At 62.2% G+C, this 57,671-nt stretch carries 48 protein-coding genes and 1 pseudogene (2 of these 49 running past the window's edge); 30 read left to right on the top strand and 19 right to left on the bottom strand.

The window, feature by feature from the left end; genetic code table 11:
• Positions 1 to 781 carry the 5' end (the start) of a penicillin acylase family protein gene (locus tag GH665_RS34340; RefSeq protein ID WP_153142443.1) on the bottom strand. The gene continues 1,607 nt to the left of window position 1, outside the view, so 781 of the gene's 2,388 nt are visible here — the first part of the coding sequence; its start codon is at positions 779 to 781; its stop codon lies beyond the left edge, outside the window.
• A gap of 241 nt (positions 782 to 1,022) precedes the next feature.
• Positions 1,023 to 2,039 (bottom strand): LacI family DNA-binding transcriptional regulator, encoded by a 1,017-nt coding sequence (locus GH665_RS34335; RefSeq protein ID WP_153141520.1) that lies wholly within the window; start codon positions 2,037 to 2,039, stop codon positions 1,023 to 1,025.
• 206 nt (positions 2,040 to 2,245) lie between these two features.
• Between GH665_RS34335 and GH665_RS34330 the strand changes: the two genes are divergently transcribed.
• From GH665_RS34330 to GH665_RS34300, 7 genes and pseudogenes are all read left to right on the top strand, one after another.
• Positions 2,246 to 3,385, top strand: coding sequence for an ABC transporter ATP-binding protein (locus tag GH665_RS34330; RefSeq protein WP_153141519.1), 1,140 nt, complete (start codon positions 2,246 to 2,248; stop codon positions 3,383 to 3,385).
• A gap of 85 nt (positions 3,386 to 3,470) precedes the next feature.
• Positions 3,471 to 4,724 (top strand): ABC transporter substrate-binding protein, encoded by a 1,254-nt coding sequence (locus GH665_RS34325; RefSeq protein WP_153141518.1) that lies wholly within the window; start codon positions 3,471 to 3,473, stop codon positions 4,722 to 4,724.
• Positions 4,725 to 4,788: 64 nt separating this feature from the next.
• Positions 4,789 to 5,694, top strand: coding sequence for a carbohydrate ABC transporter permease (locus GH665_RS34320; protein ID WP_153141517.1), 906 nt, complete (start codon positions 4,789 to 4,791; stop codon positions 5,692 to 5,694).
• A gap of 19 nt (positions 5,695 to 5,713) precedes the next feature.
• The gene (locus GH665_RS34315) at positions 5,714 to 6,565 is read left to right on the top strand and encodes a carbohydrate ABC transporter permease (protein ID WP_054039330.1); all 852 of its coding nucleotides are present in this window, start codon (positions 5,714 to 5,716) and stop codon (positions 6,563 to 6,565) included.
• A 42-nt stretch (positions 6,566 to 6,607) separates the two neighbouring features.
• Positions 6,608 to 8,572: a beta-galactosidase gene (locus tag GH665_RS34310; protein WP_153141516.1), complete on the top strand. Its 1,965-nt coding sequence runs from the start codon at positions 6,608 to 6,610 to the stop codon at positions 8,570 to 8,572.
• Between the two features lie 20 nt (positions 8,573 to 8,592).
• Positions 8,593 to 8,811, top strand: a pseudogene (locus tag GH665_RS34305) (glycosyl hydrolase 53 family protein); the annotation flags it as partial.
• A gap of 187 nt (positions 8,812 to 8,998) precedes the next feature.
• Entirely contained in the window at positions 8,999 to 9,727 is a 729-nt protein-coding gene (locus GH665_RS34300) for a hypothetical protein (protein ID WP_153141515.1), read from the top strand.
• A 75-nt stretch (positions 9,728 to 9,802) separates the two neighbouring features.
• On the opposite strand, the gene GH665_RS34295 is transcribed toward GH665_RS34300, so the two are convergent.
• The 6 genes from GH665_RS34295 to GH665_RS34270 form a co-directional block, all read right to left on the bottom strand.
• Positions 9,803 to 10,132: a hypothetical protein gene (locus GH665_RS34295; protein ID WP_153141514.1), complete on the bottom strand. Its 330-nt coding sequence runs from the start codon at positions 10,130 to 10,132 to the stop codon at positions 9,803 to 9,805.
• Positions 10,133 to 10,271: 139 nt separating this feature from the next.
• A complete protein-coding gene (locus tag GH665_RS34290) occupies positions 10,272 to 11,630 on the bottom strand; it encodes an MFS transporter (RefSeq protein WP_153141513.1) in 1,359 nt (452 codons plus the stop codon).
• Positions 11,631 to 11,708: 78 nt separating this feature from the next.
• The gene (locus GH665_RS34285) at positions 11,709 to 12,929 is read right to left on the bottom strand and encodes a porin (RefSeq protein ID WP_246216460.1); all 1,221 of its coding nucleotides are present in this window, start codon (positions 12,927 to 12,929) and stop codon (positions 11,709 to 11,711) included.
• A 316-nt stretch (positions 12,930 to 13,245) separates the two neighbouring features.
• Positions 13,246 to 13,590, bottom strand: coding sequence for a cupin domain-containing protein (locus GH665_RS34280; protein WP_153142441.1), 345 nt, complete (start codon positions 13,588 to 13,590; stop codon positions 13,246 to 13,248).
• Positions 13,591 to 13,649: 59 nt separating this feature from the next.
• On the bottom strand, positions 13,650 to 14,639 hold the full coding sequence (locus tag GH665_RS34275) for a M14 family metallopeptidase (protein ID WP_153141512.1): 990 nt from the start codon (positions 14,637 to 14,639) through the stop codon (positions 13,650 to 13,652).
• 37 nt (positions 14,640 to 14,676) lie between these two features.
• Complete coding sequence (locus GH665_RS34270) at positions 14,677 to 15,759, bottom strand: tartrate dehydrogenase (RefSeq protein ID WP_153141511.1); 1,083 nt, start codon at positions 15,757 to 15,759, stop codon at positions 14,677 to 14,679.
• Between the two features lie 123 nt (positions 15,760 to 15,882).
• On the opposite strand from GH665_RS34270, the gene GH665_RS34265 reads away from it, so the two are divergent.
• Positions 15,883 to 16,824 (top strand): LysR substrate-binding domain-containing protein, encoded by a 942-nt coding sequence (locus GH665_RS34265; RefSeq protein WP_153141510.1) that lies wholly within the window; start codon positions 15,883 to 15,885, stop codon positions 16,822 to 16,824.
• A 56-nt stretch (positions 16,825 to 16,880) separates the two neighbouring features.
• On the opposite strand, the gene GH665_RS34260 is transcribed toward GH665_RS34265, so the two are convergent.
• Both GH665_RS34260 and GH665_RS34255 read right to left on the bottom strand, forming a co-directional pair.
• Positions 16,881 to 17,585, bottom strand: coding sequence for a response regulator (locus GH665_RS34260; protein WP_153141509.1), 705 nt, complete (start codon positions 17,583 to 17,585; stop codon positions 16,881 to 16,883).
• Between the two features lie 4 nt (positions 17,586 to 17,589).
• Positions 17,590 to 19,344, bottom strand: a complete 1,755-nt coding sequence (locus tag GH665_RS34255) for an ATP-binding protein (protein ID WP_246216459.1) — start codon at positions 19,342 to 19,344, stop codon at positions 17,590 to 17,592.
• Between the two features lie 175 nt (positions 19,345 to 19,519).
• Here GH665_RS34255 and GH665_RS39725 point away from each other — a divergent pair, with 175 nt between their 5' ends.
• Both GH665_RS39725 and GH665_RS34245 read left to right on the top strand, forming a co-directional pair.
• Complete coding sequence (locus tag GH665_RS39725) at positions 19,520 to 19,882, top strand: DUF2866 domain-containing protein (RefSeq protein ID WP_425496063.1); 363 nt, start codon at positions 19,520 to 19,522, stop codon at positions 19,880 to 19,882.
• Positions 19,883 to 20,028: 146 nt separating this feature from the next.
• The gene (locus GH665_RS34245) at positions 20,029 to 20,382 is read left to right on the top strand and encodes a hypothetical protein (protein WP_153141508.1); all 354 of its coding nucleotides are present in this window, start codon (positions 20,029 to 20,031) and stop codon (positions 20,380 to 20,382) included.
• Here the strand turns inward: GH665_RS34245 and GH665_RS34240 are convergent.
• Positions 20,356 to 21,123 carry a winged helix-turn-helix domain-containing protein gene (locus GH665_RS34240; protein WP_153141507.1) on the bottom strand — a complete coding sequence of 256 codons (768 nt, stop codon included), beginning with the start codon at positions 21,121 to 21,123 and terminating at the stop codon, positions 20,356 to 20,358. The genes GH665_RS34245 and GH665_RS34240 overlap by 27 nt on opposite strands.
• A 324-nt stretch (positions 21,124 to 21,447) precedes the next feature.
• On the bottom strand, positions 21,448 to 23,757 hold the full coding sequence (bamA, locus tag GH665_RS34235) for an outer membrane protein assembly factor BamA (RefSeq protein WP_174771774.1): 2,310 nt from the start codon (positions 23,755 to 23,757) through the stop codon (positions 21,448 to 21,450).
• Between the two features lie 337 nt (positions 23,758 to 24,094).
• Between bamA and GH665_RS34230 the strand changes: the two genes are divergently transcribed.
• The 3 genes from GH665_RS34230 (at position 24,095) to GH665_RS34220 (ending at position 27,130) form a co-directional block, all read left to right on the top strand.
• Positions 24,095 to 24,292, top strand: coding sequence for a hypothetical protein (locus tag GH665_RS34230; protein ID WP_153141506.1), 198 nt, complete (start codon positions 24,095 to 24,097; stop codon positions 24,290 to 24,292).
• Entirely contained in the window at positions 24,285 to 24,701 is a 417-nt protein-coding gene (locus tag GH665_RS34225) for a hypothetical protein (protein WP_153141505.1), read from the top strand. The genes GH665_RS34230 and GH665_RS34225 overlap by 8 nt, the downstream gene beginning before the upstream one ends.
• A 146-nt stretch (positions 24,702 to 24,847) precedes the next feature.
• The gene (locus GH665_RS34220) at positions 24,848 to 27,130 is read left to right on the top strand and encodes an LPS-assembly protein LptD (RefSeq protein WP_153141504.1); all 2,283 of its coding nucleotides are present in this window, start codon (positions 24,848 to 24,850) and stop codon (positions 27,128 to 27,130) included.
• Between the two features lie 36 nt (positions 27,131 to 27,166).
• Here the strand turns inward: GH665_RS34220 and GH665_RS34215 are convergent, their stop codons facing one another.
• The 4 genes from GH665_RS34215 to GH665_RS34200 all read right to left on the bottom strand — a co-directional run bounded on the left by GH665_RS34215 (position 27,167) and on the right by GH665_RS34200 (position 31,123).
• Entirely contained in the window at positions 27,167 to 27,664 is a 498-nt protein-coding gene (locus GH665_RS34215) for an Lrp/AsnC family transcriptional regulator (RefSeq protein WP_120295970.1), read from the bottom strand.
• 53 nt (positions 27,665 to 27,717) lie between these two features.
• Positions 27,718 to 29,115, bottom strand: a complete 1,398-nt coding sequence (locus GH665_RS34210) for an aspartate aminotransferase family protein (protein WP_153141503.1) — start codon at positions 29,113 to 29,115, stop codon at positions 27,718 to 27,720.
• A gap of 190 nt (positions 29,116 to 29,305) precedes the next feature.
• The gene (locus GH665_RS34205; protein ID WP_153141502.1) at positions 29,306 to 30,232 is read right to left on the bottom strand and encodes a 2-hydroxyacid dehydrogenase; all 927 of its coding nucleotides are present in this window, start codon (positions 30,230 to 30,232) and stop codon (positions 29,306 to 29,308) included.
• Positions 30,233 to 30,238: 6 nt separating this feature from the next.
• Positions 30,239 to 31,123, bottom strand: coding sequence for a GNAT family N-acetyltransferase (locus tag GH665_RS34200; RefSeq protein ID WP_153141501.1), 885 nt, complete (start codon positions 31,121 to 31,123; stop codon positions 30,239 to 30,241).
• A gap of 290 nt (positions 31,124 to 31,413) precedes the next feature.
• Between GH665_RS34200 and GH665_RS34195 the strand changes: the two genes are divergently transcribed.
• From GH665_RS34195 to GH665_RS34145, 11 genes are all read left to right on the top strand, one after another.
• Complete coding sequence (locus GH665_RS34195) at positions 31,414 to 32,889, top strand: aldehyde dehydrogenase family protein (protein WP_153141500.1); 1,476 nt, start codon at positions 31,414 to 31,416, stop codon at positions 32,887 to 32,889.
• Positions 32,890 to 33,081: 192 nt separating this feature from the next.
• On the top strand, positions 33,082 to 33,750 hold the full coding sequence (locus GH665_RS34190; RefSeq protein ID WP_153141499.1) for a haloacid dehalogenase type II: 669 nt from the start codon (positions 33,082 to 33,084) through the stop codon (positions 33,748 to 33,750).
• A gap of 60 nt (positions 33,751 to 33,810) precedes the next feature.
• Positions 33,811 to 35,085, top strand: a complete 1,275-nt coding sequence (locus GH665_RS34185) for an NAD(P)/FAD-dependent oxidoreductase (protein ID WP_153141498.1) — start codon at positions 33,811 to 33,813, stop codon at positions 35,083 to 35,085.
• A 68-nt stretch (positions 35,086 to 35,153) separates the two neighbouring features.
• On the top strand, positions 35,154 to 36,770 hold the full coding sequence (locus GH665_RS34180) for an ABC transporter substrate-binding protein (protein WP_153141497.1): 1,617 nt from the start codon (positions 35,154 to 35,156) through the stop codon (positions 36,768 to 36,770).
• Between the two features lie 109 nt (positions 36,771 to 36,879).
• A complete protein-coding gene (locus GH665_RS34175) occupies positions 36,880 to 37,833 on the top strand; it encodes an ABC transporter permease (protein WP_028193994.1) in 954 nt (317 codons plus the stop codon).
• The gene (locus tag GH665_RS34170) at positions 37,830 to 38,786 is read left to right on the top strand and encodes an ABC transporter permease (protein ID WP_153141496.1); all 957 of its coding nucleotides are present in this window, start codon (positions 37,830 to 37,832) and stop codon (positions 38,784 to 38,786) included. Before GH665_RS34175 ends, GH665_RS34170 begins: the two co-directional genes overlap by 4 nt.
• 8 nt (positions 38,787 to 38,794) lie before the next feature.
• Complete coding sequence (locus GH665_RS34165) at positions 38,795 to 40,636, top strand: ABC transporter ATP-binding protein (RefSeq protein ID WP_153142437.1); 1,842 nt, start codon at positions 38,795 to 38,797, stop codon at positions 40,634 to 40,636.
• Positions 40,633 to 40,947, top strand: a complete 315-nt coding sequence (locus GH665_RS34160) for a (2Fe-2S)-binding protein (RefSeq protein WP_153141495.1) — start codon at positions 40,633 to 40,635, stop codon at positions 40,945 to 40,947. Before GH665_RS34165 ends, GH665_RS34160 begins: the two co-directional genes overlap by 4 nt.
• On the top strand, positions 40,932 to 42,302 hold the full coding sequence (locus GH665_RS34155; protein ID WP_153141494.1) for an FAD/NAD(P)-dependent oxidoreductase: 1,371 nt from the start codon (positions 40,932 to 40,934) through the stop codon (positions 42,300 to 42,302). Before GH665_RS34160 ends, GH665_RS34155 begins: the two co-directional genes overlap by 16 nt.
• Positions 42,299 to 43,468, top strand: coding sequence for an NAD(P)/FAD-dependent oxidoreductase (locus tag GH665_RS34150; RefSeq protein WP_153141493.1), 1,170 nt, complete (start codon positions 42,299 to 42,301; stop codon positions 43,466 to 43,468). Before GH665_RS34155 ends, GH665_RS34150 begins: the two co-directional genes overlap by 4 nt.
• The gene (locus tag GH665_RS34145) at positions 43,465 to 43,863 is read left to right on the top strand and encodes a helix-turn-helix domain-containing protein (RefSeq protein ID WP_153141492.1); all 399 of its coding nucleotides are present in this window, start codon (positions 43,465 to 43,467) and stop codon (positions 43,861 to 43,863) included. The genes GH665_RS34150 and GH665_RS34145 overlap by 4 nt, the downstream gene beginning before the upstream one ends.
• Here the strand turns inward: GH665_RS34145 and prpR are convergent.
• On the bottom strand, positions 43,820 to 45,826 hold the full coding sequence (gene prpR, locus GH665_RS34140) for a propionate catabolism operon regulatory protein PrpR (RefSeq protein ID WP_153141491.1): 2,007 nt from the start codon (positions 45,824 to 45,826) through the stop codon (positions 43,820 to 43,822). The two genes, GH665_RS34145 and prpR, sit on opposite strands and share 44 nt — an antisense overlap.
• Positions 45,827 to 46,114: 288 nt before the next feature.
• Between prpR and prpC the strand changes: the two genes are divergently transcribed.
• The 3 genes from prpC to prpF all read left to right on the top strand — a co-directional run bounded on the left by prpC (position 46,115) and on the right by prpF (position 51,406).
• Entirely contained in the window at positions 46,115 to 47,284 is a 1,170-nt protein-coding gene (gene prpC / locus GH665_RS34135) for a bifunctional 2-methylcitrate synthase/citrate synthase (RefSeq protein WP_153141490.1), read from the top strand.
• Between the two features lie 304 nt (positions 47,285 to 47,588).
• Positions 47,589 to 50,186: a Fe/S-dependent 2-methylisocitrate dehydratase AcnD gene (gene acnD / locus GH665_RS34130; protein ID WP_153141489.1), complete on the top strand. Its 2,598-nt coding sequence runs from the start codon at positions 47,589 to 47,591 to the stop codon at positions 50,184 to 50,186.
• 35 nt (positions 50,187 to 50,221) lie between these two features.
• On the top strand, positions 50,222 to 51,406 hold the full coding sequence (prpF, locus tag GH665_RS34125) for a 2-methylaconitate cis-trans isomerase PrpF (protein ID WP_153141488.1): 1,185 nt from the start codon (positions 50,222 to 50,224) through the stop codon (positions 51,404 to 51,406).
• Positions 51,407 to 51,488: 82 nt separating this feature from the next.
• Here the strand turns inward: prpF and GH665_RS34120 are convergent, their stop codons facing one another.
• Complete coding sequence (locus GH665_RS34120) at positions 51,489 to 52,223, bottom strand: SDR family oxidoreductase (RefSeq protein ID WP_153141487.1); 735 nt, start codon at positions 52,221 to 52,223, stop codon at positions 51,489 to 51,491.
• A gap of 109 nt (positions 52,224 to 52,332) precedes the next feature.
• Here GH665_RS34120 and GH665_RS34115 point away from each other — a divergent pair, with 109 nt between their 5' ends.
• Positions 52,333 to 53,307 carry a LysR family transcriptional regulator gene (locus GH665_RS34115; protein ID WP_217361926.1) on the top strand — a complete coding sequence of 325 codons (975 nt, stop codon included), beginning with the start codon at positions 52,333 to 52,335 and terminating at the stop codon, positions 53,305 to 53,307.
• Here the strand turns inward: GH665_RS34115 and GH665_RS34110 are convergent.
• Complete coding sequence (locus GH665_RS34110) at positions 53,261 to 55,555, bottom strand: NADP-dependent malic enzyme (RefSeq protein WP_153141486.1); 2,295 nt, start codon at positions 55,553 to 55,555, stop codon at positions 53,261 to 53,263. The genes GH665_RS34115 and GH665_RS34110 overlap by 47 nt on opposite strands.
• A gap of 137 nt (positions 55,556 to 55,692) precedes the next feature.
• On the opposite strand from GH665_RS34110, the gene GH665_RS34105 reads away from it, so the two are divergent.
• Together GH665_RS34105 and GH665_RS34100 are read left to right on the top strand one after the other, a co-directional pair.
• Positions 55,693 to 56,664: a LysR family transcriptional regulator gene (locus GH665_RS34105; protein ID WP_153141485.1), complete on the top strand. Its 972-nt coding sequence runs from the start codon at positions 55,693 to 55,695 to the stop codon at positions 56,662 to 56,664.
• Positions 56,665 to 56,821: 157 nt separating this feature from the next.
• On the top strand, positions 56,822 to 57,671 hold the 5' portion of the coding sequence (locus tag GH665_RS34100) for an FAD-dependent oxidoreductase (RefSeq protein ID WP_217361925.1). It continues 329 nt past the right edge of the window; the window shows 850 of its 1,179 coding nt (coding positions 1-850); its start codon is at positions 56,822 to 56,824; the stop codon falls past the right edge of the window.

Genomic DNA, 57,671 nt, shown 5'->3' with positions numbered 1-57,671 from the left:
CGATGACCCAGTTGTTGCTGCCTTCGGTGACTTCCTCGGGATTGTCGGCGGCGGCAATGACCGTGGTCGATGCATCCGCGCTCTTCAACGACTCGCGTGTTACGCGCACGTTCTGCGTGGCGAGCGTGAAGACTTTCAGCACGTCGTCCGGCAAGCAGGGGTCGAGCCCTTCGGGCATGTGCGGCTTCCAGGCCGGCTGCAAGCCGAAGCGGACCGAGTCGGCGTCGAGTGAGCTATGGCAGGCCACCTTCGCGCGCGCGACCTCACTCGTCAGGTTGCGCGTGAGGCCGTGACTGCGGATGCGCACGACGTCGTCGGCCGACCATTTTGCCGGCCAGTAACCGGCCTTGCGAAACTCATAGGGCATCTGGTCCGGGTGCGCCGCGAGCCAATCGATGTATGCGTTCACGCCGGACGCGAAACGCGTGGCCACCGGCTTGGCGTCGGGCCCGTAGCGTTTCCATTCGGCGTTCATGTCGCCGCGATAGAGAAACAGCCGCGTGGCTTTGTCCTGCTCGACATACGCTGGACCGAATACCTCGGCGAGTTCGCCGAGGCCGCGGCGGCGCCATAAGTCGATCTGGAAGAGGCGGTCGCGTGCCGCGTTGAAACCCTGAACGAAGAAGGCGTCGGCTTCATTCGCCGCGAAGATGTGCGGCACACCCCAGCGGTCGATCAGAATGTCCGTGGGCTGCGAGAGGCCGGCGAGGGTGATGGTCTGTACGGGGACTTCATCGGCGGCGGCGGTGTGGCACGTCAGTGCTGTTGTGCCGGCCCACATGGCTGCCCACGTCACGGCCCACGCGATGATTGCTGCGAGCTTGCGTCCTGTCTGCATGTCTCCTCCGTTTGATTGTCGACGCGGTGTGCGTCGAAGGCGGTCCATGGAATCGCCATCAACCTCGGGATCCATTCAGACGCCGTTGTCTCGAGCGGCTTATTTTAAGTGTTTGCCGCAAACTGTAAACGGAATGAAGCGGATTTGTTGGGTTTGAGCCTGCGGGCGCGGTTAAAGCGCTACGTCAACTCATGCGCCGCGGCCCCGTCGATGCCCGCACGATGAGTTGCGGCGGCGGCGCCAGCACCATCGGCGGTTGTTGTTCGGGCGTCTGGATCAACCGGATCAGACTTTCGATCGACAACTCCGCGACGCTCGCTGTCTGGATCGCCACCGTGGTCAACGCGGGGTGCACCTGATGCGCCAGTTGAATATCCGTAATGCCGATCACCGACACGTCGTTCGGCACCGATCGGCCCAGAGTGATCAGCGCCTGGGCCGCACCGATCGCCAGCAGATCGTTGGTCGCGAAGATCGCGGTGAGCTGAGGGCGGTTCGCCATCAACTGCATGCAGGCGGCGTAGCCGGCGTCGATCGAGTCGCGGATCTGCAATATCGCGGCGGCGGCGGTTTCGATGCCGGCCTCGCGCATCACCGCCCGGAAGCCGTTGGAGCGCGCATCCTGCAAGCCGCCGCAACCGTCGCCGATCAGGAGGCCAATCTCGCGATGACCCAGTTCAAGCAGATGCCGCGCGGCCAACGCGCCCGCATGGGCAAAATCCACGGCAATGCAGGGCAGCGCGGGCGGCGTCTCCGGGTGCTCCCACATCGCCAGCAAGATCGGCGCGCTGTGCATGGCTGACGCGCACAATTCGTTGAACTTGATATCCGTGTTCATCACGAGGACACCGTCCGCGAGCGTGCCGGCGATCTGGTTCAGATACGCACGGCCGACCTCCGCATCATCGTCAGTATTGCAAACCATCAGGAAGTATCCCGCTTTGCGTGCCGCCCGCTCGGCGGCCAGTACGAACTCGGGGTAGAACGGGTTCGATATGTTCGACAGCATCAAGGCCAGAGTCGACGAACGGCCCTCCGCCAGTGCGCGTGCGTTCAGGTTGGGCCGGTAGCCGAGATCGGCGATGGCCTTCAGGACGCGTTCGGCAGTCTCCGGGCGGACTTTTTCGCGGTTGCGCAGCACATTGGAAACGGTGGCGGCGGTGACGTGCGCGCGCTTCGCTACTTCGGAAAGGGTGACCATATTCTCTTTATCCCATATTCAGGGAATGCGATTCAAATGTTGCAAGCGGCGAGCGACGTTGATAACTTTCTGGAAAACACAACGGAGACATCTATCCATGAGCTTCTTCCCCGAGATCGAATTTAAGCGATTAAATGCCTGCGGCACAAGAGCTGGCCGTTTATTTTTCACAAAAATTTAAGCGGTTAAATCGCGCAGAGAGCAGCATGACTACGATTCGTCTTACCAATGTGCAAAAGTCGTACGGCGACCATCCGCCGGTAATCCGGCGCGTGAATCTCGAGATCGCGCAGCACGAGTTCTGCGTATTTCTGGGACCTTCGGGTTGCGGCAAGTCGACCTTGCTGAGAATGATCGCCGGTCTCGAGGACCTGAGCGAAGGCGAGTTGCATATTGGCGGCCGCCTCGTGAACGACGTGCCCGCTGCCGCGCGCGGCGTGGCGATGGTGTTCCAGAGCTACGCGCTGTTTCCGCACATGACCGTGTTTGACAACATGGCGTTCGGTCTGAAACTCGCGAAGCAACCCAAGGACGTTATCGAGCAGAAGGTGCGGGAAGCCGCGCGCATTCTGCAACTGGACAGCTTGCTTGATCGTTATCCGAAAGCGCTCTCTGGCGGCCAGCGGCAGCGTGTTGCGATCGGCCGGGCGATCGTGCGTGAACCCGGTGTGTTCCTGTTCGACGAACCGCTGTCGAATCTCGACGCCGCGTTGCGCGGTCAGACGCGTGTCGAAATCGCCCGCTTGCATCAGCGCTTCGCGAACGCGAGCGTGGTCTATGTGACCCACGATCAGGTCGAAGCGATGACGCTGGCCGACCGAATCGTGCTGCTGCACGCGGGTGCGGACGCGGAACGCTTCGGCAGCATTGCGCAGACCGGCGCGCCGCTCGAGTTGTATCACCATCCGAGGTCGCGCTTTGTGGCGGGCTTCATCGGTTCGCCGCGCATGAATTTCATCGACGCGGTGGTTGATTCGATCGAAGCGGGCAGCGTAGCCGTCACGCTGACGAAAAGCGGTGAGCGGTTGATCGCGCATGTCGACGGTGAGCGTCTTCAGCGCGGTCAGCCGGTCACGCTCGGCGTGCGCCCGGAACATCTGCGTCTCTCGGGCGACGAGCAAGCCATTCGGTGCGTTACGGTGCTATCGGAGCGCCTCGGCGAGCACAGCTATATTCACGCCGATCATGCGGGCGGCACGCTCATCGCCAAGGCTGCGGGCGATACGCCGATTGGTTCGGGCGAGCGCATCTGCATTCACGTTCCGCCTTCCGCGTGTCATCTGTTCGATGCCGAAGGCGTTGCATTGCGACGCAGCACGTTCGAGCCCGAGCGCGTTGCCGCCTGATCGAAACCCCTATTCCGCCACAGAGCGGGTAAATCGTCTGGCAGCGGCTCGCTGTCAGCCAACAAGGTAGTCAAGGAGACATAAGATGATTTCTCTTCGCCTTCGCCGTTTGGCACACGCGTCGATCGCGGCCGCTGTGGTGGCCGGCGCACTCAGTTGCGCCATGGCCGACGCGGCCACGCTGAACGTCAATGTATCGGCGCGCGGCAATCAGCGCTCGACCTGGCAGGACGCGTTCGACAAGTTCAAGAAAGCCAATCCCGACGTCGATCTCAAGGTGACCTACATCACCGAGGAAGCGTACAAGGTGCAGATGAGCGGCTGGCTCGCCACCGATCCGCCGGATGTCGTGTCGTGGCACGACGGCGAGCGCATGGCGTATTACGCGCAACGCGGTCTGCTCGAAGACCTGTCGCCGGACTGGAGCAAGAACGGCTGGTCGCAGCAGTATGCGTCGGTGAAGGAAGCCTCGACGTATCAGGGTAAGCAGTACGCCGCGCCGCTGGGTTACGACGCGTACGGCTTCTTCTATCGCAAGGATCTTTTCGAGAAGGCCGGCATCAAGGGCGAGCCGAAAACGTGGGATGAATTTCTCGACGCCTGCAAGAAGCTGAAGGCAAGCGGTGTTGCACCGATTGCCGTTGCCGCGCGCGATAGCTGGACGCTCGCGGCCTGGTTCGACTATCTCGATCTGCGCATCAACGGCAATGGATTCCATCAACAGTTGATGTCTGGTGAAATTCCCTACACCGATCCGCGCGTAAAAAAGGTCTACGCCGCTTGGAAGACGCTGATCGACGATCACTACTTCATCGACAACGCACTCTCTTACGACCTCGATTCGATCGCGCCTTTTCTCGTGAACGGCAAGGCGTCGATGATGCTGATGGGCACGTTCTTCTCGGCGAGCATTCCGGCATCGATCAAACCGCAGACCGGCTTCTTCCGCTTCCCGGTGATCGACGCGAACGTGCCGATGGCCGAGGACGGTCCGGTCAACGTCCTGCTGATTCCCGCCAAGGCAAGGAACAAGGCCGACGCCCGCAGGCTGCTCGCCTTCATGGAACGGCCGGAGATCAATGCCGATCTCGCGAAGGGCTGGGGAACGCTGCCGTCGAACAGTCTGGCGGCCGAACCTGACGATCCGATTTCGAAGGTCGGTTTCCAGACGCTCGCGAACACCAAGGGCGGCATTGCGCAGTTCTACGATCGCGACATGCAGAAGGAAATGGCCGACGAAGGCATGAAGGCGATGCAGCAGTTCTACAGCGATCCGTCACAACTCGACGCCGTGCTGGTTCGCCTCGAAGCGACCCGCAAGCGCATCTACAAGAAGTAAGCCCGGAGCGCCAGCACCGTTGCAACTGCTGGCGGCCGCCTTCGATCTCTGACGAGGCCCGATCATGTCTCATTCCGCAGCGCGCCGCCTACCCGCGGCGCGGCACCGGCACGTCTCTACGACGCGCCGTCATCAGCACCGCGCCGCATTGTTCTTCCTGCTGCCGGGTTGCGCGTTGTTTTGCCTGTGCGTGGTCTACCCGATTATCAGCAGCATATCGCTCAGCTTTTACAACTGGGACGGCATCACGCCGAAGACCTTCGTGGGCTTTGACAACTACGTCGAACTGTTCCATGCGGACACCTTCTATACGGCGCTTCAGAACAACCTGATCTGGCTCGCGCTGTTTCTGCTGGCGCCGCCGCTCGGCTTGCTGTTCGCGTTATATCTGAACCAGCACATCCGCGGCATGCGGGTCGTGAAGTCGCTGTTTTTCGCGCCGTTCGTGCTCTCGGGTGTGGTGGTCGGCCTCGTGTTCAGCTGGTTTTACGACCCTGGTTTCGGCTTGCTGCGGTTGATTGTGGGTCATGGCATTCCTGTGCTCGGCGATCCGCACACCGTCACCTTCGGCATTATCTTCGCCGCGCTCTGGCCACAGACACCGTTCTGCATGGTGCTTTATCTCACGGGGCTGACCGGCATCAATCCGGAGGTGGTCGAGGCGGCGCGCATGGAGGGGGCGAAAGGCGTGCGTCTGCTATGGCACGTGATTCTTCCGCAACTACGGCCTGCCACGTTCATGGCGGTGGTGCTCACCGTGATCGGCGCGCTGCGCAGCTTCGACCTGATCGCGGTGATGAGCGGCGGCGGCCCGTTCGACAGTTCAACCGTGCTCGCCTATTACATGTACGACCAGGCGATCAAGTACTACCGCGAAGGCTATTCCGCGGCGATTGCCGTTGTGCTGTTTGCCATCATGCTCGTCTACATCGTGTTCCATCTGCGCCGCATGCTGCGCGAAGAACACTGATTTCCAGGAGTCACGTGTCATGTATCCGCTTCCCGTAGAACGATGGAAACCGCTTAATCGCACCTTATACAAAGCCTCATTGCCCCTCGCGTTGCTGATCTGGCTACTGCCGATGCTGGCCGTGCTCGTCACGTCGATTCGCTCTTCGGATGAGTTGTCGCAAGGCGATTACTGGGGCTGGCCCAAGCATTTCGCGCTGATCGAAAACTACGGTACGGCGCTCACGCAAACGCCGATGCTTCACTACTTTGCCAATAGCGTGCTGATTACGGTGCCGTCGGTGATCGGCGCGATCGTGCTGGCGTCGATGGCGGGTTTTGCTTTGGCAACCTATCGGTTCCCCGGCAATACCGCCGTGCTGTTCGCATTCGTGGCCGGCAACTTCGTACCGATCCAGATTCTGATGATCCCGGTGCGCGACATGGCGCTGAAAGTGGGTCTTTTCAATAGCGTGTGGGCGCTGGTGATTTTTCATGTGTCGTTCCAGACCGGTTTTTGCACGCTATTTCTGCGCAACTTCATCAAGCAGTTGCCGTTCGAGATGATCGAGGCGGCGCGCGTGGAAGGGGCCAGCGAGTGGACGATCTACTGGCGCATCGTGCTGCCGCTGATCCGGCCCGCGCTCGCCGCGCTTGGCATTCTCGTCTTCACGTTTGTGTGGAACGACTACTTCTGGGCGCTGTGTCTCACGCAAGGCGACGAGGCCGCGCCGATCACCGTGGGCGTCGCCGCGCTCAAAGGCCAATGGACGACAGCATGGAATCTTGTCGCCGCCGGTTCGGTACTCGCCGCGTTGCCCTCGGTGCTGATGTTCTTCCTGATGCAGAAGCACTTCGTGGCCGGTCTGACGTTCGGTGCAAGCAAGGGCTGAGCTGATCGCCCGTTTGTCGTTACTTATTAGAGAGACTTTCTCATGCAACTTGGTGTTTGCTATTACCCGGAACAATGGCCGCGTTCGATGTGGGCCGACGACGCGAAACGTATGGTCGAACTCGGCATTATGCATGTGCGGATCGCTGAGTTCGCGTGGAGCCGGATGGAGCCGCGTGCCGGCGAATTCGACTGGGCATGGCTTGACGAAGCCGTTGAAACACTAGCCGCCGCGGGACTGAAACTCGTGCTGGGTACGCCGACAGCGTCGCCGCCGAAGTGGCTGATCGACGCCCACCCGGACGTGCTGCCGGTGCGTGCGGACGGCGTGCGCTGGAACTTCGGCTCGCGCCGTCACTACGATATTTCCAGTGAAGAATATCGACGCGAGTGCGTGCGTATCGTTGCGGTAATGGCGAAGCGTTATGGCCGGCATCCGTCGATCGTTGCGTGGCAGACCGATAACGAACTCGGTTGCCATGACACCGTGCCGAGCTATTCGCGCGCTGCATTGACGCGCTTTCAGACGTGGTTAAAACATCGTTACGAGAGCGTCGATGCATTAAACGAGGCATGGGGCAATGTGTTCTGGAGCATGGAGTACCCGTCGTTCGAAGCAATCGGGCTGCCTAACCTCACGCCCACCGACGCGAATCCGATCCATTTGCTCGATTTCCGCCGTTTCATGTCGGACGAGGTGGCGAGCTTTCATCGCGAGCAGATCGATGTTCTGCGTGAGCATGCGCCCGGTGCGGATCTGCTGCATAACTTCATGGGTTTTTTTGCGACCTTCGATCACTACCGTTTCGCTGAAGACAACGCGCTCGATGTCGCGGCCTGGGACAGCTATCCGATTGCGCGCACCGAATCGATCGCGCTGCCGGAAGAGCAGAAAGCGCGTTACGCACGCACCGCGCACCCTGACGTTTCCGCGTTCGATCATGACCGCTATCGCGCGATCGGCGCCGGCCGCTTCTGGGTGATGGAGCAGCAGGCCGGCCCGGTGAACTGGGCACCGTGGAATCCGGTGCCGGCGAAGGGCATGGTCAGACTGTGGGCTTACGAGGCGTTCGCGCATGGCGCGGAACTGGTGTCGTATTTCCGCTGGCGCCAGTGTCCGTATGCGCAGGAACAGATGCATTCCGGCCTCAATCTGCCCAACAACGAACTATCGCCCGGCGGCCTCGAAGTGCAACAGGCAGCGCGTGAAATTGCTTCGTCCGCGGCGCTGTCCGGACTCGGCGCGCCGGTACGCGCGGCTACCGCGATCGTGTTCGACTACGAGACGCAGTGGATGTTCGAGATTCAACGTCACGGCAAAAACTTCGACTATCAGACGCTGGCGTTCGACTACTATGAGGCACTGCGCGAGCTTGGCCTCGACGTCGATATCGTGTCGAGCAAGGCCGATCTTTCGTCCTACCGGCTGGTGGTGGTGCCGAGCATCGCCGTGATCGACGATGCGCTCGTCGAGCAGATCGAGCGGAGTTCTGCGCAATGGGTCTTTGGGCCGAGAAGCGGCTCGAAGACCCCGACGTTTGCCATTCCGCCGAGCTTGCCACCGGGCGCGTTGCAACGCGCTCTGCCGATGCAGGTGCTCGAAGTCGAAACGCTGCGCCCGACACTCACGCCGGCGGTTTCGATCGGCGATACGCAAGGTATCGCGATGCATTGGCGCGAGCACGTGCGTGCCAATGGCGAGACGACCGTCGATGCGCAATTCGACGATACGTGGCCGGCAATACTCACCCACGGCAGGGTTCGCTACGTGGCGGGCTGGTTATCGCACGGCTTGCATCGTGCGCTTGTGCAGCAGGCCGCGAAGGACGCCGGTATCGCAACGCAACGCCTGGCTGAAGGCTTGCGCCTGCGCCGGCGAGGCGATCTGACCTTCGCGTTCAATTTCGGCCCTGAGCCTGTGCAAGCGCCCGCACCGGCCAATGCGACGTTCGTGCTGGGGCAGGCACAGTTGAAAACTGGCGACGTTTGCGCGTGGAAGAACGCATAGCCCGCACACGTCAATCGCAAACACCGGCCGGCCAGGCGCAGTTTATCGGCGCGGTGACGGGCATCGTGAAGGCGATACCCGGCGGCCACGGCAAGGGGGTGTTCTGGTGGGAACCGGAATGGATTCCGACGCCGAATGTCGGTTGGAAAATCGGCGCGGACGATCAGTGGGACGACAACACGTTGTTCGATTTTCACGGGAACGCGTTGACGTCGCTGGATGCGTTTCGCAAGCGGTAACGCTTTTTCCCTAAAGTTTTTCCACAATACGCCGATAGCCAGCGGGGACCTGCTCCCGCTGCGTCGGCGCTACTCAATGTGGTCCTTTCAGGCGGTTTCCCGAAGAACGAACCTGCAACGGCCGATGCTGGTGCCGACGTGTCTGGCAGCGTAGTCCCGATCCGATAACATTGAAAATCAAAGGAAAATGGACAAACGCATATTCATCGACTGGATCGATGACAAAAAGATCAGTACCCGGATTCTGGTCATACTTCTGGTCGCGATCTACGTGGGCGCGCATTTCGGCCGGCCAGTGCCCTGGGTCGGCATGGCTGCGCTTCTGGGGTCGATCGTTCTCCCGTTCGCCATTTTCCTGATTTGGGTAATCGATTCAGACTGGATCGATCGTCTGCTGAAGCGCAGGTGGACGGCGATTCTTTTTGCTGGAGCGGTCGTTATATATGGAATATTCGCCAGGACGTTTTCCAACGATCTGCTCAACACCTATTTCAAAGTCGATCCAGGGTACTTTCCTGTGACGGGCATTTTTCTGACCACGGTCTACTTGCTGGTCGGAGTATTTCAGCCCTTGGTGATGTTCCCCATCTCGCTAGCGGTGGTGATGTTTGGCGGCATTTCATTGCTTGTCATTTTTATGTTGGACAATTGGTGCAAGCGCTTGAAGCGAGCAGCGTTATTGTGTCTATTCGCGGTTCTGGCCTCGGCATCTGGTCAAACCCTGGGCCTGCTTCAGAATGAACTTCCGCAATTGGCGGAGAGGGTTGCGTTGCGATCCGATTTCAACGACAACAACCGATGTACTGCCGACTGGCCGGCCCGTGTCGATAAGGTTCTATTCCTGAACGACGGCAATGTACTGGCACATCTCCCCGCGACTCAAAGCTATCAGGTACTCCCCTGCAATCCCCGCTAGCTTGCGCTTTTTCCCGGGATGCGGCTTCCCGCATCTGGATTATTGAGGGGCGAGAAGCCGCGCTGATTTCCGGGGTTAATGAGCCGCTGCCTGCGCCTTGTGCTGATCCGCACAGTCCGATGTGAACGCCATGCTGGCCTGATCGGGCGTCATATGCGGTGCGCCGGGGCGGTAGATCTTCTCGATGATGCCGTAGACCGCCTGGCGATCGGCTTCATTCTGGTAGTACTTTGCCGCCTGATCGAGCGCTTGCGCTTTGGTCTTCTTGTGTGCGCGCCACGACGCCACCTGAGCGGCGATATCGCCGATTGCAAAACATTGATTGCTGACTGTCTGGGCAACGGCTTCAACCGCAGGTTGAGCGAGGCCCAGGGCGAGCAGGGCCGATACAACTACGCGTTTCATTACTGGAATCCTGTCGTTAGATGGACGACGGCGCAAAAGCGGTGGTATTTCCCATCGCGGCAACCGCACGAATCAAATAACGGCGTAGTGTATCGGGAAGTGAGGCGCGGTGCTTTTCGCCCGCGCCTCTCGGACCTTTTCAATGCCCAAACGACTCCGCTTTCGCACCAGCCTCCGCCGCCACATGCGGGCGTGCCGCCTGTTTGATCAGCAAGGCCACGCACGAAATCAGACCCGCTACCGCGACCATCGCAAAGATGCCGCCGAACGTGAAGTGGCGACGCGTCAACTCCGCCACGAGGAACGAACCCGCGATCCCGCCGAAGCGGCCGATCCCCAGCATCCAGGCCACGCCCGTGCCGCGGCCCTGAGTCGGATAGAACGCCGCGGCAAGCGCCGGCATCGAAGATTGCGCGGTATTCATCAGTACGCCCGCCACGAACACGATGAACACCAGCGCGCCGACATTGCCGACCGCCTGGCCGATAAAGTACACGCTTACCGCGGTCAGCGCGTAGCAGGCCGCGATGATGCGGTTCGCGTTGAAGCGGTCCATCAGCACGCCGCACAGCACGGCGCCCACGCCGCCCAGCGGGAATAGTGCGGAAATCAGCGTCGCGCGTTGCGGCGTGAGTCCGGCGTCCTTCAGCAGAATCGGCATCCAGTTGATCGACGCATAGAAGATCACGAGACCCATGAAGTAGGCAATCCACAGCATTACCGAGCCGATGATGTACGACCGCGAGAGCACCACGCTCATGCCCTTGCCGCCGGTTTGCGGTGCGGTTTCGGTCATGACGAAGCTGCCGGCCTGCGCCGCTTCGCTCGAAATACGCGCCAGCGCCGCACGAATCCGTTCGAGCGGCTGGCTGTTGGCCACCATGTAGCGGACCGATTCCGGCATCTTCAGCACCAGCACAATCAGCAGCAACAGCGGCGTGATGCCGCCGAGCACCAGCACGCTGCGCCAGCCGAAGTGCGGAATCATCCACGCGGCGAGAAAGCCGCCGAAGGCCGCACCCAGCGGAAAACCGCAGAACATCAGATTGATCACGGTCGCGCGGCGGCGATCGGGGCAGTACTCACCCATCATCGTCACGGCATTCGGCATGGCCGCGCCGAGGCCGACGCCGGTGACGAAGCGCAGGATGGTCAGGTGTTCGATGCTGTTCGAGAACGCTGAAGCGAAGCAGGCCACACCGAACAGCAGCACCGAGCCGAGCAGCATCGAGCGCCGGCCGAGCCGGTCGGACAACGGCCCTGAGCCGAGTGCGCCACACGCGAGGCCGAACAGCGCCGCGCTGAGCACTGGCGCGAGCGCCGGCCTGGTGATGCCCCATTCGGAGATCAGCGACGGTGCAATGAAACCAATCGCCGCTGTGTCAAAACCGTCCAGCAGGACGATGATGAAACACATGAAAAAGATGAGCCACTGGAACGGCGAGAAGGGATGGTCGTTGATAAACGTTTGAACGTTCACGGCGGTGCTGCGGCTCATGTTGGTCTCCTCACTGCTGAATGCGGAAAGGCTTGCCGTCGCGGCAAGCCTTTCCTTTCTTTTACGATCGTACGCCGCTTAGAAGCGATGCACGATGCCTACGCCGGCAGCGAACTGGCTGCGCGACGACGACGGCGCGCTCTGGAAGCCGTCGCCGATGGTAGCGGTGGCCGTGATGACGTGGCCGGAGCCCGCCGTGCCGAGCGTGTTGCCGTTGGTGCGCTGGAACGCCTGCAGCGCATAGAGGCCGGTGCGCTTGGACAGTGCATAGTACTCGGACAGGTTGACCTGCTGGTATTGCGCCGAACTCGTGATGCCGTTCGCCTTCGTGGCGCGCGTGTAGCTGTAGCCGGTCGCGAAGTCCCATGCGGCCGTCGGCTTCCAGTGCAGCACGACGCCGGCCGTATTGAAGATCGCCGTATCGCGGAAGCTCGAGCCCACACCCGGAATGTACTGCACGTTCGAGTATGCCGCGGACACGTCCCAGCCGTTACCGAAGTTATAGCCGCCAGTGACCGCGAAGCGCTGCTGCGCCTGTGCCGTCTGATAGCCGTTGGTGACAGCCGAGACGCCCGGTTGCGTGCCGTTGTTCGACACGGTCGAATCCGCGCCGTACGCACCGCCGCCCGGCGTCGAATTGTTGATGCGCATGAAGCCGACTGCCACGCCGAGCGGACCGTTGAGGTACTGGATCGCGCCGCTCCACGTCGAGCCGCGGTTCAGGCTGCCCGGTACGCCGCCCACCGAATACGAACCGCTGAACGTGAAGCCGTACAGTTTCGGCGACGTATAGACCAGCGAATTGTTGGCGCGGTAGATCGTGTCGAGTGCGTCGACGTCGCCCGGGTGCGCGCCGTAGTAGCCGGTCAGCCACGTAGTCGGGCTATACGGCGACAGCAGCGTGTAGTACGCGGTGTATTGACGGCCCGCGGTGAAGGTACCGTAGGTCGGGTTCGTCACGCCGATCCAGGCCTGGCGGCCGAACATCGCGTTCGTATACTGCTGTGCGCCGGTGGTGGAATTGAAACCGGATTCCAGCTGGAAGATGGCCTTGGTGCCGCCACCGAGATCTTCTCCGCCCTTCAGGCCGAAGCGGCTGCCGGCCCACACGCCATTGATCATCTTGACGGCGGATTTACCGCCCGATGTGGAGCCGAGAGACGGCGCCTGGCTGGATTGATAGCCGATACCCGTATCCACGATACCGTACAGCGTGACACTGCTTTGTGCGAATGCGGGCGTGCTGGCCAGCGCTGCGATCGCGCAAGCGATCCGGGTCATTGTGATGTTGCGATTCATGCGGTGCTCTCCAATTCGACCTGCCTGACCTGCGAGAAGATCTGGGCGACCCGGTCGTCGAAATTTTTTTATCGGTGGTGTTCGTATATAGAACTACGATTCATTATACGAACAGGCGGCACTGTAAGCAGTTTGATAAGGAGGGGCAACGCGGGATTACCCGAGCATGTTGCAGATGTACGTCGAATTGGTGGGGCGGGCGCCGGAATGCCAGCGGATGCCGCGGCGCAAGCTGCGCCGGGCGTGGAACGCAAAGAAGGGAGCGGGGTAAGCAAGCGCCGGGCGGCGCCACTCAGGTCATTCTTTCAGGCGTTGCTTAAAAAATCACATAAACCTTTCGCATAGTCTCTTCGACTTCCCAAAGCCCCTCTGTATTGGCTTCGAAAAAGAGTGTGTCACCGCTTTCAAAATGGACGGTCTCTTCGTTATCGGGCGTGAAGCGGCCGCGCCCCGCGAGAAAGTGCATGACTTCGGCCTGCCTGATCGCGCGGCGGTACGTACCTGGCGTGCATTCGAAAATACCGGTGTCGACGGCTTCGCTGCCCTTGATGACGCGTTGCACGCCCGAGATATGTAGCGGCGTCGTGCCGGGCAGCCCTGCCGTGCCCCAGTCGTCGAGATTCTGCAGATTCACGCTTTGCTTGATGCTTTGTACCTTCATCTTCACGTTACCTTTTTGAATGTGCTTGAGCCGATTCATCGGCCACTCGTGTTTGTGTCTCAGGTCGTGCTTGCGCCGGTATTCGGCACGGTTCGTTCGATCTTGCCCAGCCGCACGACCGTGACCCCGGGCCGCAATTGCCGCAGCGACGGCATCACCAGCATGCAATTGTCGTAAGGCGTGACCACCGCTTCGCCGTTCGACCAGCCGATCACCGCGCCGGCATCCGGAAAGACTTCCAGGCCGGTATAGGGCGCCGCGAAACGGAAGTCCATGCTGGTCGCCACCACCGGCTGCGTGACGCGCACGATGTGCTGGGCAGGCGGCAGCGGTGCGAGCCAGCCGTCAGGCAGATCGGCTTCGTCGATCACGCCGGCCAGCAGCAGGAAGCGCGCGGTCGTGTCGCGCGCCACACCCACCGCGCTGCGTTCCCAGTGCTGGCCGCATTCGATCAGCAACGCGTTTTTCGCGCTATCCGCGCTGCCGAAACCTTCGTAATCGCGCATGCGGCGGCCTTCGGGATGGCCCTCGTCGCAGATCACCGTGGCGGGTGTGCCGAGCCGTACCGCAAGGTCGATGCCTTTTTGCAGCGGTCCCGCCACGATCAGCGGCTTGCATTTTTCATGCATCGAATGCAGATCGAGCAGCATGTCGACCGTGTCGATCACCGGGCGCATTTCGCGAGCGCGAGCCAGTTCGCTCGACGTGCGCGACGTATCGTCGAGTGCCGCCGCGGTCCATACGCGATTGAAGTCCTGATCGACGAAACGCGCCGCGTCGGGTTTCGCGGGATCGAAGCGCTGATAAGCGGCGACGTTCGCAAAGGCGAGCGTGAGGCGTCCACGACGCGGCCTTAACGCGCGGCGCAACAGTTCGTCGACGACGATCGCCCCGCACACTTCGTTGCCGTGCGTGAGCGCGGTGATCATCACATGCGGACCCGGTTCACCCGAGTCGAACGTATGAAGGTAGGCAATACCCGATGACGATTGTTCGTGAACCGAAATATCGGGGAATGCGACTTCGATGGGATAGGCTTCGGTGCTCATTCGAAAGTGACCTCGCAGAGGGTTGGGATCGACAGGCTCAGGCGAGTTTAGCCGCGATGGCCTGGCCAACTTCCGTAGTGTTCGCCTTGCCGCCGAGGTCGCCGGTATGCGGACCTTCGATCAGCGTTGCTTCGATCGCGGCGAGAATCGCGTCGTGCGCCTCGCGTTCCTTGCCCTCGTGATTGCCGAGGAAATCGAGCATCATCGCAGCCGACCAGATCATTGCAATCGGATTGGCGATGTTCTTGCCGGCAATGTCGGGCGCCGAACCGTGCACCGGTTCGAACAGCGAGGGAAACTTGCGGTCCGGATTCAGATTACCCGAGGGCGCAAGGCCGATCGTGCCCGTGCAGGCAGGGCCGAGATCGGAGAGGATGTCGCCGAACAGATTGGTGGCGACCACCACGTCGAAGCGGTCCGGGTTCAGCACGAAGCGCGCGCAGAGAATGTCGATGTGCTGCTTGTCCCACGTCACGTCCGGATACTGCGCTGCGATGCCGGCCGCGCATTTGTCCCACCACGGCATGCTGATCGCAATGCCGTTACTCTTGGTCGCCACGGTGATCTTCTTGCGTTCGCGCCGCTGCGCGAGATCGAATGCGAACTTCAGCACGCGCTCGCTGCCGTGCCGTGTGAACACGGATTCCTGCAGCACGAACTCACGCTCGGTGCCTTCGAACATCACGCCGCCCACCGACGAATATTCGCCCTCGGTATTTTCGCGCACGATCCAGAAATCGATGTCGCCCGCCTTGCGGCCCGCGAGCGGCGAAGGCACACCGGCGAAGAGGCGCGCAGGGCGCAGATTGATGTACTGATCGAATTCGCGGCGGAACTTCAGCAGCGAGCCCCACAGCGAGATATGGTCGGGCACCGTGTCGGGCCAGCCGACCGCGCCGAACAGAATCGCGTCGGCGGATTGCAATTGCGCTTTCCAGTCGTCCGGCATCATCTTGCCGTGCTTCGCGTAGTAGTCGCAGCTCGCCCATTCGATTTGCTGATACTCCAATTCGATACCGAAGCGTTTTTTTACCGTGTCCAGCACGCGAATCGCCTCAGGCATCACCTCGACACCGATGCCGTCGCCGGGTATGACCGCGATCCGATAGGTCTTTGCCATGTTCCTGCTCCTCCATTGGGACGTTTGAGTTTCGATAACGGTTATTTTATTCCTGCTGTTTACGCTTAAAATGACTGCTTTAGTTAAGCCACTGTGCACGAATCGTGTACAAACCAGCTGCCTATGAATGCCGTCCCGTCACCCGATCTCGGCGATTTGCGCGTGTTTTGCGAGGTGGCGCGCAAATCGAGTTTCAGCGCGGCGGCGGAGGCGCTGTCGGTCTCCCCGGCCTACGTCAGCAAACGCATCAATGTGCTCGAGACTACGCTCGGTACGCGCTTATTGCATCGTTCCACCCGGCGTGTAGCGATTACCGAGGCTGGTGAACGTGTCTACACGTGGGCCGAAAAGATTCTCGACGACGTCGACCAGCTGGTGGAAGACGTCTCCACCACGCGCCGCATTCCTGGCGGCAAGCTGCGCATTTCCAGCAGTTTCGGCTTCGGCCGCCGTTTCGTTGCGCCCGCGCTGGCCCGGTTCTCCGAGCGCTATCCGCAACTGAGCGTGCGGCTCGATCTGTTCGACCGTCTCGTCGACGTGGGTGGCGAGGGCTTCGACCTCGATATCCGTATCGGCGACGAGATCGCCCCGCATCTGATTGCCAAACGGCTCGCGTCGAATCATCGCGTACTGTGCGCGTCGCCCGGCTATCTCGCGCGGCACGGCACGCCGCGGCAAGTCGCCGATCTGTCCTCGCATGCGTGTCTCGCGATCAAGGAACGCGACCATCCCTTCGGTTTATGGCGCTTGACGGTGCGTGGCGAAGCGGCGTCGATCAAGGTCACAGGACCGTTGTCGACCAATCACGGCGAAGTGGCGGTGCAATGGGCGTTGGCCGGGCGCGGGATTGTGCTGCGTTCGATGTGGGACGTGCGGCCCTTGCTCGACAGCGGCCAGTTGCAGCAGATTCTTCCCGACGTCACGCAACCCGCGAACCTGTGGGCGGTGTACCCGGCGCGGCTCGCTCAGTCGGCGAAAGTGCGGGTGTGTGTCGACTTTCTGAGCGAGGAGTTCGCGCAATGGAGTCCGCCGCCTGACACAACGGTGGCGGGGCAAACGAGCTGAGTTCGAAAATCGGTGGCGGCGAATCAGGACGGCATCGAGGCATCCGCCCACATTGATCAGATTTCCAGACGGTAGCCCACGCCGTACACGGACGCGATCGGCTCGCTGTCAGGCCGGGCTCCTTGCAGCTTGCGGCGCAGGTTCTTGATATGGCTGTCGATGGTGCGGTCGGTGACCACCCGGTGATCCGCATAGAGATGACTCAGCAGATAGTCGCGCGAAAAAATGCGTCCCGGCGATTTCATCAGCAGTGCAAGGAGCCGCAGCTCAAGCGGCGTGAGCTTGAGTTCCTTGCCGTCGAGTAAGGCGAGATGAAACTGCTCGTCGACTTCCAGACCCTGCGGCGCTTGCGGCACGCCGTCCGCCGTCGCAACCGCTGCAGCAGGCGTGGCCCGGCGCAGGATCGCCTTGACGCGCGCCACCACTTCGCGTGGGCTGAACGGTTTGCAGACGTAATCGTCGGCACCGATCTCGAGACCCAGCAGACGGTCGATCTCGTCGATGCGCGCGGTCAGAATGATCACCGGCAATGCGGAAAATTGCCGTAGCTCGCGGCAGATATCCATGCCGTTGCGCCCGGGCAGCATGAGGTCGAGCAGCATCAGCGCGGGAGGCGTCGAGCGAATGAATGGCATTACCTGATGGCCGTCGTCGAGAATCGTGGTGGCGAAACCATCGAGGTGCAAATACGCTTCGAGCACGGCGGCGAGCTTGGGTTCATCCTCGACGATCAGGATGTGCGCGGGACGCCCATCGGTCATATTGTCAGTCTCCTTCCGGCGGAAAGCGCGCCGTGATCCAGACGCCGCCGAGCGGCGAGGCCGTGGCGCCGATAGTACCTCCGTGCGCCGTCACGATCGCATGGCACAACGAGAGGCCGAGGCCCGCGCCGCCGTTCTGACGGCTGCGCGATTCGTCCACGCGATAGAAGCGGTCGAACAGATGATCGAGCGCGGCTGCGGGTACACCGGGCAGCGAGTCCTGCACGTCGAGTTGCCAACCGCTGGCGCTTTGCGAAAGCGATACGTGGACCTGGCCGTCGGGATCGGTGTAACGCAATGAATTCAGCAGCAGGTTTTTCAGCAGTTGTACGAAACGCGCGGGGTCGACCGCGAATGTCGTGTCGGCGATTTCCGGTGTGCAGGTCAGCTCGAGCGCGATTCGTTTCGCCTTGAACGACTCCCGCATGGCCTCGATCGAAGCCCGCGCCAGTTGCCCGACGTGGGTCGGCGTCTTGCGATAGCTGAGTGCGCCGACGTCGCTCAGAGAAAGCTCGTAGAGATCTTCGATGAGCTTGTTGAGCATGTTCACTTCGGTTTGCAGCGAGGTGAGCGAATCGCGGTTGAACACGTGCACGCCGTCTTCGATGGCTTCCAGTTCGCCACGCAGCACCGCGAGCGGCGTGCGCAGCTCGTGTGAAATGTCCGCGATGAAATCGCGCCGCGAGCGCTCGGCTTTCTGCAGTGAGTCGGCCAGTACGTTGAAGTCGCCGGCCAGCCGGCCAAGCTCGTCGCGCCGGCCGGCCGGCACCCGGGTCGTATAGTCGCCGCCGGCGAGGCGATGGGTCGCGTTCATCAGGCGTTTGACCGGCGCGAGCACGATGCGCGCGAGTATCAGCGCGACCAGCGCGGCGAGCACGACAGCAACGCCCGCGATCTGCCAGGTCGAGCGCTTCTGCTGCGCCTGGAATGCGATGTCGGCCGCGTCCGAAAGGGTGTCGGGCCCGTTCACGGCGAGCCAGCCCACGACCTTGCCGCTGTAGATAACCGGTCTCATCGCACTGCCCGGGGGAGGCAACTGGCCAGTGCTTGCCACCAGTTCGTGGCTGGCGTCGTAGAGGGTGACAGGCGGCCCCTCGGGCGGCGTGTCGCGCGCTCCACCGTCATGCAGCGACGAGGCGCTGGGCGGCGGCAACGAGGGCAAAGGCGGCAAGGCGGCCGAAGGCGGTGCCCGGTCATAACGATTGTCGCCGCTCACGACACCGCTTGCCGACACACGGTCACGCTCCATGGCGATATCCGGATTGGGCGGCGGCGCCGACGGCAGGCGCATGCCCCAGTGCGGCGATTCGGACGGCCCTGAGAGCGGTCCGAGCAGTTGCTGAACGCTGCCGCTCCCGGGGAAGGTTCGCCAGCCGGGCAGTTTGCCTGTCTGCGCCGTGGCGAGTTCCTCGCGCAGCGCGTCGTGCGCGGCGCTGTCGAGCAGCGTGACCCACACGTCGGGATGGTCCCGCAGGAAATTCCAGTTGCCGTGGGCGGCGTATTCGCTCGTGACCTTCGCCATGACGGCTTTGATGCGCCCGGCGTTGCGCTCCCGGACATAGTGCAGGAAACCGTTTTCAAAGCTCACGCGCAGGGCGTAGCCCATTGTCAGGGAAATCGTGAGGCATGCGAGCAGTACCGCGAGGAACATTTTCCAGGTGATGCCAAAGCGCATATTGATCCGCTGCTGCTGCCGCACGCGCGAGAGAAGGGTCCCGAAAGGGCGGCCGGGACGAATTCGGATGGTTTCACTTTGCATGGCTGAATTCTAGATGAATGCCATGTCAATCCACCGTTACCGGTGAATCTCCACAACTTCTCCATCCTTTCTTCGTTGTGTCTGCGTGTTGTCTGAATATGATGGTACGGCACTTTTAAGCTGGCCTGACGCAGAGGCCATGTCCGGTGGTCAGTTCCGTTAGTGGAGCAATCTGATGCAAATGTCCTCATCTGTGAACCATGCCGCGCCGCGCGGTTTCCAACCTGGCCGCAAGACAGCCGCTGCTGCCGGCGTCCGTGGCAAGGCTGAAAACGGTGCTGGCGCGTCACGGCGACCAGACGTCGTGAAGATACGCGGTTGCCGCGTTTCGGCGCCGCTCATGCAACCGTGGGGCGAGTGCTGCCGGATTGTCGAGTGGATCAACCGCAACGGCGAGTACTCCTGCATTGCCGTGCGAGGCGCCGCGACCGTGGCCGAGATCAGGGAGCGTGTACGCGCACATCGCAACGGCCAGCGTCATACGCTCACGGACGACCCCACCACGCCCGCGAACCGCGTGCGCCTGCGGCGCGGTTGAGCGCGGCCTGACTTCGCTGTTGACCGCGCTGCCGGAAGCCGGTTGGTGCAGCAGGTCAGTGCAGCAGGTCGGTGCAGTGGGAAGGGATTGTAATTTAGCCAAAAAACTTCGGTGTCCTATGGCTGTCTGATTCACAAGACAAAACTTTGAGCGTTTCGTTTATGCGCATTCTCATACTCGTTCTGGCTGTGGTGTCGATCTGCTGCTTTTCGATCCGCCATGGTTTGCACCCGGAGAGCGTCAATGCCCTCTCCCGTGGTAATGGCAACGCTGCCGCAGCCGACACGGATGATCTGGGCGGGTGCTCTGCACGCGTCCACTATGCTTCGGGGTTCAGGCCCGTTGTTCCGGCTGATTTCCACTACGGATTCGGTGGTCTGCTGGCGGCGACCGGTGACCTGTATGACGATTATTTCGGCGACATCGACCTGGTCGACGTGATCGACGCCGCGATGACCTTGCCGATCACAAAGCTAGCCGTGGCGCAGGGCCGAAAATAGCGCGGTGTGGTTCGCATTGTCGCGCCTGCCGTGCGAGGGTAGCGGTTCCGGCGAGGGGACGAACATATAGCCTCGTCCGCGCAAGGTCTGAATGAACCGGGGGGCGGACGGATCGGCTTCTATCACGCCGCGCAGGCGGCAGACCGCAACATCGAGACTCGCCTTCTGGCTCTCCGCTCTGCCCAACTGGCTGTTGACCATTGAACGCGTCAAGATCCGCATCGGGTTGCTGGCGAACAGTTTGAGTAGCGCAAACTCCCCGGATTTCAGTGGAATCTCGCACCCGTTCTTCACCAGGCGGCGCGTAGCGAAATCTATCTGGTAACTGCCGAACGAAACTTTCTCGCGAATTTCCGGCGCATCGCAAAGCGAGCGGTTGGCGCGTTGCACGGCGCGCTTGATTCTCGCGGTCAATTCGTGCGGATCGATCGGGTCGACGATATAGTCGTCCGCACCCAATTCGAAAGCGACGATTTTGTCGACGATCTCGCCGGAGCTGCTCAGGACGAAGATCGGCATGTCGTAGCCCGCCAGACGCAACTGGCGGAGTGCCTCGCGCGCTTCGGTCATCGGCGACTCGGCCCGCAATAGAATCGCCGACGGACATTCCCGTTCCACCCGGCTCACAAGTTGAACCGCGCTATAGAGCACTGAAATCGCGATCTGATTCTTGTGAAGGTGAAAACGCAGCTGATCGCGGACCGCTTGATCCGGTTCCACGACGAGAAGGCTGATAGTCATCAATCTGCGTTACCTCCCAACCGGAATCCACGCGTGCGGTTCGTGCGATGTTCTCGTTCAGTCATTTCAATCATCCGCTGCTTCGGAACGACATATCGAACTCAGAAGCGGATCCCATACACGGTCGCCCTGATGATGAGCAGATCATAGGGTTCAATGTCGGAGCAACAATGGCGAAATTGAGGAGACTTTGTGAAAACGGAACCGGCAGGCGAAGCTGCGGTTCGTTGACCGGGGCCGCGAGCCGATTCAGGCCGGTTGGGCGCGATTGAATGGCGTATGGACGGCCCGCGGTCCTCATGCAACCGCGGGCGTTGTCCCTGACTAGAACGAGGTGCCGATCTGGAACTGGAATACCTGGTACTTGTCGGTGGCGTGTCTGACCACCGGGAAGCCAAGCGACAGCTTGAGTGGGCCGATCGGCGAGATCCACTCGAGGCCCGCGCCGTAGCTGTACCGCAATCCGTTGGCGCCCGTGCTGTTGCCTTCGTTGCCCCAGACGTTGCCCGCATCCATAAAAGTGAAGACACGCAGCGTCCTGTCCCAGCCAGTGCCCGGCAGCGGGACGGTCATCTCGACATTGGCGACCACCATGCGTGAGCCGCCGATCGGGTCGCCGGTCGTCTGGTCGGTCGGTCCGAGCGAACCTGCTTCGTAGCCGCGTACCGAGCCGATACCGCCCGCGTAGTAATTCTTGAAGATCGGATAGGCTTTTCCGGCAAAGCCGTTGCCGTAGCCACCCTGAAGATTCAGGCCGAGAATGAAGCCGCGTGCAAACGAATAGTAATACTGGGCCTGAACGTCCGCCTTGTAATACTGGGTACCGCCAAGCGGCGTGCCCACCTCGCCATTGCCTTGCAGGTAATAGCCCCGGCTCGGCACCAGGGCGCTGTCGCGATTGTCGCGGGCCCAGCCCACCGTGAGCGGCACGTTGTTGACTACGTGGCCGAATTCAGCCACGTAGTCCTTATAGCTTTGAGGCGTGGAGGAATCGATATCCAGCCGGTTCTGTTCAAGCCCGACGCCGAAGTAAACGGTGTCGGATTCGGAGAACGGAATGCCGAATTTCAGATCCGCGCCGACCGTGATAATCCGGAAACTCGTGTCGTTAAAGTTGTAAAGGGGATAGGTGGTGCGGTAGTAGACATCGGTGATCCGCTTGATACCGTCCACCGTAAAGTAGGGATCGGTTTGCGTCACCGTAAGCGTGCGGTAGGTCTTCGCGGTGTTCACGTTCAACGCGAGGCTGGTGCCCGAGCCGAATACGTTGTCCTGCGACACGCCCGCGGAGAGCACCACCTTGTCCGTCGATGAGAAGCCCGCGCCGAGCGTAATCGCACCGGTGGGCTTTTCGGTTACCTTGACGTCGATGTCGACCTGGTCCGGTGTGCCTTCTACCGGCACCGTGGTGACGTCGACATCGGTAAAGTAGCCGAGACGGTTGACACGGTCTTTCGAGAGCGCGAGACGGTTCGAATCGAACCACGAGCTCTCGAGCTGACGCATTTCGCGGCGTATCACTTCATCACGCGTGCGTGTGTTGCCAACCACGTTGATATGGCGCACGTACACGCGGCGGCTCGGGTCCACCTGCAGCGTCACGTCGACCTTGTGGTGTTCCTGATCGATCTGCGGCTGCGCGTTGACGGTGGCGAATGCATAGCCATATTCGCCAAGTTTATCGACGACGGCTTTGGTGGTGGCCTGAAGCTTTTCCGCGGAGAAACGCTCACCCGGTTTGACGCTCACCAGTTTCGCCAGCTCTGCTTCGCGATCCAGCAGGTTGCCCGCGAGCTTGATCGACGAAACCGTATACGGCTCGCCTTCATGCAGCGTGACCGTGAGATACATCTCCTTCTTGTCCGGCGTAAGCGACACCTGGGTCGACTCGATATTGAATTCCAGATAGCCGCGATTCAGGTAATACGAGCGAATATGCTCCAGATCGCCGGTGAGCTTGTCTTTCGCGTACAGGTCGTTTTTCGTGTACCACGAGAACCAGTTCGGTGTGGACATCTGCATTTCGTTGCGTAAGGTGTCCGTGCTGAATACCTGATTGCCGATAAAGTTGATCTGACGAATCTTCGCGCTCGGACCTTCCGCGACCGAGAACAATATGGCTACCCGGTTGCGATCGATCGGCGTGATCGTGGTGGTGACTTCGGCGGCGTAATAGCCGCGCGTCAGGTACTGGCGCTTCAGTTCCTGCTCGGCCTTGTCGACCAGCGCTTTATCGTAATAGCGGCCCTGCGAGAGCCCGACCGAATTGAGTGCCTTGGTCAGGTTGTCCTTATCGAACTCGTGAATGCCGGCGAAATCGATCGTGCCTACCGCCGGGCGTTCCTGAACCTGAACGATGACGGTTGCGCCTTCAGCCGAGATCCTGACGTCGTTGAAGAAGCCTGTGGCATAGAGCGCGCGAATGGCTTCCGAAGCCTTGTCGTCGTTAAACGTGCTGCCTTGCTTGATGGGCAGATAGGCGAACAGGGTGCCGGGCTCGATGCGTTTGAGTCCCTCGATCCGGATGTCCTGCACGATGAAAGGTTGGTCCGCGTGAGCCGGCGCGGCTGTCAGCGTGATGCCGGCGAGCGGGAGCGCGCTCGCGATACGCCTCGTTAAAGCTTGAAGATTCATCTTGGGGTTCTGTCCTGATGCAGCGCGCGAGGCGCAAACAAGAACGCTCGACAGCGAGCGATGCATTCGAAACGAGGTTCCGTGGCTCTGGAAAGCGCGAAGTATAGGAGCGTGTTTCCCCGCTCTCTGTTACCGAAAACTTTCCGCCCATTAGGGTTGCTAACGTGTGTATTGCGCCGCTTGCTCAGGCTGGCGCGGATTACAGCGGGAGGGTGGAAATAATGCGTTACAGATCCGAAGGAAGCGTAGTGCGCCCGTAACCTGACGCGGTTCTTGCGCTGCTATCGTCAAATGGTCGGCTTCCGCTACCTGCGTAGCACCATTTGGAGAACGGGTCATGATCGAATTTCTTTCCCCGGCGGTTCTTGCGGCTGTCCTGCGCGTCAGCTCTTCGCCGATCTTCTCGGCACGTTTGGCCATGGCGTCGAAGCGCATGCTGCGCGACGTGCCCGGCAGCACGGTGAGTACAGCGCGGCGGCGGCCCGTGAACCCTGCCAGCAGCACGCAGACCCAGGAGGGCGCACGCCGTGTCTGATCCGTCGACCTTCGTGCTGAATTCGATCAGCGACATGCAGCTCACCGCTGATGGGCAGTATCTGCTGATACACGGCAATCAACCTACCGCGGCGCTTCACCGCTCGGTGCTCAATGACCTGCTGGTGGCGCTTCCGAATGCGATCGAGCATGCCGACCGCGTGATTCATAACAATCAGGAGATGGGGTTCGCGCTGCACTGCCAGGGCTGGGAAGTCGGCAGATTGCACGGTATGGAAATGGTGGTGATCCGGTTCCGTTTATCCGGTAGCGCAGGGCTTTCGTTTTCCTTGCCCGCCGAGCAGATTCCGCATCTTCTGCAAGCGCTGGGTGGTGCTGCGAACGCGGCGAGCGCGGCAAGCGCGGCGGGTGAGGTAGGGGCCCGCTCTCACGACGTCACGCTCCAATAGCGCCGCGCGCACTCGCCGTGGTTCATCCTGGCGCAGGTCAGGGCTTCTGCTCTCCTTGATGCGTCTGTCATCCTTTCCTACCCTTACCTGTTTTGATACTACGCGGTGTATTTCGATGCCTACGTTTAAGGCCTCTCGTTTCGTTCATGCTGGGTGCGGCTGGATGCGTGCCGCTTGTCGGCTATGCGCAACTGGCCGGCGCATCGGCGATTCCGGAATCGCTCGATGGCGTCTGGGGCCTGCGGCTCGATCCGCAACTGACGGAACATCCGTTGCTCGCGGGCGCCAGGCCCGCTACTTCAGCCATGGCCGATTCGATGACGACCACGACCGGCATGGACGTTTCGCTGAAAGGTAACGCGCAATTGCGGCGCTACGCGTCGATCGTCAAAGGCGATGCGCTGCACTACGACGTCGATACCGACAAAGCCGATGCATATGGGCACGTGCAACTGGTCAACGACGGCAATGTGTTCAATGGTCCGGACGCGCATTTCTACGTCGACGCGAATGAAGGCACGATCAGCGTGCCTAAGTACCGGTTTTATCTGACGGGCGGGTGGGGCAGTGCCCAGCGCGCGGATCTGGTCGATAACGAGCGCACGGTGGTTCATCACGGTACATACAGCACGTGCCAATGCGAGTCGGACCCGGCGTGGTATCTGAAGGCCTCCGAGTTCGACATGGATACCGGCAACGACGAAGGAATCGCGCACAACGGCGTGCTGTTTTTTCAAGGGGTGCCGCTGCTGGCGAGTCCGTGGTTATCGTTTCCGTTGTCCGGCGCGCGGCGCAGCGGCTTTCTGCCGCCCACGTTCTCGATCAGTTCGACCAATGGCGTCGACGTCGCGTTGCCGTATTACTTCAACCTCGCGCCGAACTACGATTTAACCCTGACGCCTCGCATCATGTCGAAACGGGGCGAGATGTTGACGGCAGACTATCGCTATCTGCAGCCGAACGATTCGGGGTCGATTTCAGTTGCGTGGCTGCCGCACGATGCGATCACCAACACCGACCGTTACTCGATTGCGGTGAATCAGACGTGGAAGCTCGGTTCGGGCTTTGGCGCGTACGTCAACTACAACCGGGTTTCGGACTCGACGGTGGTGACCGATCTTGCGTCGGGTGTCGCGTTTCCGACGGGTTCCACCACGCTGTATCAGCAGGAAGCGGGTTTGACCTACTCAAACGGGCCATGGAGCGTGCTGGCTCGCGAACAACGTTGGCAGGCCTTTACCAGCGACTCGACCTATAACCGCGAACCGCAACTCAATGTCAATTACGCGCGCTATAACGTGGGCGGCTTCGACTTCGGCGCGGAAGCGGATGCGACGCGCTTCACGATTTCGACGGCTGATGCGACGCAAGGCAGCCGCTTTGTCTTCAACCCTTACGTTAGCTATCCGATCGAACATCCCGGCTGGTTCATCACGCCCAAGCTCGCCTGGCATTTCGCCGCGTATGACCTGACCACGATCGGATCGAACGCGCCTGCCGGACAGCCGAAGACGTTCGACATCAACGTGCCGACCCTCAGTCTCGATTCGGGAATGCGCTTCGAACGCAGTGTGCGGCTTTTCGGGCAGTCGTATATCCAGACGCTCGAACCGCGGCTGTTCTATGTGTACACACCGTACCGCAACCAGTCGTTCGCCCCGTTGTTCGATACGGCGACGGCCGACTTCGGGCTGGCGGAACTGTTCATGCCGAATAGCTTCGTCGGCAATGACCGGGTGTCCGATGCCAACCGCCTCACGGGCGCCCTGACCACGCGCTTCATCGATCCTTCGAGCGGCGATGAGCGAGCCCGTTTCGTTCTGGCGGAGCAGTACGATTTTCGCACGCCGCAGGTGACCCTCAACGTTGGCGATCCCATTGGCACGGTTGCTCGCACCAGTGTGATTGCCGGCGCTTCGTACAAGTTGGGCCAGGGTTTCTCAGCGGAGCAGGCGGTGGAGTACAGCCAGGCCAACCACTACCTCACGAACGCGGAAGCCGGGTTTGGCTGGTCGCCTGCTGCACGGCAGGTATTGAATGTTGCGTATCGCTATACGCGCGCCAATAGCACGCTCGACTATCAACCGGTCAATCAGTTCATCGTGTCCGAGCAATGGCCGCTGTTGCACAACGTTGTCAGCGTTGCGCGGGTGAATTACGACATGAGCGCGCATCGGTTGATCGCAGGCTTGCTGGGACTTCAATACGATACCGATTGCTGGTCGCTCGGCGTGGCGTTCGAGAAGTACACCAACGCGACCTCGACCACGGTGCCCAGCACCGGTACTCGTGTGCTGATGCAACTCCAGCTCAAGGGTTTTTCGCAGGTCGACAACGGCCTGCTCAATCAGTTTCGCGCGAATGTGCCGGGTTATACGCCGGCGACCACGGAAAGCGATCCGGCCTCGCGCTTTAGCGACTATCCGTAACGGGCGCCGGCCGCGAATTCGTGCCGGGCCGTTGCATTAGTTGTGGTTCTGCGAGAACAACGTTTCGAGCGGGTAGTGGCTCTTCACGAACGGCGATTTGATGATGACGTAGCTGAAGTACTTTTCGATGCCGATATCGCGCTCCAGCAGACCCTCGACGATGCTCTGATAGTGGCTCACGCTGCGCGTGACGAACTTCAGCAGATAGTCATAGCCGCCGCTCGCCAGATGACACTCGACGATCTCGTCGACGTCCTTGATCGCATTCACGAACTTGATGAAATCTTCCCGCCGATGATCGGCGAGCGTGACCTCGGTAAACACGATCTGCACGTCGCCGAGCTTTTCGAGCTGGATCTGCGCACCGTATCCGATGATGTAGCCGGCTTTCTCCAGACGCTTGACCCGGATCAGGCAAGGACTGGGCGAAAGGCCAACCGCGTCGGCAAGCTCGACGTTGGTTATGCGGCCTTTCTTTTGCAACTGGGAAAGTATGCGCAGGTCAATCCGGTCCAGCTTGCTGTCGCTGCTCATCGTAACGGTGTCGCTCCGGCGAAGGGTGAAAGGGTCTCGAAGAGTCCTCTACTCTAGCACGCAGTGGCATGAATTTTGACGTTCAACGCGGCCCGGACCTCGGCTTGCGCGAGAACGTCGTCGAGGGTCTTTTCGAGGCGCTCGAACATCAGATCGAACTCTGCCTCGGTGTACGACAGCGCCGGCGCAAAGCCGAGAATGTTGTCGCCGAACGCGCGGAAAATCAGGCGGTTTTCATACGCCGCGGCGGCGATCCGGTCCGACAGTTTCAGCGACGGGTCGAAACCTGCCTTGCTATCTTTGTCCGACACCAGTTCGAGTGCACCGAGCAGGCCGCGATGGCGCGAGTCGCCCACCAGCGGATGCGCGAGCAGCGCGTCGAGGCCGCCTGCGAAGCGCGGGCCACGGGCGACGCCGTTCGCGAGCAGGCCGCCCTCGTGATAGAGGCGCAGCACTTCGAGACCGATTGCGGCGCTGACCGGATGCGCCGAGTACGTATGACCATGGCCGACAACCGCTGCGGCGTCGCCGTCCGCGATGCCTTGATAGATTTCGTCGGACATCAGCACGGCGCCCATCGGCGCATAACCGGCGGTCAGGCCTTTCGCCACGGTCATCAGATCCGGCTCGACGTTTTCACCCTGGCAGGCGAATAGCGGACCCGTACGGCCGAAACCGGTAATGACCTCATCGGCGACGAACAGAATGCCAAGCTTACGGCAACTGTCGCGCATCGCTTTCAGCCAGCCGACTGGCGGCACGATCACGCCGCCCGAGCCCTGGATCGGTTCGCAGAAGAAGGCTGCGACGTTGTCCGCGCCGAGCTCGGCCACTTTCGCTTCGAGCGCATCCACCGAAGCGGCGATCAACGCGGCGTCGTCGGCGAAATCGTTACGGTAGGCATACGGTGACGGCAGATGATGCTGATTCGGCAACGGCAGGTCGAAATTGCGATGAAACGCGGACAGCGCGGTGAGCCCCGCGCCCATCGTCGACGAACCGTGGTAGCCGCGTTGCAGCGCGATGATGTGCTTCTTCGCCGGCCGCCCGGTTGCGTTGAAGTAGTGCGTGATGAAACGGATGGCCGAATCGACTGCATCGGACCCGCCGAGTGTGAAGTACACATGTTGGAGCGAAGCGGGCGAGACCTCTACCAGCTTTTGCGCCAGTTCGATTGCCGGGGCCGAGCCGAAATGGAAATAGCTGGTCGCGTAGGGCAGTTTCTTCATCTGCTCGGTCGCGGCGTCGACAATGCTTTGCTGGCCGTAGCCCACGTTCACGCACCACAGACCGGAGAAGGCGTCGAGCAGTTCGTTGCCGGCCGCGTCGCGCAGGAACGCACCGCGGGCGGACTCGAGGACGGTGACGCCGCGGGCTTCGTGCGCGCGGTAGCTGATAACCGGGTGGATCAGATGCTTGCGGTCGGCTTCAATGAGTGACTGAATCGGCATGATGGTTTCTCGTCGCGGAAGGGGCTGTTGACCGTTCCATACTACTGACCCACGACGATTGCCTGCTCACCTAAACAATTCTCTGAAAAGCGCGTCCGATGCGTTTTGATACCCGGTCGCGGCATTTTCTGCTGCGGACGCAGAAAAGCCGCGCCGGGCGGGCGTTTCATTCGGCGCCGCGGCGCCGCGTTCAATACCCTTGGGTCCGGTCGATCTGACCGAGCATCGGCAGGCCTTCGCGATGGCGGCGCAGATTCTCGAGCACCACGTCGACGGCGCTCTCCGGCCGTGTTGCGCTGGCGATATGAGGTGTGATGCGTACCCGTGGATGCATCCACAACGGATGCCCGGCGGGCAGCGGCTCGGGATCGGTGACGTCGAGAATCGCGCTGTGCAACTGACCGCTCTCCAACGATGCGAGCAGATCCGGCTGGTTCAGATGCGGTCCGCGCCCGGTTTGAATCAGCGACGCACCGCGCGGCAGCTTCGCGAACAGTTCGGCATCGAGCAGGCCGCGTGTCGCCGGCGTCAGCGGCAACAGGCAGATCAGGATGTCGGTGCGAGCGAGAAACCCGTCCAGCGCGCCTTCGCCGGCATAGCACTCAACGCCTTCGATCTCGCGTGGCGAGCGGCTCCAACCCGCGCAGGCGAAACCGAATAGCCGTAGTTTTTCCAGCACTGCCGTGCCCAGCACGCCGAGCCCCAGCACGCCAACGCGGCGTTCACTGGCCGGTTTGAGCGGCAGTTCACGCCAGACTTGCTGTTGTTGCTGGAAACCGTAGTCGAACAGATCGCGATGAATCGTCAGCACGGCTTGTGTGACGTACTCGACCATCCCTTCAATAATGCCCGGCTCGATCATCCGCACCACCGGTATATGCGCCGGCACGCCTGACAGGTCGAACTGATCGATGCCGGCGCCGACCGAGAAAACGATTTCGAGGTTCGGGAAGGTGAGGGTGGGATTGTCCGGTGGTTGCCAGGCGGCAAGGTAGCGGATCGCGGCCGGGTCGCCGAGATCGGGCCAGACGTGAAACGGCAGATCCGGTGCTTTCTGCGCGAAGAGTCTGGCCCATTGCGCGCCACGCGCCGGGTCGGCTTTATAAAGGAAGGCCATGATGGATCAGCAGATCGCCTGATTGATGATGCCGTATTGCAGACAGGGGCTGTTTTTGCCCACCCCTGCAAGATCGGCCGGCGTGGCGTGCCGAACCATTTTGACGACCGTATCCACCCGCGGAATCCCCAACTGTGTCAGCCATTCGGTCAGCCCGCTCTCGCCTGGCGTGTCGATGCGTACGAACACGCCTTCGTTGAGCGCCAGCCAGTGGCTGATCAACGCCTTGGCGCGGCTCGAATCCTCCGACGCCGGCGCGACCACGGGTCCAATCGCAAAGCCTTTGCCGAAGCGGCGAAACAGCGCGAAGCCGACCAGTTCGCCGTCGCGATCGAGGGCGATGCCGTCGGCGGTATTCAGCAGTGCGGGTAAGACGTCGCCCCGGTCGAGGCCGCTTGCCTGCGACGCCAGTTCGACCAGCCGCGCCGTATCGCTCGAGCCGAGCGGGCGCAGGCGCTCCCCCGGCGGCAAGGAAACCAGCGGCGGCTGGAATGCCGCGCCCTGATGCTGGTCGAGCGTGCCGACCGCGCGAAAGCCGAGCTTCTCGTACAAAGGCTGGCCCGCCGGTGTAGCGTGCAGAAACGTGATCCGGCCGCCGAGTTCCTCCAGCACCAGTTCCATCAGCTTTCTGCCGATGCCGCGCCCTTGCTGTTCGGGGGACACGATCACCATGCCGAGCGAGGCCCGGTCGGCGCCGTATTTCCAGCACAAGGCCGTGCCGATCACGCCGTTCGCGTCTTCCGCGACGAAACCCACGCCCAGTTGCGCGACGAAACGCCAGTCGTCCGCACGATGCGGCCATTTGAGCTCGACCGTCAGCGCGTGCGCGGCGGCAATGTGGTCCTGGGTGAAAGGTCGATAGGTAATCGAACTGGTATTCGAATCGGACACGCCGCACTCCCTGAATGGCTGAAAGCTTACGCCGCCACTTTGTCATCCGGCGCGTGGCGTGACTAGGACGATCTTTTTATCCGGGCCACTCATCAGGGCCGCATCGCGAATCAATGCAAAACGCCAGGTATGGGCACGCATTACAAGCGTGTTCTGCTGCGCGGGCATTTTTGTCGGCGACATATGCCGCGTCTACGGCTCTACGATTTTGTCATGGCGGCGGCGTTGTTCAGACACACCATAGACGCACCGCCCGGAACCCACAGCCAGTCACACAGGAAACTTTTCTCATGGACAGCTTCAATCCGGACGACGTCGCGATTCGCAGCGGACATTTCATCGGCGGCGAGTATGTGGAAGGCGGCGAGCCTCGCATCGAGGTGGTGCGCCCCTCGGACGGCGTGGCCTACGCTTCGCTGCCGCTCGCCGACGCCGAAATGGTGGATCGCGCGGTGCAGAACGCGTGGCGGGCATTCAGAACCAGCGCTTGGGCGCGCATGGCGCCGCGTGAGCGCGCGAAGATCCTGCGCCGTTTCGCCGAACTGGTCGAAGCCGATGCGTCGTATCTGGGCCGTCTGGAGGCACTCGGCTCGACCCGCCCGATTGCTCAGGCGATTGGCTGGGACGTGCCGTTCACCGCCGAAGGCATTCGCTTCTACGCTGAATTCGCCGACAAGCTGGGCGGCGACGTGGCGGCAACGGACCATGACCATCTCGGCATGACGATCGCCGAGCCATACGGCGTGATCGGTGCGATTGCGCCATGGAACTTCCCGCTGGTGATGGCTTCGTGGAAGATCGCGCCGGCTCTCGCCGCGGGTAACGCCGTGGTGCTGAAGCCCTCGGAGATGACGCCGTTCTCGGTGTTGCGGCTTGCCGAACTGGCTGTGCAGGCGGGCGTGCCGGCGGGCATCTTCAACGTGGTGCAAGGCGACGGCCGCGTCACCGGCGACGAACTGGTGCGTCATCCGAAGATCAGCAAGGTCACCTTCACCGGCTCCACGCGCACCGGCGCCGCAATCATGGCGGCCTGCGCGCAAAGCGGCACCAAGCCGGTCACGCTCGAACTCGGCGGCAAGAGTCCGCAGATCGTTTTCGCCGACGCCCCGCGTCTGGACGATGTAGCACGCCGGATCGCCGGCTCGATCACCGGCAATGCCGGCCAGGTGTGCGTGGCCGGTTCGCGGCTGCTGGTCGAGCGCAGTCTGGCGGAGCCGCTGGCCGAGCGCATCGGCAAGGTCTTCGCCGAGTTGAGACCCGGCGCGACGTGGGCCGCCGGCACCACCTTGTCGCCGATCATCTCCGCGCCACAGGCGGCGCGTATCGAAGGGATCGTTGGACGCACGCTGGAGGCCGGCGCAACGTTGCGTTACGGCGGCGTGCGGAGCGACGCTGGGGCGGGGGCGTTCTATGCCCCGACTTTGCTCGCGGACGTCACCGCCCATTCCGAAGCCGTGCGCGAAGAAGTCTTCGGCCCCGTGCTGACGTTGCAGACCTTCGACACCGAAGAAGAAGCGCTCGCGCTCGCCCAGCATCCCGACTACGGGCTTGCCGCCGGCGTGCATACCGCCGACCTCGGCCGGGCGCTGCGCTTCGTGCGTGGCCTCGAGGCGGGGACGGTCTGGGTCAACCGCTACGGCCGTACCTCCGACTTCATGATTCCCACCGGCGGCTACAAGCGCTCCGGTATCGGCAAGGACCTGGGCCGCCAGGCCTACGAGGCAAACCTGCGTTTCAAGAGCGTGCTGATCGACCTGCGGCCCTGACTGGACGGGGCTTCCAGCCCGCCCACCGCAGACTGTGCTGCGCGACGGCCTCAAAACGCATGGTTTGTGTCACCAGCCACGCTCGAATCAGGAACATCTGTGTTTTTGCACTGATTAAATCTTTAACAGGAATTAGCTTCTCTTTCGCCACTGAACTCGCTCCCGGGTTCACCACCACGACAGGACTGCACCATGATCGAATTCGAACCGAAATACATCACCTTCGACTGCTACGGCACGCTCACGAAATTCCGCATGGCCGACATGACTCGCGAAATGTTCGGTCACCTGCTGAACGCCGACGACCTGGAAAAGCTCGTGGCGTTCTACGCGGGCTATCGCCGCGACGAAGTGCTGGGTGCATGGAAGCCGTATCGCGACGTGGTGGTCAACGCGCTGCGCCGCGCCTGCAAGCGCATGAACGTCGCGTTCGATGAACAGGAAGCCGAGAAGATCTATCTCGCCGTGCCGACCTGGGGGCCGCATCCGGACGTGCCGGAAGGTGTCTCGCGTCTGGCGAAGAAGTACAAGCTGGTGATTCTCTCGAACGCGTCGAACAACCAGATCCAGAGCAACGTCGACAAGCTCGGCGCGCCGTTTCATGCGGTCTTCACGGCCGAGCAGGCGCAGTCGTACAAGCCGCGCATGCAGGGCTTCGAATACATGTTCGACCAGTTGAACTGCAATCCGGAAGACGTGCTGCATGTGTCGTCGAGCCTGCGCTACGACCTGATGACCGCGCACGACATGGGTATCAAGCACAAGGCCTTCGTCAAGCGCGGCCACGAACCGTCCACGCCGTACTACCAGTACTACGAAGTCAACGACATCCCGCATCTGGCCGCGGAACTCGGCCTGTAACGGTAAGCGTTGTTTGCGCGTTCACTGCCTCGCTCATTGCCCATCTCAAGGACAGACCGGATGAAGCTCGATTCCTATTGGCTCGACACCGCGCCGCCGCTGGTTTCGGCGAGTGAAGGTCCGGTCGCGGGCCAGACCGATGTCGTCGTGATCGGTGGCGGCTTCACCGGCTTGTCGGCGGCGCAGGCGTTGGGCAAACGCGGTGCCTCGGTGACGGTGCTCGACGCCGGGCGCATCGGTGGCGGCGCGTCGGGGCGCAACGGCGGCCAGGTCAATACCGGTGTCGCGCAGGACTTCGTCGCGCTGGTCGCACAACTGGGTGTGGAGCGGGCCAGCGCCTGCTACCGCGCGTTTTCGGATGCGGTCGATACGGTCGAGCGTCTGGTTCGCGAGGAAGGCATCGATTGCGACTACAGCGCGACCGGCAAGCTGAAGCTGGCGTCGAAACCACATCACCTCGCGCATCTGGAGAAGACGGCGGCGTTGATCCGGCGCGAAGTCGATACGGATATCGAACTAATCGGCCGTGAGCGGATTCACAGCGAAATCCAGTCGGACAGTTTTTATGGCGGGCTGCTGCAACGCCATGGCGGCCAGATGCATATGGGCAAGTTCACGGTTGGACTCGCCGAAGCCGCGGTTCGTCGTGGCGCGAAGCTTTATGAAAACGCGGCGGTCAGCGCGATTGCGAAGGACGGCAGCGGCTTCAAGGTCACCACCGCGCGTGGCGAAGTGCGCGCGAAGCAGGTGCTGATTGCCACCGGGCCGTCGCGGCATGGGCCATTCGGCTGGTATCGGCGACGGCTTGCGCCGGTGGGCTCGTTCATTGTCGTGACGGAGCCGCTGTCGCCGGCGTTGCTGACGCAGGTGTTTCCGAACCGCCGTGCTTATACGACCACGCGCCTGATGCATAACTACTTCCGCGTGACGCCGGATTCGCGCCTGCTGTTCGGCGGCCGGGCGCGCTTTACGGCGTCCGAGCGGCCGTCGGACGCGAAGAGCGGCAGGATCCTGCAGCAGGGGCTGGCCGCGATGTTCCCGATGCTGGCGAAAGCCCGCATCGACTACTGCTGGGGCGGACTCGTGGATATGACCGCCGACCGTCTGCCCCATGCCGGGCAGCACGACGGCATCTATTTCTCGCTGGGCTACAGCGGCCACGGCACGCAGATGTCGACGCATATGGGCCAGGTGATGGCCGACGTGATGGACGGCCACGAAGAGCGCAATCCCTGGCGCGAGCCGGATTGGCCGGCGATTCCAGGCCATACCGGCAAACCCTGGTTCCTGCCGCTGGTGGGGACGTACTACCGCATCAAAGACATTTTCTATTGATTCTTCCTTGTTGTACTTGCCACTAAAAAACCACGCAGCTATCCCTGTCACCCTCGCGGAGAAGTTCGATGAATAAGGAAACCTCGCAACATGACGCTCTTCAACTCGGCGCCGAGTTGGAGCGCTTGACGTCAAAAGGCACGTCGCGGCGCGGCGTGCTGCGCGCGATGGCGGCGGCCGGGATGATGTCGGTGACGGGCGCCGGCCTGTTGAGCGCGAGCGGTGCGGCCTTCGCGCAGGCGAAGCCGAAGCAGGGCGGCAAGATCCGGGTGGCGACGCAATCCGCTTCCGCCGCCGACACGCTCGATCCGGCCAAGGGCGCGCTCGGCACGGATTACGTGCGCGGCTTTATGTTCTACAACTGCCTGACCGAACTCGACTCGCATCTCGGCGCGAAGATGGCGCTTGCCACCTCGCTCGATACGAAGGACGCGACGGTGTGGGTCGTCAAGTTGCGCACGGGCGTGCAGTTCCACGACGGCAAGCCGTTCGGGCCGGCGGACGTCGTGTATTCGATCATGCGCCACAAGGACCCGGCGACCGCATCGAAAGCGAAAACACTTGCCGATCAGATCAAGGAAGTGAAGGCGAGCGGACCGAATGAAGTAACGATCACGCTCGAAGGCCCGAACGCCGACCTGCCGGTGATTCTCGCCACCTCGCATTTCCAGATCATCAAGGACGGCACCAAAGACTTCAAAACGGCGATCGGCACCGGTCCGTTCAAGGTCAAGGAATTCTCGCCGGGCGTGCGCACTGTCGGGGTGAAGAACGCGAATTACTGGAAGCCGGGCCTGCCGCACCTCGACGAAGTCGAACTGATCGGCATTGGCGACGAATCCGCGCGCGTCAACGCGCTGCTCTCCGGCGACGTGCAACTGATCAACTCGGTGAGCCCGCGTTCGACCGCACAGATCAAGAGTGCCGGTGGTTTCGGCGTGCTCGAAACGAAGACGGGCCAGTACACCGATCTGGTCGTGCGTGACGAAGGCGGCATCACCGGCAACGACGATTTTCGGCGAGGCATGATGTATCTGCAGGATCGCGAGCAGATGCGCCGGGCGATCTTCCAGGGTTACGGGACGATCGGCAACGATCAGCCGATCGATCCGACCAACAAGTACTACCTGGCCGGTTTGCCGCAGCGGGCGTTCGATCCGGACAAGGCGAAGTTCCATTTCCAGAAGGCCAAAGTCGGCAGCGCGCCGATCCAGATCTTTGCGTCGCCGGCGGCGGAAGGATCGGTTGAAATGGCGATGTTCCTGCAACAGGTGGCGCCGCAAGCCGGTCTGAATCTGCAGGTCTCGCGCGTGCCGGCCGACGGCTATTGGTCCAATCATTGGATGAAGCATCCGCTGGGTTTCGGCAATGTCAACGCGCGCCCCAGCGCCGATGTGATCTTCACGCAATTCTTCAAGTCGGACGCACCGTGGAACGAAGCGAACTGGAAGAGCCCGAAGTTCGACCAGATGCTGCTTGCGGCGCGCGGTGAACCGGACGACGCGAAGCGCAAGAAGATCTACGGCGATATGCAGGTGCTGGTGCATGAAACGGGTGGCGTCGGCATTCCGCTGTTCCAGAGCTCGATCGATGCCTATACGTCGAAGCTCAAGGGTCTTGGCTCGATTCCGCTGGCCGGTCTGATGGGCTTCATGTTCGCGGAAAACGTCTGGCTGGAAGCCTGAAGCGGGTCCGTCCGGTTGGCCGTAACAAGTCACACCCGGCAACACAGGCAATACGTGCGCCGCTTTCCCGCGGCGTGCGGCTTCAACCTCGGATAGGAGGCGACTTTCGATGAAAGCACACGCGCAACGACTCATTGCCGCGCGCCTTGGCCTCGCACTGCTTACGCTGCTGCTGGTTTCGGCGGTCGTGTTCGCCATTACCGGGCTGCTTCCCGGCGATGCCGCCCAGCAGGCGCTCGGCCAGGCGGCGACCCCGGAAGCCGTCGCGGCCTTGCGGCATCAGTTCGGTCTCGATCAGCCGGCGCTGCAACGCTACTTCGAGTGGCTCATTCATGTGGTCAGCGGCAACTTCGGCACCTCGCTGTCGAACAATCTGCCGGTCAGTGAGCTGATCGCCACGCGCCTGCCGAATTCGCTGGTGCTGGCCGGTTTGACGGCGCTGGTCTCGGTGCCGCTCGCGCTGGTGATCGGTATTTCGTCGGCGATGTTTCGCGGCTCGCTGCTCGACCGCACGCTCAACGTGCTCACGCTCTCGACGGTGGCTGTGCCGGAATTTCTGATCGCCACGATTGCCGTATTGATCTTCGCCGTCAAGCTGCGCTGGCTGCCCGCGCTGTCGTATCTCTCGGAGGTGCATTCGTTTGGCGCGCTGCTGCGCATCTACGCGATGCCGGTGATGACCCTGTGCTGCGTGATCGTCGCGCAGATGTCACGGATGACGCGCGCCGCGGTGCTCGATCAGTTGAATTCGTCGTACGTGGAAATGGCGATTCTCAAGGGCGCGTCACCCGCGCGCGTGGTGCTGCGGCATGTGTTGCCCAACACCATCGGGCCGATTGCCAATGCAGTGGCGTTGAGCCTGTCTTATCTGTTCGGCGGCGTGGTGATCGTGGAGTCGATCTTCAACTATCCCGGCCTCGCGAGCCTGATGGTAGATGCCGTCACCAATCGCGACATGCCACTCGTGCAGGGCTGCGTGATGGTGTTCTGCGCGGCGTATCTCGCGTTGGTGCTGATCGCCGACCTGTGTCAAATCGTATCCAATCCGAGGCTGCGTCGATGATGAGCCAACCTACCAATCCCCACGTTCCTCATATTCCTCATGCGGGCACAGAGCTGTACGACGTCGGCGCCGACGAGCCCACGGCCGAGCCGCCGGTTGTCGAAGCGGCGGCACTGAAGCAGGGTGTGTTCAAACGGCTGGTGCACCGCTTCTCCGTGCTCGGCCTGATTGGCCTCGTGATGGTGGCGTTCTGGCTGATCGTCGCGTTTATCGGACCACTGGTCGCGCCGTATAAGGGCGGCGCGCTGACGTCGACGGAGATTTTCGGCAGCTATAGCGCGGCGTATCCGCTCGGCACCGACTATCTTGGCCGTGACATGCTGAGCCGGATTCTCTATGGTGCGCGCTATACGGTCGGCCTCGCGCTGGCCGCGGCGATACTCGCGAGTGTGATCGGCACGTTCTTCGGTTTGCTTGCCGCGGTATCGGGGCGCTGGGTCGACGAAATCCTGAGCCGCCTGTTCGACGCGCTGATTTCGATTCCGAGCAAGGTGCTCGCGCTCGTCGTGATCGCCGCGTTCGGCTCGTCGATCACGATGCTGACGACCGTTGCCGCGCTGGCCTATATCCCCGGTGCATTCCGCATTTCGCGCTCGCTCGCGGTGAACCTGATGGGTCTCGAATACGTTCAGGTGGCGAGAGCGCGCGGCGAAGGCATCTTCTATATCGCGCGGGTGGAAGTGCTGCCGAACATGATCTATCCGATGCTCACCGATTTCGGTTTGCGCTTCGTGTTCATCGTGCTGCTGCTGAGCGGACTGAGTTTTCTCGGCCTGGGTGTGCAGCCGCCGAATGCCGATTGGGGGTCGCTCGTGCGCGAGAACATCGGCGGTTTGTCCGAGGGCGCACCGGCCGTATTGATGCCGGCGGTCGCCATTGCGACGCTGACCATCGGCATGAATCTGCTGATCGACAACCTGCGGCGTCGCGGCCGTAGCCATGGAGGTGCGTGATGGCTGAGCTGGCCGAGCGGGACATGATTGAAGTAAGGGGACTGCGGGTCGTCGCGGGCGCGGCGCCTGGGCCTGTGACCGAGATCGTCAAGGGTGTCAGTTTTTCGGTGAAAAAGGGTGAGGTGCTGGCGCTGATCGGCGAGTCCGGTTCGGGCAAGACGACGATCGCGCTATCGCTGCTCGGCTATGCGCGGGCGGGATGTTCGATCAGCGGCGGCTCGGTACGCGTAGGCGACGTGGAGGTGCTGTCGCTCGATGCCAAAGGCCGTCGTGGACTGCGGGCGCGAACCGTGGCGTATGTCGCGCAGAGTGCGTCGGCGGGTTTCAATCCGTCGCGCACGATCATGGATCAGGTCACCGAGCCGGCCCTGCTGCATCACGTGATGTCCGCCGAAGCAGCGCGCGCGAAAGCGATCGAACTGTTTCGCGCGCTTGCGCTGCCGGCGCCGGAGACGATCGGCGAGCGTTATCCGCACCAGGTATCCGGCGGCCAGTTGCAGCGCTTGATGGCCGCAATGGCGTTGATCACCGATCCGGCTGTCGTCGTGTTCGACGAGCCGACCACCGCGCTCGACGTCACCACACAGATCGAGGTGCTCGCGGCTTTCAAGAAAGTGATTCGTGAACTCGGCACAACGGCGGTGTACGTGTCGCATGATCTGGCGGTGGTCGCGCAGATGGCGGACCGCATTGTCGTGCTGAATGGCGGCGCGGTGAAGGAGAACGGCGCGGTCGCGCAAGTGCTTGACGCACCCGTGGATGCGTACACGCGTCAATTGCTCGCCGCCACGCGGCGTCCTGAAGTGGAGCTGGCAACGCCGCAAAACGGCAAGCATATCCCGCCGCTGCTCGAAATCCGCGGGCTCGCGGCGGGCTACGGAAGCATCGACCGGTTTGGTGCGCCGGCTGTGCGCGTGCTCGACGACGTCAGCCTGTCGATCCCGCGCGGCAGCACGCTCGGCGTGATCGGCGAATCTGGTTCCGGCAAGACGACGCTTGCGCGGGTGGTAGCAGGGTTGGTCGACCGCGCACGCGGTGAAGTGTTTTTCAACGGCACGCTGCTACCCGCACAACTATCGCGCCGCACGCCGGAGCAGTACCGGCAGATCCAGATCGTGTTCCAGAACGCCGACACCGCGCTGAATCCGAGCCATTCGATCGCCGACATTCTGGGCCGCCCGCTCGCGTTCTATCACCATCTGCGGGGGTCGGCCGCAAAAAAACGCATACTGGAATTGCTCGACCTGGTGAAGCTGCCCGCCTCGCTTGCCACGCGCACGCCTGCCGGACTGTCCGGTGGCCAGAAGCAGCGCGTGAATCTGGCGCGCGCGCTTGCCGCCGATCCCGCACTGATCCTCTGCGATGAAGTGACGTCCGCACTCGATACGGTGGTCGGCGCGGCGATTCTTGACCTGCTGGCCGAATTGCGCCGCGAACTCGGCGTGTCGTACATGTTCATCAGCCACGACATCTCGACGGTGCGCGCGGTTTGCGACGAAGTGATCGTGCTGTACGCAGGGCATCGCGTGGAAGCCGGGCAGCGCGACGTGCTCGCGGCGCCGCCGTATCACCCCTACACGGGCTTGCTGGTCGATTCGGTGCCCGCGCTGAAACCGGGCTGGCTCGATGCACGACGCGCGGTCGGTTGTGCCGCGTTGCCGCCGATGGGCGAGAGCGCCAATGTCCCCGAGTTGTGCTCGTTCCGCGCGCGCTGCCCGGTACGCATCGACGGGATGTGCAATGTCACGCCGCCGTCGCTGAAGAAACTGCCTTCGGGCGCGGAGATTCTTTGTCATCATCCGGCGGCAGAACTGAACCGCTTGCAGACCGTGGAGGCGACCCCGGCATGAGCGGACGATTTGTGCGGCTCGCGGAGACGGGCCGCAAGACCTTTCGGATTACCGTGGACGGTGTCGCTTGCGAGGCCGCCGAAGGCGATACGTTGATGGTCGCCTTGCTGACTGGCGTGAGCACCTTGCGCGACTCCGAATTCGGCGACGGCCGCCGTGCCGGTTTCTGTTTGATGGGCGCGTGCCAGGACTGCTGGGTCTGGACGGCGCAAGGCGACCGCGTACGGGCGTGCAGCACACCCGCGGCGCCTGGCATGGCGATCGTGACGAAACTGGCCGAAGCCGGGGAGGGTGTATGGCCCCGCGTGTAGTGATCGTCGGCGCCGGGCCGGCGGGCGTGCGCGCCGCGCAGGCGCTGGTCGAGGCGGGACTGCGGCCGACGCTCATCGATGAAGGCCGGCGTGACGGCGGCCAGATTTATCGGCGTCAACCGGAAGGGTTTTTGCGCAGCTACGAGACGTTGTACGGCACGGAGGCCGAGCGCGCCGCTTCGTTGCATCAGAGCTTCGATGCGCTGAAGCACAAGATCGATTATCTGCCGGAGACGCTGGTCTGGAATATCTCGCCGAGCGCCGTGCATCTGGCGAGCGGCACGCGCTACCAGACGCTTGGCTTCGATTCGCTGATCGTTTGCAGCGGCGCGACGGACCGGCTGATGCCGGTCAAGGGCTGGCACCAGGCCGGCACGTATAGCCTCGGCGGCGCGCAGGTTGCACTGAAGTCGCAGGGCTGTGCGATCGGTTCGCGCATCGTGATGATGGGCAGCGGTCCGCTGCTGTATCTGGTTGCCGCGCAATACGTCAAGGCGGGCGCGCAGGTGGCGGCGGTGCTCGATACGTCGACCTTCATGCAGCGGGTGGCCGCGCTGCCGCGTTTGCTGGCGATTCCGGCCGCGCTCAGGAAGGGCATTGCACTGACGCGTGTGCTGGCAAACGCGCAGGTACCGGTTTATCGCGGCGTGCAGCCGGTGGAAATCAAAGGGTCGGCGCAAGACGGCGTGAGCGGCGTTATGGTTGCATTGCCTGGCGGCAAGCCACTCGAGTTCGCGTGCGATGCGGTCGCGCTCGGTTATCACCTGCGTCCGGAGACACAGCTTGCGGACCTGGCGGGGTGCCGCTTTGTGTTCGACGACAACGCGCGGCAGTGGCTCCCGCAAATCGACGAAGACGGCCGCAGCAGCGTCAAAGGTATCTATCTGGCCGGCGACGGTGCAAGGGTGCGCGGCGCGGACGCCGCCGAGCGCTCGGGCCGCCTCGCGGCTTTGGCGGCGTTGCGCGATCACGGCATGCGGGTCGAAGGCGTCGAGCCGTTGCGCGCCGAACTCGCGCGTTTCACCCGCTTTGCGGCGGGCCTGCGGGAAGCCTTTCCATGGCCGGCGAAATTCGCCGCGTCTTTGCCGGATGAAACGATCGTCTGCCGCTGCGAAGCAATCACAGCCGGCGAACTGCGCCGCGTCGTGCATGCGACTGGCGCGCAGGAAGCCAATCGTGCGAAGGCCTTTTCGCGCGTCGGCATGGGGCGTTGTCAAGGGCGTTACTGCGGCCACGCGGGCGCGGAAATCATCGCGGCGGCGGCTGCGGTGCCCTTGTCCTCGGTGGGACGGCTGCGGGGTCAGGCACCCGTCAAACCACTGCCGGTGGCGCTTGCCGAAGAGGTGGGCGAATGAGCGCGGCAACAACTAACGAAGCCGATGTCATCGTGATCGGCGGCGGCATCATGGGCACGACCACGGCCTTCTTTCTGCGTCAGCGCAACCGTTCGGTGATCCTGCTCGAACGTGGACTCACGGGACAGCAGGCGAGCGGCGTGAACTTCGGCGGCATTCGCCGGCAGGGCCGCGCGTTGCCGCAACTCGAGATGGCGAACCGCGCGCTGCGTACCTGGCAACGTTCGAAGGAAATGCTGGGCGAGGACATCGAGTTTCTGGCGGTAGGCCACACGCGCGTGTGCTATCACCAGAAGGACGTGGAGAATTTCGATCAATATGCGCTCGACGCCCGCGCCCATGGTCTCGACCTCACCGTGCTGCACGGCGACGCCATGTTTCGCCGCTTTCCATTTCTCGGCCGCGAGGTGCTGGCGGCATCGATTTCACCACTCGACGGCCACGCCAATCCGCGTCTCGCCGCGCCTGCGTTTGGCCGTGCAGCCGCGCGGCTCGGCGCTCGGGTGATCGAGAACAGCGAGATCGTGCGGGTCGAAAAAGACGGCGAGCGGTTTCGCGTGGAGAGCGCACGCGGCGACGTGTATTGGGCCGCGCAACTCGTGATCTGTGCGGGCGCGTGGGCGAGCCGTCTCACCGAACAGTTCGGCGAACCCGTTCCGCTCGTCGCGAGTGGGCCGCAGATGGCGGTGACCGAGCCGGTGCCCTATGTGTTCAAGTCGTCGATGGGGGTGTTCACCTCGATCAAGGAAGAGAGCATCTATTTCCGCCAGATTCCGCGCGGCAACATTATTGTCGGCGGCGGTCCGGGAGGGCCTGCAGATGCCGTGACGTGCCGCGCCTCGGTCCTGCCGCGCAATACCGTGCGGCAAGTCGCGCAGTTGCGGCGGCTCGTGCCGGCAATGGCCCCGCTGCATGTGATTCGCGTGTGGAGCGGCGTGGAAAGCTATCTGCCCGACGGCGAGCCGGTAATCGGTCCGAGCAGCAAGGTCGACGGTCTTTACTACGCGTTCGGTTTTTGCGGCTCTGGCTTCCAGATCGGTCCGGGTGTTGGCGAGACGCTGGCCGAACTTGTCGATACGGGTAGCACGCCTATTCCACTCGACGTGTTTTCCGTCACCCGGTTCGCGAAAGAAACCGCGCTCCGCCCGAGCATCGCGACGTCATGAAACAGTCCATCAGCCTCAATGCTGCCCGCGCGTTTATCGAAGACCATTTCGACGAACCGGTGACGCTCGCGCAACTCGCCGCGCTGTCCGCGCTCAGTGTGTCGCGCTTCGCGACGGTGTTTCGTCAGCAGTACGGCTCTTCGCCGTATCGCTATCTGTGCGGGTTGCGGATTCAGAGGGCGCAGACTTTGTTGCTCGAGGGGGTGCCGGGATCGGTGGTGGCGACTGAGGTGGGGTTTTTCGATCAAAGCCACTTCGGCCGGCATTTCAAACGATGCTGCGGAATGACGCCCAGCATGTTCATCGCGCGCGCCGGGGCGAATGCGGTGAAACAGGGCGGCACGGGTCAGGTCACGGTGCCGCGTTCAACTTCCGCCATAACGTCGTCTTGCTGATGCCGAGGGCCTGGCAAACCGCATCGCGATCGCCGTCGCACGCAGCGAGCGCGGCGCGGATTTCGTCCGCTTCCACATGACGGCTGCGCTCGCGTAACGTCAGCGCGGTTTTCTTCGCGCGCGCGTGGGGTTGCGCAAAGATTTCAGGCGCGATGGTGCGCAGTACTTCGCGCGTTAAGACGGGTTTTGTTGCGCCGTTCGAGTTTGAGTCCGCATCCGTGTCGGCGTTCGTGTCGGCGTCCGCGTTTGCGTCCATATCGGCCAGTTCAACCGCAATCCGTTCGATCACGTTCTGCAACTCACGCACGTTGCCCGGCCACATGTAATGCTTCAGCGGCTCGCCTAGATGAGCGAGAACACGCCGCGCCGCGCCGGCATCGGGCAGCCGCGCTGTCAGCCTCGGTTCGCGCGACGCGGCCTGCAGCAACAGTTCCACCGCGAGCGGCAGCAGATCGCTGGGCCGCTCGCGCAGCGGCGGCAGGGCGATGCTCAGAATGTTGAGCCGGTAGTACAGGTCGGCGCGAAAGCTGCCTGCTTCAATGCTCTCGGTCAACGCGCGATGCGTTGCCGCGACGACCCGGATGTCCACTCGCGTCGGCTCCGTCGAGCCGAGCCGCACGACTTCGCGCTCCTGCAGCACACGGAGCAGACGACTCTGCAACGACAACGGCATTTCGGCGATTTCGTCGAGAAACAGCGTGCCGCGGTGTGCTACTTCGATCAACCCTGCCTTGCCGCCTTTGCGCGCGCCGGTGAACGCGCCTTCCTCATAGCCGAATAACTCGCTTTCAAGCAACGCTTCGGGAAACGCGCCGCAATTGATGGCGACGAAAGCGAAGTCGCGCCGCACGCTGAGCTGATGCATGCTCTGCGCGACCATCTCTTTGCCGGTGCCGCTTTCGCCAAGAATCAGCACGGTGGCGTCCGATCTGGCATAGCGCTGCACGAGCGCACGGACCCGTTCCATGGAATCCGATACGCCGACAATATCCGCAAGCTGGTAACGCGCGCTGAACTGCTGCACGCGCTGCCGCGCGCGCAAGGTGCGGTCGAGTTTTTCGACCGCGCGTGACTCCTGAAACGTCAACACGGTGCCTGGCGCCGAGTTGCTGCTCGCCAGCGGCCCGCGGTGCACGACGTAACTCGCGCCGCGCACCGTGCAGAATGCGTCGCCGTCCGAATCCGGCAAGCTGCCGGCGAGATCGGGCGCGAGGTCGAGCAGCGCACGGCCCACAGCCTGTGCCGCGTCGATGGCCAGCACGTCGGCCAGCCGCCGGTTCATCGCTTCGACGCGCCCTTGCGCGTCGAGCGCCACCACGCCGTCGCGCAGATGCTGCAGCAGATTGTCGAGCCGCTGACGGCGCACCGTTTCGCGGCGGGTGGCCTGCGCGACTTCGAGTGCGGTGTCGAACGCGGCACGTATCGACGCGCGTGAGTACAGAAACACCGCGCTCATGCCGGCGCTCGCCGCGAGATCGGCGATGAGCCCTGGGCCGACCACGGCGTCGATGCCGCGGTCGCGCAGATCGAGAACGACACTCTCCGCGTCCTGCGCCGATTGATACGACGCCAATGTCACGTCGATACCGTACGCGGCAATGAAGCGCCGCACTTCGTCTGGCGTGTCGCCGTGCGTGACGAGCGCGACCTTCGCGCCGTCGCGCCGCGCTCGCGTGAGCGCGTGCATGACGTCGAAACCCGTCGGACCGATCAGCACGACCGGGACGCTAACGCGTGTCTTCAGATACGCACCGTTGGAGCCGCCGGCAATCACGACGTCGGGGCGGCCGGCGCCGACCGCATCGATCTCGTGCACGGCGTCTTCGAAGCCGCGCGCGACGATGCGCAGATCGGCGCGTTCGACGTATTCCCCGGCGATGTCGAAGAACAGATCGCGCAGCCGGCTGATACTGACGGCCCAGATGCGGGGGCGCTGCGTGGGGTCGAAGGGCGGTGTGCTCACGGCGGAAGGCTCGATGTCGGGGATAGGCGCAGAGGATCGGAAGTCCGCCTATTATGCACCTGTTGCTTTCGAATTTGAAATCAACGATTTCACTTATGAAATGTTGTGGTGGGGCTGCCAGGTGACGATTTTTTGTTAAATCAGGCACTTAGCGGCTGGGGCCGCGCATGGCCCATTCTTTGCGTTATTGGCTTCCGTTTTCACCGGTCACCGCATTGAAACCCCGTAAGACAAGCTCGGCGCGCTAATTGCCGCACGAACGCAACCCCCGCAGTTGGAGACGAAATTATGAGTGAAGCCGATAACAGCACGCCGAACGCAGGCGCCTTCAAACCGAAGAAATCGGTCGCGCTGTCCGGCGTGACGGCCGGCAATACGGCGCTGTGCACGGTCGGCAAGACCGGCAACGATCTGCACTACCGTGGCTACGATATTCTCGACATCGCCGGTGCGTGCGAATTCGAAGAGATCGCCTATCTGCTGGTCCACGAAAAGCTGCCGACGCAAGCCGAACTGACCGCCTACAAAACGAAGCTCAAGGCGCTGCGCGGCCTGCCCGCGAACGTCAAGGCCGCGCTCGAATGGATTCCGGCCGCCGCGCACCCGATGGACGTGATGCGCACCGGCGTCTCGGTGCTCGGCACCGTGCTGCCCGAGAAAGACGACCACAGCCTGCCCGGCGCGCGCGACATCGCCGACAAGCTGATGGCCTCGCTCGGCTCGATGCTGCTGTACTGGTACCACTACTCGCACAACGGCAAGCGCATCGAGGTCGAAACCGACGACGACTCGATCGGCGGCCACTTCCTGCACCTGCTGCACGGCGTGGAACCGTCGAAGGAGTGGGTCGACGCGATGCACGTGTCGCTGAACCTGTATGCCGAGCATGAATTCAACGCGTCGACCTTCACCGGCCGCGTGATCGCGGGCACGGGATCGGACATCTACTCGGCAATCACCGGCGCGATCGGCGCGCTGCGTGGACCGAAGCACGGCGGCGCGAACGAAGTCGCGTTCGAGATCCAGTCGCGCTACCAGACGCCGGATGAGGCTGAAGCCGACATCCGCAGACGCGTAGAAAACAAGGAAGTGGTGATCGGTTTCGGCCACCCGGTGTACACGATCTCCGATCCGCGCAACAAGGTCATCAAGGACGTTGCGAAGAAGCTCTCGAAGGAAGCAGGCAACCTGAAGCTGTTCAACATCGCCGAGCGGCTTGAAACGGTGATGGCGGAGGTGAAGAAGATGTTCCCGAATCTGGACTGGTTCAGCGCGGTGTCGTATCACATGATGGGCGTGCCGACGGCGATGTTTACGCCACTGTTCGTGATCGCCCGCACGGCAGGCTGGAGCGCGCACATTATCGAGCAACGGATCGACAACAAGATCATCCGGCCGAGCGCGAATTACACCGGGCCTGACGACCTGCCGTTTGTGCCGCTCGCCAAGCGCGTTTAAGGGTATGAGCTTGCTAGCTATATAAGCGTAAAGCCGTAAGCGTTTCTCCTCCATTGCGCCTCTTGAGCGCGGCGCAATGAAGTTGGGCCTTGGCTCGCTGGAACCCCGAGCCAAGGCTGTTTTTTTTTGCAGCGCATCAATGCAATACGCGGCAAGTCAGCGCGCCACCGCAAGCTAAACTACGCAGACTGTCCGAATGTTCGATTGACGCGCCAGCGTTGCGCCGTTTGAAAGAGGGGTAGCGGATCGTGAAGTACGGCTGCCGCCATTGTCCCCGGATCATTATTGTTTTGTCCCCTACGCCATGAATACTGCCAACCGCAAACGCCTTCCCGGCACCCAGCTGGATTTCTTCGACACGCGTGCCGCCGTCGACGCGATCGAACCCGGCGCTTATGACAAGCTGCCGTACACCTCGCGCGTGCTGGCCGAAAACCTCGTGCGCCGCTGCGATCCGGTGACGCTCGTCGCGTCGCTCAAACAGATCGTCGAACGCAAGCGCGAACTGGATTTTCCGTGGTTCCCGGCGCGCGTGGTGTGCCATGACATTCTCGGCCAGACCGCGCTAGTCGATCTCGCCGGTCTGCGCGACGCAATCGCGGCGCAAGGCGGCGATCCGGCGATGGTCAACCCGGTCGTGCCGACGCAACTGGTGGTGGATCACTCGCTCGCCGTTGAATGCGGCGGTTTCGATCCGGATGCGTTCGCGAAGAACCGCGCGATTGAAGATCGCCGCAACGAAGACCGCTTCGATTTCATCAACTGGACCAAGCGCGCGTTCAAGAACGTCGACGTGATTCCGCCGGGCAACGGCATCCTGCATCAGATCAACCTCGAGCGCATGAGCCCGGTTGTGCAGGTGAAAGACGGTGTGGCCTTTCCCGATACGCTGGTCGGCACCGATTCGCATACGCCGATGGTGGATGCGCTCGGCGTGATCGCTATCGGCGTGGGCGGTCTCGAAGCGGAAAGCGTGATGCTCGGCCGCGCGTCGTATATGCGGCTGCCGGATATCGTCGGCGTGGAACTCACGGGCAAGCCGGCTGAGGGCATTACCGCGACCGACGTCGTGCTCTCGCTGACCGAATTCCTGCGCAAGGAGAAAGTGGTCGGCGCGTACCTCGAGTTCTACGGCGCGGGCACAGCCAACCTGACGCTCGGCGATCGCGCGACCATCGCCAATATGGCGCCCGAATTCGGCGCGACGGCGGCGATGTTCTACATCGACGAGCAGACCATCAAGTATCTCAAGCTCACCGGCCGCGACGACGAGCTCGTCAAGCTGGTCGAGACCTACGCGAAGGAAACCGGTCTGTGGGGCGATACGCTGAAGCACGCCGAGTACGAGCGTGTGCTGAAGTTCGATCTGTCTACCGTGGTGCGTACGCTGGCGGGTCCGTCGAACCCGCATCGCCGTTTGCCGGTTTCCGATCTGGCCGCGCGCGGTATCAGCGGCAAGGTGGAGAACGAACCGGGCTTGATGCCCGACGGCGCGGTGATCATCGCCGCGATCACGAGCTGCACCAACACCAACAACCCGCGCAACATGATCGCCGCCGGTTTGCTGGCGCGTAACGCCAATCGGCGCGGACTGACCCGCAAGCCGTGGGCGAAGACGTCGCTTGCGCCGGGGTCGAAGGCGGTTACGTTGTATCTGGAAGAGGCGGGTCTGTTGCCGGAACTGGAGCAACTGGGCTTCGGCGTGGTCGCGTATGCATGCACGTCGTGCAACGGCATGTCGGGTGCGCTGGACCCGGTGATCCAGAAGGAAATCGTCGATCGCGATCTGTATGCGACGGCGGTGTTGTCCGGTAACCGTAACTTCGACGGCCGTATCCATCCGTACGCGAAGCAGGCTTTCCTGGCTTCGCCGCCGCTGGTAGTGGCCTATGCGATTGCCGGTACGATCCGCTTCGATATCGAGAAGGATGTGCTGGGCGTCGACGCTGACGGTAATGCGATCCGGCTGAAGGACATCTGGCCGTCGGATGCGGAGATCGACGCGATCGTTGCTTCGAGCGTGAAGCCGGAGCAGTTCCGCAAAGTGTATGAGCCGATGTTCGCCGTTTCTGTCGATACCGGTGAGAAGGCCGATCCGCTGTATGACTGGCGTCCGATGAGCACATACATTCGCCGTCCGCCGTATTGGGAAGGCGCGCTTGCCGGTGAACGCACGCTCAAGGGCATGCGTCCGCTGGCGGTGCTGGGCGACAACATCACGACCGACCACCTGTCGCCTTCGAACGCGATTCTGGCGAACAGCGCGTCCGGTGAGTACCTCGCCAAAATGGGCTTGCCGGAAGAGGATTTCAATTCATATGCCACTCACCGTGGCGATCACCTGACCGCACAGCGTGCCACCTTCGCGAACCCGACGCTCAAGAACGAGATGGTGCTGGAGGACGGCAACGTGAAGGCCGGTTCGCTGGCGCGCATCGAGCCTGAGGGCAAGGTCACGCGCATGTGGGAAGCGATCGAAACCTACATGGAGCGCAAGCAGCCGCTGATCGTGATTGCCGGGGCCGACTACGGTCAGGGTTCGTCGCGTGACTGGGCGGCGAAGGGCGTGCGCCTCGCCGGTGCGGAAGCGATTGTTGCCGAAGGCTTCGAGCGGATTCACCGTACGAATCTGGTGGGCATGGGCGTGTTGCCGCTGGAATTCAAACCTGGTGTGAACCGTCTCACGCTTGCTATCGACGGCACCGAAACCTTCGACGTGATTGGCGAACGCAAACCGCGCGCCGACCTCACGCTGGTGATTCATCGCAAGAACGGTGAGCGTGTGGACGTGCCGGTGACGTGCCGGCTGGATACCGCGGAAGAGGTGTCGATCTACGAAGCCGGCGGCGTGCTGCAACGTTTCGCGCAGGACTTTCTTGAATCGACGAAGGCAGCGGCTTAAGGCTTTTGAGCTTCTCTCATCAGGACATTACTTTCATGGCTCACCAACCTCAGATCAAGATTCCGGCGACGTACATGCGCGGCGGTACCAGCAAAGGGGTGTTTTTTCGACTGCAGGATTTGCCGGAGGCCGCCCAGGTGCCGGGCGCCGCGCGCGACGCGCTGCTGATGCGTGTGATCGGCAGCCCCGACCCGTATGGCAAGCAGATCGACGGCATGGGCGGCGCGACGTCGAGCACGAGCAAGACGGTGATCATCGCGAAGAGCAGCAAGCCGGATCATGACGTGGATTATCTGTTCGGGCAGGTTTCCATCGACAAGGCTTTCGTCGACTGGAGCGGCAATTGCGGCAATCTTTCCGCGGCGGTGGGGCCGTTTGCGATTAGCGCGGGTCTCGTCGATGCGAGCAGAATTCCGCATAACGGTGTGGCGGTTGTGCGCATCTGGCAGGCGAATATCGGCAAGACGATCATTGGGCATGTGCCGATTACCGACGGCGCCGTGCAGGAAACGGGCGACTTTGAACTCGACGGCGTGACGTTTCCGGCGGCCGAAGTTCAGCTCGAGTTCATGGACCCGGCCGCCGAAGAAGAGGGCGCCGGCGGCGCGATGTTCCCCACGGGGAATCTGGTCGACGACCTCGACGTGCCGGGTGTCGGCACGCTGAAGGCGACGATGATCAATGCCGGCATCCCGACCATTTTCGTGAACGCGGACGCGATCGGTTATAAGGGCACCGAACTACAGGATGCGATCAATAGCGACGACAAGGCACTGGCGATGTTCGAAACCATTCGCGCGCATGGCGCAGTGCGCATGGGCCTGATCAAGAGCATCGATGAGATCGCCACGCGCCAGCACACGCCGAAGATTGCCTTTGTCGCCAAGCCGGCCGACTACGTTGCTTCCAGCGGCAAGCGGGTCGCCGCGAGCGATGTCGATCTGCTGGTCCGTGCGATGTCGATGGGTAAGCTGCATCACGCGATGATGGGCACGGCCGCTGTTGCGATCGGCACGGCCGCGGCGATCTCCGGGACCCTGGTGAACCTCGCGGCGGGTGGCGGCGCGCGCGATGCGGTGCGTTTCGGGCATCCGTCGGGGACTTTGCGCGTGGGGGCCGAGGCTCGCGAGGAAGGCGGCGAGTGGACGGTCACCAAGGCGATTATGAGCCGCAGTGCGCGGGTCTTGATGGAGGGCTGGGTGAGGGTGCCGGGGGAGTGAAATAACGGCTGTCAGCCCGGCACTCCTGCAACTCAGTACCTATACCGCTGATAGACCTGGCCGGAGGGGCCGCGCCAGGCTATCAGACCAGCACACCACCGCCGTCCACGACGACGGTTTGCCCGGTGGCATAGCGATTGGTCATCAGATAGACGTAAGTTTGCGCGAGGTCCTGCGCCTCGCCGATACGGCCCACTGGCAGCGCAGCGCCACTCGCGGCGTAGAGTGCCTCGCGCTCAGTCGCGGACATGCCGGCCCACAGCGGCGTGCGCACTAAACCGGGACTCACCAGGTTGACGCGGATCGGCGCCAACTCCACCGCGAGGGCTCGCGTGAGACCCTCCATCGCGCTGCAGACCCCGGCCAGCGCGACCCAACCCTTTTTTGGCCGCAGGCTGGCGATACCGCTGGTCAACACCACCGAGCCGCCTGGGCGCAGATACGGCGCCGCATGTTTAACGGCCGCGATCGCGCCGAAGACTCGCACTTCGAAAACCTGGCGCACTGTATCGAGGTTCATGTCGGCGAGTGCTCCGATTTGCAACGCATCCCCCGCGCTGTAGACCAGGTGGTCGAACGCGCCGACTTGTTCGAACAACCCGCGTACAGCGGATTCTTTACTCAGATCGACGGTGTATCCATTGGCCCGCTCGCCGAGTCCGGCGATGGCCTCGGTGACACGCTCGCTGCGCGATGAAACCACCGTCACCGAGGCGCCGGCAGCCAGCGCGGCATGGGCCGTGGCAAGGCCGATTCCTGATGTGCCGCCCAGCAGGACGACGTGTTGATGCTGAAGGTTCGTGCTTGCAATAGTCATGGCGAGTCCTCGCGGTGGGATGTGAATGAAGCCAGGACCCGAGTATTATTCTTTAGCCTGACTTGATAAACTCACTATTTCTTCGAGCACTCCTTAGTCGGACTTGTGAATGGATCGATTCAGCAGCATGGCGATATTTGCCCGCGTGGTCGAACGCGGCAGCTTCACCGCTGCGGCTGAAGGCAGCGGTATGACGCCCACCATGGTCGGCAACCATATTCGCGAGTTGGAGCGGCGCCTTGAAGGCCGCTTGCTGAATCGCACCACGCGGCGTCAAAGCCTGACTGAACTCGGCAGGCGCTATCACGCACGATGCGTCGAAATTCTGGCGTTGGTGGACTCCGCCGAGCTGGACGCGCGAGAGATGCAGAGCAGTCCGCGCGGCCGGTTGCGGGTGAGTTGTCCGGTTATCTATGGCACGCGTGTGCTCGTGCCGGCCCTTGCCGCGTACCTCGACCGTTATCCCGAGGTGCAGTTCGAGTTGTCGCTTAGCGACCGCTTCGTGGATCTGGCGGAAGAAGGTTTCGACGCCGCCATTCGTGCGGGTGTGCTGCCGGACTCGGGCCTGATCGCGCGGCCGTTGGCGCAGTCGCCGCGGATTGCCTGCGCGTCGCCGGCCTATCTGGCGCGCCATGGGCACCCGCAGGCGCCCGCCGATCTGGCGCAGCACAATTGCCTCGCGTTTATGGTTGCCACGGGCCCTGAACGCGAGTGGCGCTTTCCACGTCCCGATGGCAATGGTGAGGAGCGCATCACGGTGCGTGGCCGTCTCGACGTCAACGGCGGTCTCGCGCTCCGTGAGGCCGCGCTCGCGGGACTGGGGATCATTCTTCAACCGCAGATGATGCTGCAGGAAGATCTGGATGCGGGCCGGCTCGTTCGCCTCTTTCCTGACTGGCCCGCACCGACCTGGCCCCTGCAAGTCGTGCATCTGCCCGATGCACATATGCCGCCGAAGCTGGCGAGTTTCATCGCTTTTCTGCAGGAGACGTTGGGGGAGCGCGGCGAGCCGACTCCCCCCACGAACCGATACGCTGCTACTGGGCGCGATTCGCCTCGATCACGGTCAACGCCGTCATATTGACGATTCTTCGGACCGTAGAGCTGGACGTGAGAATGTTCACCGGAGCGTTGACGCCCAGCAGAAACGGGCCGACTGCCACGTTGCTGCCCGCGCCGGTCTTGAGCAGGTTGTAGGCAATGTTGCCCGCATCCACGTTGGGGCAGACCAGCAGATTGGCGGCGCCTTTGAGCGGCGAGGTCGGCAGTATCCGCGAGCGCAATACTTCGTCGAGCGCGCAGTCGCCGTGCATCTCGCCGTCGACTTCGAGCTCCGGAGCCTGCTCCCTCACGATCTCCAGCGCCCGGCGCATTTTCACGCCCGACGCCGCGCCGCCCGCACCGAAGTTCGAGCGCGACAGCAACGCCGCCTTGGGGGTGAGATTCAACCATTCCATCTGTTTGGCCGCGCTAATCGTAAATTCGGCAATCTGCTCGGCGTTCGGATCGTCGTTGATGTGGGTATCCACCAGCGCTACCGTACGCTGATCCAGCAGCAGAATGTTCATGGCCGCGTAGGTGTGCGCGCCGCGCTTCTTGCCGATCACCTGATCGACAAAGCGCAGATGGTCGTGATACGCGCCAACCGTGCCGCAGATCATGCCGTCCGCGTCCCCGAGCCGCACCATCATCGCGCCGATCAAGGTCAGGCGGCGCCGCATTTCGACACGCGCCATCTCTTTGGTGATGCCGTCGCGGCACATCAATTCCCAATACGTTGTCCAGTACTGGGGGAAACGTTCGTCGTATTCGGGGTTGGTCACCTCGACGTCCTGCCCGAGTCGCAGGCGCAAACCGAATCGCTCGATGCGTGCCAGCAGTACTTCCGGGCGCCCCACCAGAATCGGCCGCGCCAGCTTCTCGTCGACGATGACCTGGACGGCGCGCAGCACGCGTTCGTCTTCGCCCTCCGTGAAGACGATGCGCGCGTTGCCGCCCTCGCGCACGAGGCGTCTCGCGGTCGAGAACAGCGGCTTCATGAAGGCGCCGGAGTGGTAGACGAATTGCTGCAACTGTTCGACATAGGCAGCGAGGTCCGGCAGCGGACGTGTCGCCACACCACCTTCCATCGCCGCCTTTGCAACCGCCGGTGCAATCCGCACGATCAGGCGTGGATCGAATGGCTTGGGAATCAGATACTGCGGACCGAATGCCACGTCATAGGCACCGTAGGCGGCGGCGACAACTTCGTTCTGTTCCTCTTGCGCGAGACCGGCGATGGCGTGCACGGCCGCAATTTCCATTTCGCGCGTGATGGTCGTAGCGCCGACGTCCAACGCGCCGCGAAAGATGTAGGGAAAACACAGGACGTTGTTGACCTGGTTCGGATAGTCCGAGCGGCCTGTCGCGATGACGACATCGTCGCGCGTTGCATGGGCAAGCTCAGGAAAGATTTCCGGCGTTGGATTGGCCAGCGCGAGAATAAGCGGGCGCGGACCCATCGTCTTCAGCATCTCCGCGCTCAGAATGCCGCCCACCGAGAGCCCGAGGAAGACATCCGCCCCCTGGATTACTTCGGCAAGCGTGCGCGCGCTGGTTTCCTGCGCGAAACGCATCTTGTCCGGATCCATCAGCGCGGTACGTCCTCGATACACGACACCTTCAATATCGGTTGCCCATATATTTTCGACCGGCAGGCCCAGGTCGACCAGCAGGTCCAGACACGCCAGTGCCGCCGCGCCCGCGCCGGAAGTCACCACCTTGACCTCCGAAATGGCCTTGCCCACCACCTTCAGACCGTTGATAAACGCGGCGGATACCGTGATGGCGGTGCCATGCTGATCGTCGTGGAAGACGGGAATCTTCATGCGTTCGCGCAGCTTGCGCTCGACGATGAAGCACTCCGGCGCCTTGATGTCTTCGAGATTGATGCCGCCGAAGGTGGGTTCCAGCCCGGCGATGATGTCGACCAGCTTATCCGGATCGGTCTCGTTGATCTCGATGTCGAACACGTCGATGCCGGCAAACTTCTTGAACAGCACGCCTTTGCCTTCCATCACGGGCTTCGAAGCCAGGGCGCCGATGTTCCCAAGGCCCAGCACCGCCGTGCCGTTGGTAATCACGCCGACGAGGTTGCCGCGGCTTGTGAAGCGATGTGCCTGCAGCGGGTCCGCCGCGATGGCTTCGCAGACGCTGGCCACGCCTGGCGTGTAGGCAAGCGCCAGATCGCGCTGGGTCACGAGCGGTTTGCTTGCCACTACGGAGATCTTTCCGGGTGTCGGAAACTCGTGGTAGTCGAACGCGGCTTGCTGGTCGGTCTCTGTCTGCTTCATTGTGTTCTCGCCTGGGTGAGGGCGCCGGGCGTGTCCCGGCGCGATCCGTTGAGGCGATTCTAGAGATCTGCCATAACCAGATGATTTTGTTTTAATATCGACCCATCATTTTTTTGTGATGGGTGCGTTGACCGTCAATGACATTTGAGTCGAACGACATAGTCAGGCGGCTGAGCGCGCGTCTGAAGATGCGGCACCTCGTGCTGTTGCTGCAAATCCAGCAGCACGGCTCGCTGACGCGCGTCGCGGAACATATGGCCAGCAGTCAGCCCGCCGTAACCAACGCCTTGGCCGAACTGGAAAGCATGTTCGGCACGCCGCTTTTCGAGCGCTCGTCGCGCGGCATGCTGCCCACCGCGCTCGGTTCGGTTGTGCTCGAACGGGCCCGGGCGATGATCAACGATCTCGATCATCTTGCCCGCGACATGAAGGCCGTTGCGTCGGGGCATGCGGCGCACCTGCACATCGGCGTAATTCCGTTTATTTCCGGCCAGATGCTGTCGGCAGCGCTAAAGCGGCTGCAATCCGGCATGGAGCGGCGCTTGACCGTGACCATCCACGAAGGCACCAGCGATCAATTGTTGCCGCAGTTGCAGGACCATACGGTAGACATTGTGATCGGACGGGCGGCGGCATCCGTCGACCTGAAACAGGCGAGCTTTGAAGTCCTGTTCCGGCAGCAACCCCGTCTGATCGCGAACCGGCGTCTCGCGGCCAAACTCGCGCGCACAAAGCTCGACTGGAGCCGGCTGCTGACGCTGGACTGGATTCTTGGCGCCCCTCATACGCCGATGAGAGAGCAGGTCGCCGACCTGTTTCTCGCGGCGGGCACTGCGCCTCCGGTGCCTGTGGTGGAGAGTTACTCATCCAAACTCATTGGTGAAATGATTGCCTCGAGCGAAGAGGCGGTGTCGATCGTGCCTTCGGATATCGCCGAGGAACTGGTTCGTTTTGCGGGTGTAGCAATCGTGCCTTACTCGTTCGAATGGACGCTTCCGCCCATCGCGCTGTTCACCCGTTCAGAGGGTTCACACTCGGCGGCGCAGAATCTGTTCGTCGAATCGTTGCGCCAGATATGCAAGGAGACGTACGCTGAAACCCGAGCTTAGGAGCGGCGTGGGTTTCTATTTGTACGGCCGGGATTAGGTGGATCTGCGCTTGCGCGGACGTAGCGAACGGGCTGACGCCCGTTGTGCCCCCAGCATAAAAAACTGAAGGATCACGCAATTGAATTTAAAAGCTATATCCGGGCAACGACGTCAATTTTTGCGTCATGCGGGTACCACGCTCGCGCTGGCCTCCACCGCCACGCTTGCCGGCTGCGCCCGGCAGGCCATGGTGCCGAATGCAAAACCCACGGTTCTGCCGCGAGCCGCGCGGCTGGAATCGGGTGTCGCGGAGCTGGCGCCGGTTAGGGCGCAGGTGGATCGAATCACCGGCATATACGTATGCACCCGTCCTTTCCGCGCGGCAGGACCGCGACTCGAACTGGAAAAGCTGGGCGACAAGGCCATCGTGCACAACTACGGACACGGCGGTAGCGGCTGGTCGTTGTCCTGGGGTTCAAGCACGCTTGCCGTGCGTATGGCGCAGGCTACCGGCGTGCGCGAGCTCGGCATAATCGGCTGCGGCGCGCTGGGCCTCACTTCGGCCCTGCTGGCGCAGCGTGCCGGCATGGCGGTGCGCATCTATGCCAAAGCCTTGCCGCCCGATGTGTTCTCGATGCGCGCCAGCGGCCTGTGGACGCCGGACTCGCGCATCTGCGACGCACAGCATGCCGAGGATTTTGGCGATCGCTGGGAATCCATGGCACGCACCTCGTATGGCATGTACCAGAGCTTGCTGGGGCTGCCCGGCGATCCGATTGAATGGATCGATGGCTATCACCTGCTCGACACCCCCGCGGGCCAGCAAAACGATACGGTTTCCGATGAACCGGAATACGGCGATTTGAGCAGCCGCATCAGAGATCTCAGGCCGCAGTCCGTGACCTTGCCCGTGGGCAGCACGCCATTCCCGCAAGCGTCGCGGCGTTTCACCACCATGATGTTCAACATCACCAGCTATACGCGCATGCTGATGTCCGACTTTCAACTGGCCGGTGGAAAAATCGTGG

It is taken from the genome of Paraburkholderia agricolaris, assembly GCF_009455635.1.
Taxonomy (GTDB): domain Bacteria; phylum Pseudomonadota; class Gammaproteobacteria; order Burkholderiales; family Burkholderiaceae; genus Paraburkholderia; species Paraburkholderia agricolaris.
The sequence above is the reverse complement of the archived record's forward strand: the minus strand, read 5'-3'. Positions and strand labels throughout refer to the sequence as shown.

Excerpts from the sequence above, each read along its gene's own strand:
- GH665_RS34335 (WP_153141520.1), bottom strand. The coding sequence starts at position 2,039 with ATGGTCACCCTTTCCGAAGTAGCGAAGCGCGCGCACGTCACCGCCGCC.
- GH665_RS34330 (WP_153141519.1), top strand. The coding sequence starts at position 2,246 with ATGACTACGATTCGTCTTACCAATGTGCAAAAGTCGTACGGCGACCAT.
- GH665_RS34325 (WP_153141518.1), top strand. The coding sequence starts at position 3,471 with ATGATTTCTCTTCGCCTTCGCCGTTTGGCACACGCGTCGATCGCGGCC.
- GH665_RS34320 (WP_153141517.1), top strand. The coding sequence starts at position 4,789 with ATGTCTCATTCCGCAGCGCGCCGCCTACCCGCGGCGCGGCACCGGCAC.
- GH665_RS34315 (WP_054039330.1), top strand. The coding sequence starts at position 5,714 with ATGTATCCGCTTCCCGTAGAACGATGGAAACCGCTTAATCGCACCTTA.
- GH665_RS34310 (WP_153141516.1), top strand. The coding sequence starts at position 6,608 with ATGCAACTTGGTGTTTGCTATTACCCGGAACAATGGCCGCGTTCGATG.
- GH665_RS34300 (WP_153141515.1), top strand. The coding sequence starts at position 8,999 with ATGGACAAACGCATATTCATCGACTGGATCGATGACAAAAAGATCAGT.
- GH665_RS34295 (WP_153141514.1), bottom strand. The coding sequence starts at position 10,132 with ATGAAACGCGTAGTTGTATCGGCCCTGCTCGCCCTGGGCCTCGCTCAA.
- GH665_RS34290 (WP_153141513.1), bottom strand. The coding sequence starts at position 11,630 with ATGAGCCGCAGCACCGCCGTGAACGTTCAAACGTTTATCAACGACCAT.
- GH665_RS34285 (WP_246216460.1), bottom strand. The coding sequence starts at position 12,929 with ATGAATCGCAACATCACAATGACCCGGATCGCTTGCGCGATCGCAGCG.
- GH665_RS34280 (WP_153142441.1), bottom strand. The coding sequence starts at position 13,590 with ATGAAGGTACAAAGCATCAAGCAAAGCGTGAATCTGCAGAATCTCGAC.
- GH665_RS34275 (WP_153141512.1), bottom strand. The coding sequence starts at position 14,639 with ATGAGCACCGAAGCCTATCCCATCGAAGTCGCATTCCCCGATATTTCG.
- GH665_RS34270 (WP_153141511.1), bottom strand. The coding sequence starts at position 15,759 with ATGGCAAAGACCTATCGGATCGCGGTCATACCCGGCGACGGCATCGGT.
- GH665_RS34265 (WP_153141510.1), top strand. The coding sequence starts at position 15,883 with ATGAATGCCGTCCCGTCACCCGATCTCGGCGATTTGCGCGTGTTTTGC.
- GH665_RS34260 (WP_153141509.1), bottom strand. The coding sequence starts at position 17,585 with ATGACCGATGGGCGTCCCGCGCACATCCTGATCGTCGAGGATGAACCC.
- GH665_RS34255 (WP_246216459.1), bottom strand. The coding sequence starts at position 19,344 with ATGCAAAGTGAAACCATCCGAATTCGTCCCGGCCGCCCTTTCGGGACC.
- GH665_RS39725 (WP_425496063.1), top strand. The coding sequence starts at position 19,520 with ATGCAAATGTCCTCATCTGTGAACCATGCCGCGCCGCGCGGTTTCCAA.
- GH665_RS34240 (WP_153141507.1), bottom strand. The coding sequence starts at position 21,123 with ATGACTATCAGCCTTCTCGTCGTGGAACCGGATCAAGCGGTCCGCGAT.
- bamA (WP_174771774.1), bottom strand. The coding sequence starts at position 23,757 with ATGAATCTTCAAGCTTTAACGAGGCGTATCGCGAGCGCGCTCCCGCTC.
- GH665_RS34230 (WP_153141506.1), top strand. The coding sequence starts at position 24,095 with ATGATCGAATTTCTTTCCCCGGCGGTTCTTGCGGCTGTCCTGCGCGTC.
- GH665_RS34220 (WP_153141504.1), top strand. The coding sequence starts at position 24,848 with ATGCTGGGTGCGGCTGGATGCGTGCCGCTTGTCGGCTATGCGCAACTG.
- GH665_RS34215 (WP_120295970.1), bottom strand. The coding sequence starts at position 27,664 with ATGAGCAGCGACAGCAAGCTGGACCGGATTGACCTGCGCATACTTTCC.
- GH665_RS34210 (WP_153141503.1), bottom strand. The coding sequence starts at position 29,115 with ATGCCGATTCAGTCACTCATTGAAGCCGACCGCAAGCATCTGATCCAC.
- GH665_RS34205 (WP_153141502.1), bottom strand. The coding sequence starts at position 30,232 with ATGGCCTTCCTTTATAAAGCCGACCCGGCGCGTGGCGCGCAATGGGCC.
- GH665_RS34195 (WP_153141500.1), top strand. The coding sequence starts at position 31,414 with ATGGACAGCTTCAATCCGGACGACGTCGCGATTCGCAGCGGACATTTC.
- GH665_RS34190 (WP_153141499.1), top strand. The coding sequence starts at position 33,082 with ATGATCGAATTCGAACCGAAATACATCACCTTCGACTGCTACGGCACG.
- GH665_RS34185 (WP_153141498.1), top strand. The coding sequence starts at position 33,811 with ATGAAGCTCGATTCCTATTGGCTCGACACCGCGCCGCCGCTGGTTTCG.
- GH665_RS34180 (WP_153141497.1), top strand. The coding sequence starts at position 35,154 with ATGAATAAGGAAACCTCGCAACATGACGCTCTTCAACTCGGCGCCGAG.
- GH665_RS34175 (WP_028193994.1), top strand. The coding sequence starts at position 36,880 with ATGAAAGCACACGCGCAACGACTCATTGCCGCGCGCCTTGGCCTCGCA.
- GH665_RS34170 (WP_153141496.1), top strand. The coding sequence starts at position 37,830 with ATGATGAGCCAACCTACCAATCCCCACGTTCCTCATATTCCTCATGCG.
- GH665_RS34160 (WP_153141495.1), top strand. The coding sequence starts at position 40,633 with ATGAGCGGACGATTTGTGCGGCTCGCGGAGACGGGCCGCAAGACCTTT.
- GH665_RS34155 (WP_153141494.1), top strand. The coding sequence starts at position 40,932 with ATGGCCCCGCGTGTAGTGATCGTCGGCGCCGGGCCGGCGGGCGTGCGC.
- GH665_RS34150 (WP_153141493.1), top strand. The coding sequence starts at position 42,299 with ATGAGCGCGGCAACAACTAACGAAGCCGATGTCATCGTGATCGGCGGC.
- GH665_RS34145 (WP_153141492.1), top strand. The coding sequence starts at position 43,465 with ATGAAACAGTCCATCAGCCTCAATGCTGCCCGCGCGTTTATCGAAGAC.
- prpC (WP_153141490.1), top strand. The coding sequence starts at position 46,115 with ATGAGTGAAGCCGATAACAGCACGCCGAACGCAGGCGCCTTCAAACCG.
- acnD (WP_153141489.1), top strand. The coding sequence starts at position 47,589 with ATGAATACTGCCAACCGCAAACGCCTTCCCGGCACCCAGCTGGATTTC.
- prpF (WP_153141488.1), top strand. The coding sequence starts at position 50,222 with ATGGCTCACCAACCTCAGATCAAGATTCCGGCGACGTACATGCGCGGC.
- GH665_RS34120 (WP_153141487.1), bottom strand. The coding sequence starts at position 52,223 with ATGACTATTGCAAGCACGAACCTTCAGCATCAACACGTCGTCCTGCTG.
- GH665_RS34115 (WP_217361926.1), top strand. The coding sequence starts at position 52,333 with ATGGATCGATTCAGCAGCATGGCGATATTTGCCCGCGTGGTCGAACGC.
- GH665_RS34110 (WP_153141486.1), bottom strand. The coding sequence starts at position 55,555 with ATGAAGCAGACAGAGACCGACCAGCAAGCCGCGTTCGACTACCACGAG.
- GH665_RS34105 (WP_153141485.1), top strand. The coding sequence starts at position 55,693 with ATGACATTTGAGTCGAACGACATAGTCAGGCGGCTGAGCGCGCGTCTG.